Source organism: Pseudomonas sp. Pseusp88, assembly GCF_047303955.1.
In the GTDB taxonomy this organism is placed as follows: domain Bacteria; phylum Pseudomonadota; class Gammaproteobacteria; order Pseudomonadales; family Pseudomonadaceae; genus Aquipseudomonas.
This window is the reverse complement of the sequence record NZ_JBGLYM010000005.1, coordinates 173014-230684: the sequence shown is the minus strand read 5'-3', so window position 1 is coordinate 230684 and position 57671 is coordinate 173014. Positions and strand designations below refer to the sequence as shown.

The 57671-nt window shown below is 59.4% G+C and carries 45 protein-coding genes and 2 pseudogenes (1 of these 47 running past the window's edge); 24 read left to right on the top strand and 23 right to left on the bottom strand.

Annotated elements, in window-relative coordinates; genetic code table 11:
* Nucleotides 1-523: 523 nt before the first annotated feature.
* The 9 genes from ACCD02_RS09285 (at nucleotide 524) to ACCD02_RS09245 (ending at nucleotide 11772) form a co-directional block, all read left to right on the top strand.
* On the top strand, nucleotides 524-1609 hold the full coding sequence (locus ACCD02_RS09285) for a 3-deoxy-7-phosphoheptulonate synthase (protein ID WP_413300618.1): 1086 nt from the start codon (nucleotides 524-526) through the stop codon (nucleotides 1607-1609).
* 76 nt (nucleotides 1610-1685) lie between these two features.
* Nucleotides 1686-1967, top strand: coding sequence for a peptidylprolyl isomerase (locus ACCD02_RS09280; RefSeq protein WP_039758565.1), 282 nt, complete (start codon nucleotides 1686-1688; stop codon nucleotides 1965-1967).
* Nucleotides 1968-2293: 326 nt separating this feature from the next.
* Entirely contained in the window at nucleotides 2294-4162 is a 1869-nt protein-coding gene (locus tag ACCD02_RS09275; RefSeq protein WP_413300616.1) for an extracellular solute-binding protein, read from the top strand.
* A complete protein-coding gene (locus ACCD02_RS09270) occupies nucleotides 4162-5226 on the top strand; it encodes a microcin C ABC transporter permease YejB (protein ID WP_413300614.1) in 1065 nt (354 codons plus the stop codon). The genes ACCD02_RS09275 and ACCD02_RS09270 overlap by 1 nt, the downstream gene beginning before the upstream one ends.
* Nucleotides 5226-6248, top strand: a complete 1023-nt coding sequence (locus tag ACCD02_RS09265) for an ABC transporter permease (RefSeq protein WP_413300612.1) — start codon at nucleotides 5226-5228, stop codon at nucleotides 6246-6248. Before ACCD02_RS09270 ends, ACCD02_RS09265 begins: the two co-directional genes overlap by 1 nt.
* A gap of 12 nt (nucleotides 6249-6260) precedes the next feature.
* Nucleotides 6261-7853, top strand: coding sequence for an ABC transporter ATP-binding protein (locus tag ACCD02_RS09260; protein ID WP_413300610.1), 1593 nt, complete (start codon nucleotides 6261-6263; stop codon nucleotides 7851-7853).
* A 37-nt stretch (nucleotides 7854-7890) separates the two neighbouring features.
* Nucleotides 7891-9300 carry a sigma-54 interaction domain-containing protein gene (locus tag ACCD02_RS09255; RefSeq protein ID WP_413300608.1) on the top strand — a complete coding sequence of 470 codons (1410 nt, stop codon included), beginning with the start codon at nucleotides 7891-7893 and terminating at the stop codon, nucleotides 9298-9300.
* A 299-nt stretch (nucleotides 9301-9599) separates the two neighbouring features.
* Complete coding sequence (locus tag ACCD02_RS09250; RefSeq protein WP_413300606.1) at nucleotides 9600-10991, top strand: GntP family permease; 1392 nt, start codon at nucleotides 9600-9602, stop codon at nucleotides 10989-10991.
* Between the two features lie 10 nt (nucleotides 10992-11001).
* Nucleotides 11002-11772, top strand: coding sequence for a 3-hydroxybutyrate dehydrogenase (locus ACCD02_RS09245; protein ID WP_413300604.1), 771 nt, complete (start codon nucleotides 11002-11004; stop codon nucleotides 11770-11772).
* 120 nt (nucleotides 11773-11892) lie between these two features.
* Here the strand turns inward: ACCD02_RS09245 and ACCD02_RS09240 are convergent, their stop codons facing one another.
* A complete protein-coding gene (locus ACCD02_RS09240; protein WP_413300602.1) occupies nucleotides 11893-13062 on the bottom strand; it encodes a PilT/PilU family type 4a pilus ATPase in 1170 nt (389 codons plus the stop codon).
* Between the two features lie 130 nt (nucleotides 13063-13192).
* On the opposite strand from ACCD02_RS09240, the gene ACCD02_RS09235 reads away from it, so the two are divergent.
* Nucleotides 13193-13468 carry a peptidylprolyl isomerase gene (locus ACCD02_RS09235; RefSeq protein WP_037009819.1) on the top strand — a complete coding sequence of 92 codons (276 nt, stop codon included), beginning with the start codon at nucleotides 13193-13195 and terminating at the stop codon, nucleotides 13466-13468.
* 155 nt (nucleotides 13469-13623) lie between these two features.
* Here the strand turns inward: ACCD02_RS09235 and ACCD02_RS09230 are convergent, their stop codons facing one another.
* A complete protein-coding gene (locus ACCD02_RS09230) occupies nucleotides 13624-15249 on the bottom strand; it encodes a methyl-accepting chemotaxis protein (RefSeq protein ID WP_413300600.1) in 1626 nt (541 codons plus the stop codon).
* A 605-nt stretch (nucleotides 15250-15854) separates the two neighbouring features.
* Between ACCD02_RS09230 and ACCD02_RS09225 the strand changes: the two genes are divergently transcribed.
* Nucleotides 15855-16109: a DUF1652 domain-containing protein gene (locus ACCD02_RS09225; RefSeq protein ID WP_413300598.1), complete on the top strand. Its 255-nt coding sequence runs from the start codon at nucleotides 15855-15857 to the stop codon at nucleotides 16107-16109.
* 23 nt (nucleotides 16110-16132) lie between these two features.
* Here ACCD02_RS09225 and ACCD02_RS09220 read toward each other — a convergent pair whose 3' ends face one another.
* Nucleotides 16133-18430 (bottom strand): UvrD-helicase domain-containing protein, encoded by a 2298-nt coding sequence (locus ACCD02_RS09220; protein ID WP_413300842.1) that lies wholly within the window; start codon nucleotides 18428-18430, stop codon nucleotides 16133-16135.
* A gap of 471 nt (nucleotides 18431-18901) precedes the next feature.
* Here ACCD02_RS09220 and ACCD02_RS09215 point away from each other — a divergent pair, with 471 nt between their 5' ends.
* Nucleotides 18902-19597, top strand: a complete 696-nt coding sequence (locus tag ACCD02_RS09215) for a pirin family protein (RefSeq protein WP_413300596.1) — start codon at nucleotides 18902-18904, stop codon at nucleotides 19595-19597.
* A gap of 197 nt (nucleotides 19598-19794) precedes the next feature.
* Here ACCD02_RS09215 and pgm read toward each other — a convergent pair whose 3' ends face one another.
* The 4 genes from pgm to ACCD02_RS09195 form a co-directional block, all read right to left on the bottom strand.
* On the bottom strand, nucleotides 19795-21441 hold the full coding sequence (gene pgm, locus ACCD02_RS09210; protein WP_413300594.1) for a phosphoglucomutase (alpha-D-glucose-1,6-bisphosphate-dependent): 1647 nt from the start codon (nucleotides 21439-21441) through the stop codon (nucleotides 19795-19797).
* 132 nt (nucleotides 21442-21573) lie between these two features.
* Nucleotides 21574-23862, bottom strand: coding sequence for an ATP-dependent DNA helicase (locus ACCD02_RS09205; protein WP_413300840.1), 2289 nt, complete (start codon nucleotides 23860-23862; stop codon nucleotides 21574-21576).
* A gap of 127 nt (nucleotides 23863-23989) precedes the next feature.
* Nucleotides 23990-25390, bottom strand: a complete 1401-nt coding sequence (locus ACCD02_RS09200; RefSeq protein ID WP_413300592.1) for a PLP-dependent aminotransferase family protein — start codon at nucleotides 25388-25390, stop codon at nucleotides 23990-23992.
* A 75-nt stretch (nucleotides 25391-25465) separates the two neighbouring features.
* On the bottom strand, nucleotides 25466-26971 hold the full coding sequence (locus ACCD02_RS09195) for a hypothetical protein (RefSeq protein ID WP_413300838.1): 1506 nt from the start codon (nucleotides 26969-26971) through the stop codon (nucleotides 25466-25468).
* Nucleotides 26972-27603: 632 nt separating this feature from the next.
* On the opposite strand from ACCD02_RS09195, the gene ACCD02_RS09190 reads away from it, so the two are divergent.
* Nucleotides 27604-27897, top strand: coding sequence for a hypothetical protein (locus ACCD02_RS09190; protein ID WP_413300590.1), 294 nt, complete (start codon nucleotides 27604-27606; stop codon nucleotides 27895-27897).
* Nucleotides 27898-27991: 94 nt separating this feature from the next.
* Here ACCD02_RS09190 and ACCD02_RS09185 read toward each other — a convergent pair whose 3' ends face one another.
* Nucleotides 27992-29014 (bottom strand): zinc-dependent alcohol dehydrogenase family protein, encoded by a 1023-nt coding sequence (locus ACCD02_RS09185; RefSeq protein ID WP_413300588.1) that lies wholly within the window; start codon nucleotides 29012-29014, stop codon nucleotides 27992-27994.
* Nucleotides 29015-29474: 460 nt separating this feature from the next.
* Here ACCD02_RS09185 and ACCD02_RS09180 point away from each other — a divergent pair, with 460 nt between their 5' ends.
* The 3 genes from ACCD02_RS09180 (at nucleotide 29475) to ACCD02_RS09170 (ending at nucleotide 31802) form a co-directional block, all read left to right on the top strand.
* The gene (locus tag ACCD02_RS09180; RefSeq protein ID WP_413300586.1) at nucleotides 29475-30389 is read left to right on the top strand and encodes a LysR substrate-binding domain-containing protein; all 915 of its coding nucleotides are present in this window, start codon (nucleotides 29475-29477) and stop codon (nucleotides 30387-30389) included.
* A 141-nt stretch (nucleotides 30390-30530) separates the two neighbouring features.
* Nucleotides 30531-31214 carry an integrase arm-type DNA-binding domain-containing protein gene (locus ACCD02_RS09175; protein ID WP_413300584.1) on the top strand — a complete coding sequence of 228 codons (684 nt, stop codon included), beginning with the start codon at nucleotides 30531-30533 and terminating at the stop codon, nucleotides 31212-31214.
* Nucleotides 31215-31616: 402 nt separating this feature from the next.
* Nucleotides 31617-31802 carry an HU family DNA-binding protein gene (locus tag ACCD02_RS09170; RefSeq protein WP_413300582.1) on the top strand — a complete coding sequence of 62 codons (186 nt, stop codon included), beginning with the start codon at nucleotides 31617-31619 and terminating at the stop codon, nucleotides 31800-31802.
* Nucleotides 31803-31928: 126 nt separating this feature from the next.
* On the opposite strand, the gene ACCD02_RS09165 is transcribed toward ACCD02_RS09170, so the two are convergent.
* Entirely contained in the window at nucleotides 31929-32702 is a 774-nt protein-coding gene (locus tag ACCD02_RS09165) for a GntR family transcriptional regulator (protein ID WP_413300580.1), read from the bottom strand.
* A gap of 70 nt (nucleotides 32703-32772) precedes the next feature.
* On the opposite strand from ACCD02_RS09165, the gene ACCD02_RS09160 reads away from it, so the two are divergent.
* The 7 genes from ACCD02_RS09160 (at nucleotide 32773) to ACCD02_RS09130 (ending at nucleotide 41700) form a co-directional block, all read left to right on the top strand.
* Complete coding sequence (locus ACCD02_RS09160; protein WP_413300578.1) at nucleotides 32773-34065, top strand: M20 family metallopeptidase; 1293 nt, start codon at nucleotides 32773-32775, stop codon at nucleotides 34063-34065.
* 92 nt (nucleotides 34066-34157) lie between these two features.
* Entirely contained in the window at nucleotides 34158-35729 is a 1572-nt protein-coding gene (locus tag ACCD02_RS09155; protein WP_413300576.1) for an ABC transporter substrate-binding protein, read from the top strand.
* Nucleotides 35730-35744: 15 nt separating this feature from the next.
* Nucleotides 35745-36692, top strand: coding sequence for an ABC transporter permease (locus tag ACCD02_RS09150; RefSeq protein ID WP_092412243.1), 948 nt, complete (start codon nucleotides 35745-35747; stop codon nucleotides 36690-36692).
* The gene (locus tag ACCD02_RS09145) at nucleotides 36685-37518 is read left to right on the top strand and encodes an ABC transporter permease (RefSeq protein WP_413300573.1); all 834 of its coding nucleotides are present in this window, start codon (nucleotides 36685-36687) and stop codon (nucleotides 37516-37518) included. The genes ACCD02_RS09150 and ACCD02_RS09145 overlap by 8 nt, the downstream gene beginning before the upstream one ends.
* Nucleotides 37515-39149: a nickel ABC transporter ATP-binding protein NikE gene (nikE, locus tag ACCD02_RS09140; RefSeq protein WP_413300571.1), complete on the top strand. Its 1635-nt coding sequence runs from the start codon at nucleotides 37515-37517 to the stop codon at nucleotides 39147-39149. Before ACCD02_RS09145 ends, nikE begins: the two co-directional genes overlap by 4 nt.
* Nucleotides 39139-40356, top strand: coding sequence for a M20 family metallopeptidase (locus ACCD02_RS09135; protein WP_413300569.1), 1218 nt, complete (start codon nucleotides 39139-39141; stop codon nucleotides 40354-40356). The genes nikE and ACCD02_RS09135 overlap by 11 nt, the downstream gene beginning before the upstream one ends.
* A gap of 96 nt (nucleotides 40357-40452) precedes the next feature.
* On the top strand, nucleotides 40453-41700 hold the full coding sequence (locus ACCD02_RS09130) for an OprD family porin (protein WP_413300567.1): 1248 nt from the start codon (nucleotides 40453-40455) through the stop codon (nucleotides 41698-41700).
* Between the two features lie 258 nt (nucleotides 41701-41958).
* Here the strand turns inward: ACCD02_RS09130 and ACCD02_RS09125 are convergent.
* The 6 genes and pseudogenes from ACCD02_RS09125 to ACCD02_RS09100 form a co-directional block, all read right to left on the bottom strand.
* Nucleotides 41959-42421 (bottom strand): annotated as a pseudogene (locus ACCD02_RS09125) (transposase); the annotation flags it as partial.
* Complete coding sequence (locus ACCD02_RS09120; RefSeq protein ID WP_413300566.1) at nucleotides 42393-42833, bottom strand: nuclear transport factor 2 family protein; 441 nt, start codon at nucleotides 42831-42833, stop codon at nucleotides 42393-42395. The gene ACCD02_RS09120 and the pseudogene ACCD02_RS09125, both read right to left, overlap by 29 nt.
* A 90-nt stretch (nucleotides 42834-42923) precedes the next feature.
* Nucleotides 42924-43544, bottom strand: a complete 621-nt coding sequence (locus tag ACCD02_RS09115; RefSeq protein ID WP_413300564.1) for an NADPH-dependent F420 reductase — start codon at nucleotides 43542-43544, stop codon at nucleotides 42924-42926.
* A gap of 114 nt (nucleotides 43545-43658) precedes the next feature.
* A complete protein-coding gene (locus tag ACCD02_RS09110; RefSeq protein WP_413300562.1) occupies nucleotides 43659-44624 on the bottom strand; it encodes an SDR family oxidoreductase in 966 nt (321 codons plus the stop codon).
* A 48-nt stretch (nucleotides 44625-44672) separates the two neighbouring features.
* Nucleotides 44673-45308 carry an NADPH-dependent F420 reductase gene (locus ACCD02_RS09105; RefSeq protein ID WP_413300560.1) on the bottom strand — a complete coding sequence of 212 codons (636 nt, stop codon included), beginning with the start codon at nucleotides 45306-45308 and terminating at the stop codon, nucleotides 44673-44675.
* Nucleotides 45309-45751: 443 nt separating this feature from the next.
* Complete coding sequence (locus ACCD02_RS09100) at nucleotides 45752-46384, bottom strand: class I SAM-dependent methyltransferase (protein WP_413300558.1); 633 nt, start codon at nucleotides 46382-46384, stop codon at nucleotides 45752-45754.
* 125 nt (nucleotides 46385-46509) lie between these two features.
* On the opposite strand from ACCD02_RS09100, the gene ACCD02_RS09095 reads away from it, so the two are divergent.
* Nucleotides 46510-46962, top strand: a complete 453-nt coding sequence (locus ACCD02_RS09095; RefSeq protein ID WP_413300556.1) for a winged helix-turn-helix transcriptional regulator — start codon at nucleotides 46510-46512, stop codon at nucleotides 46960-46962.
* Nucleotides 46963-47412: 450 nt separating this feature from the next.
* On the opposite strand, the gene ACCD02_RS09090 is transcribed toward ACCD02_RS09095, so the two are convergent.
* The 8 genes and pseudogenes from ACCD02_RS09090 to ACCD02_RS09055 all read right to left on the bottom strand — a co-directional run.
* A complete protein-coding gene (locus ACCD02_RS09090; RefSeq protein ID WP_413300554.1) occupies nucleotides 47413-47712 on the bottom strand; it encodes a hypothetical protein in 300 nt (99 codons plus the stop codon).
* A 581-nt stretch (nucleotides 47713-48293) separates the two neighbouring features.
* A complete protein-coding gene (locus ACCD02_RS09085; RefSeq protein ID WP_413300552.1) occupies nucleotides 48294-49316 on the bottom strand; it encodes an ABC transporter permease in 1023 nt (340 codons plus the stop codon).
* A 57-nt stretch (nucleotides 49317-49373) separates the two neighbouring features.
* On the bottom strand, nucleotides 49374-50939 hold the full coding sequence (locus ACCD02_RS09080) for a sugar ABC transporter ATP-binding protein (RefSeq protein WP_413300550.1): 1566 nt from the start codon (nucleotides 50937-50939) through the stop codon (nucleotides 49374-49376).
* Nucleotides 50940-51008: 69 nt separating this feature from the next.
* Entirely contained in the window at nucleotides 51009-51935 is a 927-nt protein-coding gene (locus ACCD02_RS09075) for a sugar ABC transporter substrate-binding protein (protein ID WP_413300548.1), read from the bottom strand.
* Between the two features lie 155 nt (nucleotides 51936-52090).
* Nucleotides 52091-53134, bottom strand: a pseudogene (locus ACCD02_RS09070) (Gfo/Idh/MocA family protein); the annotation flags it as partial.
* A gap of 51 nt (nucleotides 53135-53185) precedes the next feature.
* Nucleotides 53186-54211: a Gfo/Idh/MocA family protein gene (locus ACCD02_RS09065; protein WP_413300546.1), complete on the bottom strand. Its 1026-nt coding sequence runs from the start codon at nucleotides 54209-54211 to the stop codon at nucleotides 53186-53188.
* Nucleotides 54212-54252: 41 nt separating this feature from the next.
* A complete protein-coding gene (gene iolD / locus ACCD02_RS09060) occupies nucleotides 54253-56184 on the bottom strand; it encodes a 3D-(3,5/4)-trihydroxycyclohexane-1,2-dione acylhydrolase (decyclizing) (RefSeq protein ID WP_413300544.1) in 1932 nt (643 codons plus the stop codon).
* A gap of 110 nt (nucleotides 56185-56294) precedes the next feature.
* Nucleotides 56295-57671 carry the 3' portion of a CoA-acylating methylmalonate-semialdehyde dehydrogenase gene (locus ACCD02_RS09055; protein WP_413300542.1) on the bottom strand. The gene runs 126 nt beyond the window's last position, so 1377 of the gene's 1503 nt are visible here — the last part of the coding sequence; the start codon falls outside the window, past its right edge — the gene reads right to left on this strand; it ends in the stop codon at nucleotides 56295-56297.

Sequence of the window (57671 nt, the reverse complement as noted above, 5' to 3'; positions counted from 1 at the left end):
TGAATCAAGGCATCGGCCTGAAGTAAGCTCAGTTCCACTCAACGGAGACACATGATGTCGCACACACTCCCTTCACAGCTGCTTCACCTCACCGACGCCCAGCGCCCGGTCTTGGCTGCTGCCTGGGAAACTGCGCAACCCGCTCCTGTTACCAGCTTTTATTTTGGGTATTGGTTTAGCCACTGGCGCGCCTGATACCTGAACGGCGCCCATAACCAAGGGGACGCCAACCAGAGAAAATCTCTACCCCCGGTCGGCTACCCGACCGGGGGTTTTGTTTTTTCAGGCCCCTTAAAACACGCATTGAATTGAACCGAATCGAGGAACACGACATGAACTACGCCACTTATTACCGCAACGACATCAGCTACGCCTGGCGATTTAGCAGCCTCCGTTCGGGACAGCCAGCCGCCTCCGATCGGTCACTGCCAGGTGGCAACTCACTTACAGCCAATGTGGCCAATTGTCGAACACCCCAGTAGGGCCTGAGCGGGAAGCACCCGCCAGCCCAGGAAGCCAGAACATGAATTCGTCCGTCGCCGTAAAATCATCGTCCGATCTGTCCGCGCACAACGTCACCCTGCTCGACAGCCTCCCGGCCCCGCAACGCCTGCCCAGCACCTTGCAACTCAAGACCCAGTTGCCCCTGGACGCTGCCCTGAATGGACAGGTTGCCGCCCACCGCCGCGCCGTACGCGCCATCCTTAACGGTGAAGACTCCCGTCTGCTGGTCGTCGTCGGCCCCTGCTCCATCCATGACCCGCAATCGGCTCTTGAATACGCCGACCGCCTGGCCGAACTGGCCGCCGAGGTCAGCGACCAGATGCTGCTGGTCATGCGCGCGTACATTGAAAAGCCCCGCACCACCGTGGGCTGGAAAGGCCTGGCCTACGATCCGCAGCTCGATGGCAGCGATGACATGGTCGGCGGCCTGACCCTGTCCCGTCAGTTGATGCGCGAAATGCTCCGTCGCGGCCTGCCGATTGCCAGCGAGTTGTTGCAACCCATGGCCGCCGGCTACTTCGACGACCTGCTGAGCTGGGTCGCCATTGGCGCGCGCACCACCGAATCGCAGATCCACCGGGAAATGGCCAGCGGCCTGGCCATGCCTGTGGGTTTCAAGAACGGTACCGACGGCGGCGTGACGGTGGCCAGCGATGCCATGCGCTCGGCCGCCCACCCGCACCGGCATTTCGGCGTCGACCGCCAGGGCCATCCGGCGATCATTGAAACCACCGGCAACCCGGACACCCATATCGTTCTACGCGGCGGCCACAGTGGCCCGAACTATGACCGTCAGAGCATTGCCCAGGTACGTGCCGGGCTGGAAAAGAATCGTATCGCCCCGCGGATAATGGTCGATTGCAGCCACGCGAACAGTGGCAAAGACCCGCTGCGTCAGCCACATGTGTTCAATGACGTGCTGGCCCAGCGTCTGGAAGGCGACAGCTCGTTGATCGGCATGATGCTGGAAAGCCATCTGTTCGAAGGCTGCCAGCCGTTGAGCGAGTCCCTGCAATACGGTGTTTCGGTGACCGATGGTTGCCTGGGCTGGGAGGGCACGGAACAGCTGCTGCGCGAGGCCGTGGACAAGCTGCGCTACAGGTAATCCTGAGTAACTAAACAGGAAAAGCCTGCCAGTATCCGGTAGGCTGTTTCTTTTTTTTGATAAGGAGATTTTTCCCATGGCTAAAGCCACTGCCCGCCACATCCTCGTTTCCTCGGAAGACAAGTGCAACGAACTCAAGGCACAGATCGAGGGCGGCGCTGATTTTGCCGAGGTTGCCAAAGCCAACTCCAGCTGCCCGTCCAGCCGTCAAGGCGGCGACCTGGGTTCGTTCGGTCCCGGCCAGATGGTCAAGGAATTCGATACCGTAGTCTTCAGTGCACCGATCAATGTCGTGCAAGGTCCGGTCAAGACCCAGTTCGGTTATCACTTGCTGGAAGTGACCAGCCGTCAGGACTGAATCCCGACGCGGCAACAGTGAAACCCCGCAAACGGCTCGCCTTCAGGCGGGCCGTTTGTGTTTGCGCGGCAGTATTTCGGGGCCAGACGCCATTCAGGCAAGCAAATTGCTGAGAATTGCCCAATTCGCTGTTTGTGCTACTGCCAACACCCTGCCATCTTGATCACGCATCCTCCACACGCAGCATGCGGTTACAAATGTACCCAGCTTCCGGTACCTTGGCAGCACAGGTAATGACAAGTAGACATTGGCAGTCGAAAGGCGTGTTTCTTTATTGGCCCCATACCCCTGATATCCGCGTACGGCTATCAGTCAGGATTCGAGTAATGCGTTTTGTTTTTTCATCGCTGATCGCTGTAACGCTGACGCTGGCTTCGGCTTTTCAATCCTTGTCCGCCGCCCCACAACATGCCCTGACCGTCTACGGTGAAGCGCCCCGCTACCCGGCGGATTTCCGGCATTTCGATTATGTGAACCCTGATGCGCCAAAAGGCGGCACGATGCGACGTTCGGCACAGGAAATCGGTCAATTCGACCACCTGATGCCCTATACCGACAAGGGCACGGGCGTAGCCCAGATCAGCGGCATGGTCTATTCGCCTCTCGCGGTGCGCTCCCTCGACGAGCCCTACACCGTATATGGTCTGGTCGCAGAGAAAATGGAACGCGGCGCCGACGGTCTGTCCCTGCGCTTCTATATCAATCCCAAGGCGCGCTTTGCCGATGGCACGCCCATCACCGCCGAAGACGTGCGCTACACCTACGATTTGCTGATGACCCAGGGCAGCATGCAGTACCGTACCGAATTCGAAGCGGTGAAGAACGTTGAAGTCGAGTCGCCATCGCGGATCCGCTTCGATTTCAAGAACAGCGAGAACCGCACCCTGCCCCTGGACCTGGCGTCCTTGCCAGTATTCCCCGAGCACTGGTGGAAAAGCCGTGATTTTGCCGGTGGCGGTGGCTTCGAAATTCCCCTGGGCAGCGGCCCTTACAAGGTGGCCAAGGTCGATCCCGGACGCACTATCACCTTTACCCGCGACCCGGACTGGTGGGGCAAGGACCTGCCGGTCAATCGCGGCTTTTATAACTTCAATGAATTCAGCGTCGAATATTTCGGCGATACCGACGTCGCCCGCCAGTTGCTCAAGGGCGGCGCCTACGACTACAACCGCGAGTATTCCGCCACCGGCTACTCGATCCGCTACGACGGCCCGGCCTTGAGCGAAGGCAGGCTGCAAAAGGCCCACCTGGCCAAGGGTGCGGTGCAGAGCTCGCAAGGTTTCGTGTTCAATCTCGACCGTCCGGTGTTCCAGGACCGCCGCGTGCGTGAGGCGCTGTCACTGTTGTGGGACTTCGAATGGACCAACCGGCAGATGATGCGCAATATGTACATTCGCCAGAACAGCTACTTCTCCAACTCGCCGCTGGCGGCCAGCGAATTGCCTACCCCCGCCGAACTGGCAATCCTTGAACCCCTGCGTGGCAGTGTGCCGCCCGAGGTGTTCAACAAGGTGTTCCATATTTCCAGGACCGACGGCAGCGGCCTGATTCGCGATAAACAGCTGCAAGCCCTGGCCCTGTTGGAGGAAGCCGGCTGGATGCCCAAGGGCGATGAGCTGGTCAACGACAAGGGCGAAGCCCTGAGCTTTACCTTCCTCAACGGCCAGGCCGGTTTCGAACGCCTGTTGCTGCCGTACAAACGCACCCTGGCGCAAATCGGCATCCACTTCGATATTCGCCGCATCGACGCCGCGCAGTACCTGAACCGCGTCATGGCCCGGGACTACGACATGATCGTCACCGGCTATTCGGTGTCGTCCTCCCCCGGCTCCGAGCTGTTCAACAACTTCGGTTCGAAAGTCGCCCGCGATCCCGGCTCCAGCAACTACATGGTCTTGCAGAACCCGGCCGTGGACAGCCTGATCGCCGGGCTGGTCAAGGCTGACAACAAGAACGAGATGGTCAACTACGCCCATTGCCTGGATCGCGTGCTGCAGTGGGGCTACTACTGGATTCCCAACTACTACCCGCCCGGTTCCTCCACCGTGTGGTGGAACCGTTTCGGCATTCCGAAGACCCAGGCCGCCAATGGCGAGGCCATCGACACCTGGTGGGAGGTCAGCCCGACCCCGCTGACCAATGAAGAGTTTGCCGCCAGGCGCGGCGCCTCAGCCCTTGTTTCGGAGATGCAGTGATGCTCGGTTATCTATTGCGCAGGCTGCTGCTGATCATCCCGACCCTGCTGTGCATTCTGCTGGTCAACTTCTTTATCGTGCAGGCCGCGCCGGGCGGTCCAGTGGAGCAAGCCATCGCCCGTCTGCAAGGGATAGGCGGTGCCATGGCACCCGGCGCGGCGCCAGCGGAATCCATGAACACCCAATCCCGCGCCGCCCGAGGTCTGGACCCCAAGCTGATCAAGGAAATCGAACACCAATACGGCTTCGACAAGCCCTTGCACGAACGCCTGTGGCTGATGCTGAAGAACTATGCGCAGCTGGACTTTGGTAACAGCTTCTTTCGTGGCGCCAAGGTCACCGATTTGATCAAACAGAAGATGCCGGTATCCATCTCTCTCGGGCTGTGGGCCACGCTGCTGACCTATCTGGTATCTATCCCTCTGGGGATTCGCAAGGCGGTCAAACACGGCAGCCATTTCGATATCTGGAGCAGCACGGCAATCATCATCGGCTACGCCATGCCGGCGTTCCTGTTCGCCATGCTGCTGATCGTGGTCTTTGCCGGTGGCACCTGGCTCAACTGGTTTCCGGTACGCGGTCTGGTCTCGGAAAACTTCGACACACTCTCGACCACCGGCAAGGTCGCCGACTATTTCTGGCATCTGGTATTGCCGGTTTCAGCCCTGGTCATCGGCGGTTTCGCCACCCTGACCATCCTGACCAAGAACTCCTTCCTCAATGAAATCACCCGCCAATACGTGGTCACTGCCCGGGCCAAGGGCATGACCGAACGCCGGGTGTTGTATGGCCATGTGTTCCGCAACGCCATGCTGCTGGTGGTTTCCGGCATACCCCAAGCGTTTATCAGTGTGTTCTTTGCCGGTTCCCTGCTGATCGAAGTAATTTTCTCCCTCGATGGACTTGGTCGCATGAGCTACGAAGCCGCCGTTTCCCGGGATTATCCCGTGGTGTTCGGTTCGCTGTTTATCTTCACCCTGTTCGGCCTGCTGATAAAACTGGTGGGCGATATCTGTTACACCCTGGTCGACCCGCGAATCGACTTCAGCGCGAGGAACGCCTGATGTCCGAGTTGTCTCCGCTGGCCCGTCGCCGTTTCGAACGCTTTCGCAATAACCGCCGTGGCTGGTGGTCGCTATGGCTGTTCTGCCTTCTGTTTTTGCTGAGCCTGGGCGGCGAGTTGATCGCCAACGACAAGCCACTGGTGGTCAGCTATCACGGCTCCCTGTACTTCCCGGCGCTCAAGCGTTACACCGAGCAGGAGTTTGGCGGGCAACTGCCGTTCCAGCCAGACTACCGCAGCGAATATGTACACCAGTTGATCACCAAGGATGGCGGCTGGATGCTGTTCCCGCCGATTCCGTTCAGCGACGACACACCCAACTACGACTTGTCCGGCCCGGCGCCGAGCCCGCCCACCACCACCAACTGGCTGGGCACCGACGACCAGGCCCGGGACGTACTGGCCCGAGTGATCTTTGGCGCGCGGGTGTCGATCCTGTTTGCCCTCGCCCTGACCGCCATCAGCGCTCTGATCGGCATCGCCGCCGGTGCCCTGCAAGGCTACTACGGCGGCTGGGTCGACCTGATCGGCCAGCGCCTGCTGGAAGTCTGGTCCGGGTTGCCGGTGCTGTACCTGCTGATCATTCTCTCGGGCTTCGTTGAACCGAACTTCTGGTGGCTGCTGGGCATCATGGCGCTGTTCTCCTGGCTGGCCCTGGTCGACGTGGTACGCGCCGAGTTCCTGCGTGGCCGCAACCTGGAATACGTCAAGGCCGCCCGGGCCCTGGGCCTGGATGACCGCAAGGTGATCCTGCGGCACATCCTGCCCAACGCCATGAATGCGACCCTGAGCTACCTGCCGTTTATTCTCACCGGTGCCATTTCCACCCTCACCGCCCTGGATTTCCTCGGCTTCGGCATGCCGGCGGGCAGCGCGTCCCTGGGTGAGCTGATAGGCCAGGGCAAACAGAACCTGCAGGCACCGTGGCTGGGTCTGACAGCGTTCTTTACCCTGGCGCTGATCCTGTCGCTGTTGGTTTTCATTGGCGAGGCGCTCCGTGACGCCTTTGATCCGAGGTCCTGAATGTCGGACGACATGAACGAAAACGCAGAAAACCTGATCGAGATCCGCAACCTCGACGTGGCATTCAGTGGGCAGACGGTGGTCAAGGACCTGTGCCTGGATATCCGCGCCGGTGAATGCCTGGCGCTGGTTGGCGAGTCGGGTTCCGGCAAGTCGGTAACCGCCCATTCGATCCTGCAACTGCTGCCCCAGAACGGTACCGTCAGCACCGGTAGCATCCGCTATCGCGGCCAGCAACTGCTGGGCGCCGACGCTCGCACCCTGCGTCAGCTGCGCGGCAACCGCATAGCCATGATCTTCCAGGAGCCGATGACCTCCCTGAATCCGTTGCATACGGTGTCCAAGCAGATTGGCGAAACCCTCCTGCTGCACCGTGGCCTGAGCGGCAAGGCGGCGCAGAAGCGCATCCTCGAATTGCTCGAACTGGTGGGCATCCAGCATCCGCAAAAACGTCTCAAGGCTTATCCCCACGAGCTGTCCGGCGGCCAGCGGCAACGGGTGATGATCGCCATGGCCCTGGCCTGCGAACCGGAGCTGCTGATTGCCGACGAGCCGACCACGGCCCTGGACGTCACCGTGCAGCGCAAGATCCTGCTGTTGCTCAAGGAACTGCAACAGCGCCTGAACATGTCACTGCTGCTGATCAGCCATGACCTCAATCTGGTGCACAGTGTGGCCCAGCGGGTCTGCGTGATGCGTGCCGGCGAAATCGTCGAGCAGTCCAATTGCCATCTGCTGTTCAAGCAGCCGCAACACCCCTACAGCCGCCTGCTCCTGGACGCCGAACCCGCAGGCGAACCACTGCCACGAGACAGCCGCGAGAAAGTCCTGGAAGTGGACAATCTGCGGGTCTGGTTCTCCCTGGGCGGCGGCATCCTGCGGCGGCACAAGGAATATCTCAAGGCAGTCGACGACATCAGCCTGAGCATCGAGCGCGGCAAAACCCTGGGCATCGTCGGCGAATCCGGCTCCGGCAAATCGACACTTGGTCAGGCAATCCTGCGCCTGCTGGCCTCGCGTGGCAGTATTCGCTTTCAGGGGCAGTCTCTGGACTGTCTCAACCAGAAGCAAATGCGCCCCTGGCGCAAGCAGATGCAGGTGGTGTTTCAGGATCCTTACGGCAGCCTCAGCCCACGCATGTCCGTGGCGCAGATCATCAGCGAAGGCCTGGAAGTGCATAGTCAGCTGACACCGGGGCAATGCGAGATCGAGGTGATTCGCGTCCTCGAAGAAGTCGGCATCGACCCACAGAGCCGTCACCGTTACCCCCACGAATTTTCCGGGGGCCAGCGTCAGCGGATCGCCATTGCCCGGGCCCTGGTGCTCAAACCGGCGCTGATCCTGCTGGACGAGCCGACCTCGGCTCTGGATCGTACCGTACAGAAACAAGTTGTAGCTCTGCTGCGTCAGCTTCAGGAAAAACACGGCCTGACGTACCTGTTTATCAGCCATGACCTGGCGGTTGTCCGCGCCCTGGCCCACGACCTGATCGTGGTCAAGGACGGTAAAGTGGTTGAACGTGGTGCCAGTCACGATGTATTCGACGCACCGCAACACCCTTACACCAAGGAGCTGCTGGCCGCCGCGCATCCGGGTTTCAACTGATCCGCAGCGGCATTCACGCCAGGTAACGGAAGACCTTATGAACGACGACAACCTCAAGGACTATCGCCGGGTACGGCAGTTGGCGATACGTTCATTGTTCGAGATCATCGAGCAATCCAGCGAAGGCACAGTCATCGTCGACAAAGATGCACGGATTGTCTGGATCAACGAGCGCTATGCCCGGCGCTTCGGCCTGCAAGATGCTTCCCTGGCAGTGGGCCAGCCCTGTGAAAAGGTCATCCCCGGCAGCCTGCTGCGTCAGGTGGTAAATGATGGTCGGCCGATCCTGCTGGACATGATGGACACCACCAAGGACCCGCTGGTGGTCATGCGCCTGCCGATCCAGGACGCGGCCGGCGCGGTGATCGGCGCCATCGGTTTTGCCCTGTTCGATGAGCTGCATGCCCTGTCCCCCTTGCTCAAACGTTTCCAGAGCATGCAGCAGGAACTGGCCTCGACCCGCTCACTGCTGCGCGCCCGTCAGGCCAAGTACAGCTTTGCCCACTTTATCGGTACCAGCGCTGCCAGCCTGGAGGTCAAGCGCCGGGCCCGGCGGGGTGCCAGCGCCGACTCACCGGTGCTTTTGCTCGGCGAAACCGGCACCGGCAAGGAACTGCTCGCCCACGCCATCCACAGCGCCTCGCCCCGGGCACATAAGGCGTTTGTCAGCATCAACAGCGCGGCCATTCCCGAAGCCCTGCTCGAAGCCGAATTCTTCGGCACTGCCCCCGGCGCCTTTACCGGTGCCGAGCGCAAGGCCAAACCTGGCAAATTGCAACTGGCCCAGGGCGGCACGCTGTTTCTCGATGAGATCGGCGATATGCCCCTGCCGCTGCAAAGCAAACTGCTCCGCGTCTTGCAGGAAAAGGAGTACGAAGCCGTAGGTTCCAATGAACTGGTGCAGAGCGATATACGAGTGATCGCCGCCACCTCTATCGATCTGGAAGCCGCCATCAAACGCGGCGCGTTCCGTGCGGACCTGTATTACCGCTTGAGCGTGCTGCCGATTCAGGTGCCGCCCCTGCGCGAGCGTCTGGACGACCTGCCTGCGCTCAGCGAAGCCATTCTTGAAGAGCTGCGCAGTCAGCATGAGTTGCACCCCGCCGCTCTGGCCCTGCTGGCGCAGCATGCCTGGCCGGGCAATATCCGTGAGCTGCGCAACGTACTGGAACGGGCGGCCCTGCTCAGCGATGAACCTATACTCGACGTGCGCGCCATCCGCACCGCCATCGGCCCCTTGAGCCCGCTGGCGACGTCGCCGGAGCAGGCACTGCCGCAGCACTTCGAAACCTTCAGCCAGGCCCGGCAGCGCTTCGACCGGCACTTGATCGAAGCCACTTTGCTGCAGTGCGCAGGGAATGTCGGCCAGGCCGCCAGCCAACTGGGGCTCGGGCGTTCGACGCTGTACAAGAAGATGGCGGCGCTGGGGATGGCGGAGTCTCAATAAAGAGACTTTTTTCTCGAAATATGGACTGCCTGCAGGAGTGGGGCTTGCCCGCGAAGACATCGGTACATCCGCTATATTTTCAGGGAGCTGATTATCGCTATCGCGGGCAAGCTACTCTCCTGCGGCTCCTACACGACAGCGCCAGTCTCAATTTCGAGACAACATCCTGTTCCCCGATCAATAAAACAAAATTAAATCATTAAAAATCAATCAGTTAACAAACTGGCACAAAACCCGCTATACCCAGTGTGCGGCCCACCCGCGACCAAAAAACAATAACAACACTGGAGATACCCCCGATGAGTGTCATCATCGCCCTGGCAGCCCTCGCCTTGCTCATGCTGGCGGCCTACCGTGGTTACAGCGTCATCCTCTTTGCCCCCATTGCGGCCCTCGGCGCGGTCCTGTTGACCGACCCGGCTGCTGTCGCCCCTGCTTTCACGGGGGTGTTCATGGACAAAATGGTCGGCTTCATCAAGCTGTACTTTCCGGTGTTTCTGCTTGGCGCCGTATTCGGCAAGCTGATCGAGCTGTCCGGTTTTTCCCGCTCCATCGTCGCTGCAGCCATCCGCCTGCTCGGTACCCGCCAGGCGATGCTGGTGATCGTGCTGGTCTGTGCGCTGCTGACCTACGGCGGCGTTTCGCTGTTCGTCGTGGTCTTCGCGGTCTACCCGTTTGCCGCAGAAATGTTCCGCCAGAGCAATATCCCCAAGCGCCTGATTCCGGCGACCATCGCCCTCGGCGCGTTTTCCTTCACCATGGACGCCCTGCCCGGCACCCCGCAGATCCAGAACATCATCCCCACTACCTTCTTCAATACCACCGCCTGGGCGGCGCCATGGCTGGGGCTGATCGGCACGCTGTTCGTGGTCTGCGCAGGCCTGTTGTATCTGCAGCGCCAGCGCAACAAGGCCCAGCGTTCCGGCGAGGGCTATGGCACCGAGCTGCGCAACGAGCCGGAAACCGCCGAAGACATCAAACTGCCCAACCCCTGGATCGCCTTGTCGCCACTGGTGCTGGTCGGGGTCATGAACCTGCTGTTCACTCACTGGATTCCCCAGTGGTACGGCAAGACTCACACCCTGGCATTGCCCGGCATGGCCGCGCCAATTCAGACCGAAGTGGGCAAGGTCACGGCAATCTGGGCCGTGGAAGCGGCGCTGCTGGTCGGCATCCTCATCGTACTGGCGTTCGGCTTCTCGGCCATTCGCAACAAACTTGCCGAAGGCACCAAAAGCGCGGTCGGTGGTGCACTGCTGGCGGCCATGAACACCGCCTCGGAATACGGTTTCGGCGCAGTGATCGCGTCCCTGCCCGGCTTTCTCGTGCTGGCCGATGCGCTGAAAAGCATTCCCAACCCGCTGGTCAACGAGGCGATTACCGTCACCCTGCTGGCCGGGATCACCGGTTCTGCCTCGGGGGGCATGAGCATTGCTCTGGCAGCCATGTCCGACACCTTCATCAGCGCCGCTCACGCGGCCAATATCCCCATGGAAGTACTGCACCGCGTCGCCGCCATGGCCAGCGGCGGCATGGATACGCTGCCGCACAATGGCGCAGTCATCACCCTGCTGGCTGTTACCGGCCTGACCCACCGCGAGGCTTATCGCGACATTTTCAGCATCACCATCATCAAGACCCTGGCCGTTTTCGTGGTCATCGGCACTTTCTACGCCACCGGCATTGTTTGAGGAACTGCATATGAGTCTGCACGGCAAAACCGCACTGGTTACCGGCTCCACCAGCGGCATTGGCCTGGGTATCGCCCTGAGCCTGGCCAAGGCCGGCGCCAACCTGATTCTCAACGGCTTTGGCGACGCCTCGGCAGCACTGGCGCAAGTCCAGGCCTTTGGGGTCAAGGCCGGCCATCACCCTGCGGATGTCAGCAAGGCTGAGCAGATCGCCGACATGGTCGCCTACGCCGAACGCGAGTTCGGCGGCGTGGATATCCTGGTCAATAACGCCGGTATCCAGCATGTCGACGCGGTCGAGGACTTCCCCGTGGAACGCTGGGATTCAATCATCGCCATCAACCTGTCGTCGGTGTTCCACAGCACGCGCCTGTGCCTGCCCGGCATGCGCAGCAGGAACTGGGGACGGATCATCAATATCGCCTCGGTGCACGGCCTGGTCGGCTCCACGGGCAAAGCGGCCTATGTCGCGGCCAAGCACGGGGTCATCGGCCTGACCAAGGTGGTCGGCCTGGAAACTGCGACTACGCCCATCACCTGCAACGCCATCTGCCCCGGCTGGGTGCTGACCCCGCTGGTGCAGCAACAGATCGACGCCCGGGGCGCGGCCACGGGAGATCTGGAACAGGCGAAGAATGAACTGCTGGCCGAGAAACAGCCCTCACTGGAGTTTGTCACGCCGTCGCAACTGGGTGAACTGGTGCTGTTCCTCGCCAGCGACGCCGGCAGCCAGGTGCGCGGGGCGGCGTGGAATGTGGATGGAGGGTGGCTGGCGCGCTAAGGCGCGGACCTGGATTTGTAGGAGCTGCCGAAGGCTGCGATAGCGGTCTATCAGGTAGAACCCATTCGCTGCCTTCGGCAGCTCCTACAGATATCAATTCAGAATCGAAATGAATCTGGCCTACCGCTCCAGCCCATCATTCTCACCCACCAGGCCCCAATCCGCCGAGTTGATATCGGTGGCGGCACGGGGCGCTCGCGGCGCTGCGGTCATGGTCGGTTTAACCCCGCCTTCGGTGTGCAACTTCAGGCGCAGGCGGACGTTGTTGGCCGAGTCGGCATTCTTCAGCGCCTCTTCTTCGCTGATCGCGCCCTCCACCACCAGGTCGAACAGCGCGCTGTCGAAGGTCTGCATGCCCATGATCGAAGACTTTTCCATCAGCGCCTTGAGCTCACCGAATTCGTTGCGCTGAATGAAGTCGCGCACCGTCGGCGTACCCATCATTACTTCCACTGCTGCCCGGCGCGAGCCGTCATGGGTCTTGACCAGGCGTTGGGAAACAAAGGCCTTGAGGTTGTTGCCCAGGTCATGCAACAGCTGCGGGCGGCGTTCTTCCGGGAAGAAGTTGATGATGCGGTCCAGGGCCTGGTTGGCGTTATTGGCGTGCAGAGTGGAAATCGCCAGGTGGCCGGTGTCGGCAAACGCCAGGGCGTGCTCCATGGTTTCCCGGTCGCGGATCTCGCCGATCAGGATCACATCTGGTGCCTGGCGCAGAGTGTTTTTCAGCGCCGCATGGAAACTGCGGGTATCCACGCCGACTTCGCGCTGATTGATGATGGATTTCTTGTGCCGATGAATGTATTCAACCGGGTCTTCGATGGTAATGATGTGGCCGCTGGCGTGACGGTTGCGGTAGTCGATCAGCGACGCCAGGGAAGTGGATTTACCCGAGCCGGTGGCGCCGACAAACAGCACCAGGCCGTGCTTCTCCATGATCACGTCGAGCAGGATAGGTGGCAGGTGCAGGTCTTCGAAGCGCGGAATGTCGAGCTTGATATTGCGCGCGACGATAGACACTTCGTTGCGCTGCATGAAGATATTGATCCGGAACCGACCGATACCGGCCAGGGACACCGCCAGATTCATCTCCAGTTCGCGGTGGAACTCGGCCCGCTGCTCTTCATCCATGAGGTTCTCGGCAATGACCGCCACCTCACCGGGCTTGAGTTTGTCGGTGCCGACCGGGCGCAGGACGCCATTGAACTTCGCGCAGGGTGGTGCGCCGGTGGAAAGATAGAGGTCCGATCCATCCTGGCTGGCCAGAACCTTCAACAACGCCGGAAAATCCATAAACAACACCACAGAGATAAATGAGAAAGTCGTTGATCGTTACAACACCCACGCCCGACGACTGTGATGGACGCGCCTCGACGTGACATCCGGCATAATGGCAGCCTTTTTTGACTGGCGATATTACGAAATGAAAGCCCAGGCTAGACACATTCTGGTGAAAACCGCCGAAGAAGCGGAACAGCTCAAGCAACGCATCGCCAAGGGTGAGGCCTTCGATGTGCTGGCAAAAAAATACTCCACCTGCCCGTCCGGCAAACGCGGTGGCGACCTGGGTGAAGTACGGCCCGGCCAGATGGTCGGCGCCATCGACCAGGTAATCTTCAAAAAGCCCCTGCGCACGGTGCACGGGCCGGTCAAGAGCAAATTCGGTTATCACCTGGTTCAGGTTTTTTATCGGGATTGATCCAACACCGCGATACCTTCTGAATCAAACACACTCCGTGGGAGCGAATTAATTAGCGAAAGCAGTATTTCAGACGACAGAAATTCGTCGGATGTACTGGCGCATTCGCGAATGAATTCGCTCCCACAGATTCACTCTCGTCCTGGTCGATAGCGTCAAATCACAAATTTCGACACCATCACGTTGAGATCCACCGCAAGGCGCGAAAGTTCATGGCTTGCTGCGCTGGTCTGGTTGGCCCCCGCCGCCGACTGCGCCGCCAGATCACGGATATTGACCAGGTTGCGGTCCACCTCACGGGACACCTGGGCCTGTTCTTCGGAGGCGCTGGCGATCACCAGGTTGCGCTCGTTGATCTGGGAAATGGCGTCGGTAATCTGCTCCAGAGCCTCACCGGCCGCACGGGCCAGGGTCAGGGTGGCCTGGGTGCGCTGAGTGCTGCTGGCCATGGACTCCACCGCACCGCCGGTGCCGGCCTGAATGCCGGCAACCATTTGTTCAATTTCCTGAGTCGATTGCGCCGTGCGATGAGCCAGGGCACGCACTTCATCCGCTACTACGGCAAAGCCCCGGCCCGCCTCACCCGCCCGCGCCGCCTCAATGGCCGCGTTCAGAGCCAGCAGGTTGGTCTGTTCGGCAATGGAGCGAATCACGTCCAGTACCTTGCCAATATCCCGCCCCTGGGTCGCCAGGCCTTCTACCAGGCCGGAGGTGGCGTGAATGTCCTGGGCCATGGACTGGATCGACTTGACCGTCTCAAGCACCTTGTCACGGCCCTGGCGCGCGGTCTGGTTGGATTGTTGCGACGCCTCGGACGTCGATACGGCATTACGCGCCACTTCTTCGACCGCCGCGGTCATTTCGTTGACCGCCGTGGCCGCCTGCTCGATTTCGTCGTTCTGCTGTTGCAACCCGCGTGAAGACTCCTCCGTCACCGCACTAAGCTCGGTGGCCGCCGACGCCAACTGCGTGGCTGAACCGGAGATCTGCTCGATGGTCCGGCGCAGATTGCCTTGCATGACCGTCAACGCGGCAAGCAGACGCGCGGGCTCATCGCCGCCGTCGACTTCGATTCGCCGGGTCAGATTGCCTTCGGAAATCGCCTCGGCGGCACGCAATGCCCGTTCCAGCGGCACAACAATGCTGCGGGTCAGGATCCAGGCCAGCAGAACGGTCAACACGACTGCCAGGGCGCAGACGCCGATAATCGCCAGATTGGCCCGATCATAATTGCCACCGGCTTCGACAGACGCCTGCCTGGCCCCGGCTTTATTGATTGCGACCAGTTTATTAAGTTGTTCGCCCATCAAGTCGGTGTGATCTTTCAATCGCGTATTGATGAGAGTTCTCATCTCTTCCAGCTTGTCCTGATGGGACAATTCCAGAACCTGCTGCTGGATCGCCAAATAGCTTTTCAGCGTCGCATCGAATTGTCGGGTGACTTCCTTTTCTTCGCCATCGGAAGGCAAGGCCTCATAACTTTCCGTCGCCTTCTGCAACTTGCCAATCAATTCACGGATGCGCTCATCCGTTTGCCGCAGGGCGTCAGGCTCGCGATTGATCAGCGTACGGAAGGCGGTAATGCGCAGGCGCAGGGCATTTTCGGTCATGTCGCCCAAAAAACCGATGCTGGGCAGCATGTTGGTGTCCATATCGGTAGTGGCCTGGCGAATCATTGACATCCGGTTGACCGCAAAAACCCCCAGCGCAATCACCAGCAAGGCGATGAAGGCAAACCCCAGGAATGCACGCGGCGCGATATTCATATTGCGTATCGACATGGCATCGGTCTCTTCAGAAATTCACAGAGAGCATCCGTGCAACAATCAGAGTGGAGGGTCTCGAAGCCCTCTCGATCATGCAAGCGCGACTGTCAAGAAAGTCCCCGGCGCTCTAATACCTTTATCGGCCACTCTTGAAACTTCCTCCAGTCAAAATATAAATATATTTTTTGACGTCAATTTACTCCAATAACTCCGCTAAAAAGTATTAATGCTTAGGCCGTCTTTAGTTGAACCTCATAAAGTTGGCAAGCCGCCTGTCAAGCGCGCAAACGATCAACCTGAGAAAATTTCTTCCCCCCTGTACGCCTGTGGCTAAACGCCATATCTGCGACTAAAAAGCAAAAAAATCTTTGCCTGCCCCCTTAAATAACCGCCAGGAATAAAGGAGTTGACGCACGTCAAGAAAATGAGATTTTTTTCATTGAACGAGTGGAATTCTTTCTGATATACCTTTTCCGGTGCTACGTTTAGTTTCCATCCGGTCTGATCAGATTCGCGCTTTGGCCAAAGGCCAGGTGGGGTGTCTGGCAGATCGCGCCTTTCGTTATTGGAGCTCGTAAATTGTTCGATTGAATTCAGAAGGTGGGCCCATGAATAGAGCCATGAGTAAAGTCACGTTCCCCAACGCCTGTCAGCTGATGCGCTGGTATTTCCATCCGGTGGGCTTCGAAGCCAACATGGATGCTCCCAGTAGCATGGTGGCGCGACTTTTCGATCGAGCCAGCGGCGAGACCCTCATAGCCATTGCCGGCCTGCCCTGTTCAACCGTGATGAATGCCTCCGACGTCGAAGTCATTATCGAAGCCATAGAAGCCGAGCTGGAACTCTTCCCCTCCCAGACCGCCCGGATTTCCTGAGCTCCGGGCGTAGCGAAAGGGCATCAGGCGACGCCCTTTTTGTGCAGATTGCTACGCAGATCCTCGAAAAACGCCTTGTCCGACGCAACCCGATCCGAAGCTTTGGCGGCCGTCGCCGCGTCACCGCCCGGGCTGTCGATAAACCAGTAACAATGGCGTACGGCACGAGTAATGGCGACATAGGCCAGGCGCAGTACTTCATCCTGCTGCGCCTTGTCGTAGGGCTCAACCTCCCCCGCATCACCCAGCCCGGCAAGACGATAGACCTGGTTCTTGTAGGGCGAACGCGTCAGGTGCTGACAGTCACCGAGCAGGAACACCGCATCGGCCTGCAGGCCTTTGGAGCTGTGATAGCTCAATTGCTTGATGCGCCGCAGCCCCGGCGCCTGCCCTTGGTCAGAATCGATCAGCGCCTGTAACTCGGGGCTGAACGACGCCTTCTCGCTGTTCTTGCGATACAGCAGCAGGATGGAATCGCCATCGTGATAATGCTCAAGGACACGCTGACTCAAGGCCAGATCATCCCGATCCAGTACCGTCACCGGCAACAGTTCCTGCACCGCGCCCGCAGCCTTGGCCTTCTTCCCGGCAATGGCTGGAGCGGCCCGGACAATATGCTCGGCCGCATCAATGATGTGCTGATGACTGCGATAGTTATCGCTGAGCATCACCCGGGTCGTGGCCGGGGAGGAAAACGCCTTGGGGAATTCCATGAAGTATTTCGGCGAACTGCCGCGCCAGCCATAGATCGACTGCCAGTCGTCGCCGACACAGAGCAGCGACGACCGCTGCGCAGTACGCCCCACATGCATGGCAGGACCACGGCTGCGAATTTCCCGCAGGCTGGCGCGCAGCCACGACACGATTTGCGGCGACACATCCTGGAATTCGTCGATCATCAAGTGGGACAGCGGCCGCAACACCTCATTGCTGACCAGCTTGAGGTTCTCCGGGGTGTTCTCACCGAACAGGGCGAACATGCGGTTATAGGTCATCACCGGAGGTGTCTGGTCCAGCAGACGATTTTCGAATGTTTTCCAGAACAGGCTCAGGGCCTCGAAGAAAAACCGGTCCGGGTCATTATCGGCAAAACTCATCTCGGCCACGGCCGCCGGAACATCCAGCCCAAGGTTTTCGATAAAGCTGGCCGCCGTCACGAAACAGTCGAGCAAAGGCGCGCCGCTCAGCTCGCCCTTGAGCTTGTAGTCGAAGCCGGGCCCGGCCACCGCCTGTTCAGCCAAGGCAGCAGGAAAACGCTTTATATCTTGGTATTTATCAAGCCATATCAATGGCTTATCGCAGAAAGCTTGAAACAGGGTGCGCTTTATCACCCATTCCGCCCATACCGGCAATTTAGCGCCGGAACGCTTCATTTGCTGGTCCTCGCTGGCGTCAAAACCCAGCACCACCCAGGCATCCAACTCTTCAAGGTAGCCATGAACGGAGAATGAAAAACCATTTATTTCAAATACTTGCCGTACAGACTTAATTCCATTTATTGGCCAGCAACCCGCCCGAAACCAGAGATCTTCAACGATATCGCACAACTCTTCATCCCGTTTCGAGGATAGCTCGGTGACCGCCATGCGTTTCTGCACATCCGGGTGGTCCCTTTCCAGCGCCTTGAGCTGCAAGGCATGGCGATACAACGGCAGCATGACTTCGCGAAAACGCTGATTTTGCGCGTACAGATCCCGATAGCAGAGGTTCATTTGCTGGCGCTGAGCGTCGTTGATACGCAGGTCGAAGGGATTGCTGTCGGCCAGGGCTTCGTTGCTGCTGCCAAGGTTTTCGAAGGCCTGGAGCTGGGCGAAACCCGGCAGACTGCGCACCAGGGGCAGGATGCGCGAGTGAAAGGTCCTGACCAGCTCGCGGGCCTGGCGCTGGTCCAGGCTATGCCCCCACAGGGCCATTACTTCGATAAGCTTGTTGATGAAGTCCCGTCGCGACTCGCGGGTGAAGGTCACCACCGTCATGGCGCCCAATTCGAAGCCCAGGTAGTGGTGCAGCAGCATGATGCGCAGCACCAGCGAGGTCGATTTGCCCGCGCCCGCCCCGGCAATCACATAGGTGGACGGCGTATCGCTGAAGATCATTTTCCATTGCGCAACGCTGGGTTGGGCATGCGGCGGTAACTTCAGGGCAACATCGGCCTTGATCCGCTTGCGCAGTTCCGGGGTCAGGGCCATGCGCCAGTCATCGAACAGATGATCGTCGACCCTGGGCCCGCGATGGACGTCAGGCCGGGTATCGCGAATCAGCAACACCTGACGCCCCTCCTCGATGCCATCCCGACGTCCTTCGGCATACCCCTCGTCCATGCCTTCCAGATGCCCATCCAGGTAGCCATCGGCACGTCCCTGACGCCAGGAGGGCACATGCTGGGCGCGCAAGCCATTGAGGCCGCGCCCGGCCAGCCGTGCCAGCAGGCGTCTGAACAGCGGCAGGCGTTGTGGCGGGGTCAGTTCGGGTTCCAGCAGGGATGATGAATCAGGCGGGGTGTCGACAGGCACGCAGGCTCCGGAAGTGGCTCAAGGGCGAAGGATGCCTATGGTCACCCCATTTGCCCATCAGCTCCAGCAAAATGCTTGATTGTCAGCGTGTTACCCGCTTCCAACACACTCGCCAGAGCCTCGTTCCAACAAAAACCCCTCCACAAATCATCTAATATATCGATTGTTATCACGCACAATTTACTCTTTTATTAGATATTTAACCGCCGCAGAATGGCTCCATCAACCACGTTCAGCAGGCCCCGGACACCCTCCGGCAGCCCTGCTCTGGAGGCCACAATGCTGCAATTACGACCTTTCAACTCTCTGGGCGGTGCCAACCACGGCTGGCTGAACGCTCACCACCACTTCTCGTTCGCCGAGTACTACGACCCGCAACGCATGAGTTGGGGCAACCTGCGGGTATGGAACGACGACGTGATCCAGTCCGGTACAGGGTTCCCGAAACACCCGCACCGCGACATGGAGATCATTACCTATGTCCGTGAAGGCGCCATCACCCACGAAGATAACCTGGGCAACAAGGGCCGCACCGAGGCTGGCGATGTGCAGGTGATGAGTGCAGGCACTGGCATCGCCCACAGCGAGTACAACCTGGAAAACGAAGCGACCAAGATCTTCCAGATCTGGATCATGCCCGACGAAACCGGCGCCCCGCCGTCATGGGGTGCCAAGCCCTTTCCCAAGGACGGCCGTGAAGGCTTTGTGACCCTGGCCAGCGGCAAGCAAGGCGATGACCAAAGCTTGCGAATCCGCGCCAATGCCCGTCTGGTGGCCGCCAACCTGAAAGCCGGGGAAAGCGCCGAGTACCATCTGGATGCAGGGCGCCGCGCTTACCTGGTGCCCGCCACCGGCGCCATTGAGGTCAATGGCGTGACCGCCAATGCCCGCGACGGTGTGGCCGTCCAGGATGAGCGCGTGCTGCGGGTAACGGCGATCAATGACAGCGAGATCGTGTTGGTTGACGTGGCCTGAGGCCTGTAACGAAAAACCCCGCTTTCGCAAGAAAGCGGGGTTTTTTATCGCCGTTACGAACCGGTGTCTTATCAACCCGGCCCGGTAGGAGCTGCCGAAGGCTGCGATAGCGGTCTAGAGCCCATTCGCAGCCTTCTGCAGCTCCTACACATTCCCACTCCAATCAGACAGTTGAGTTGGCCCCAACCCGTTCGCAATTACTTGGGCGCAATCGCCCCATCCACCAACACCTGCGCCTCTGCCACCAGACGCTTGAGGTGATCATCGCCAATGAAGCTCTCGGCGTAGATCTTGTAGATATCCTCGGTGCCCGATGGTCGTGCGGCGAACCAGCCGTTGGCGGTCATGACTTTCAGGCCGCCAATGGCCTGGTCGTTGCCCGGCGCATGGCTGAGGATGCTCTGGATCGGCTCCCCCGCTAATTCAGTGGAGGTCACCTGCTCCGGCGACAACTTGCTCAGTAGCGCTTTCTGCGCCGGGCTGGCCTTGGCGTCGACCCGCACGGAACGCGGCTCACCCAACTCTTCTGTCAGGGCGTTATAGATCTCACTCGGGTCGCGGTCTTTGCGTGCAGTGATTTCGGCAGCCAGCAGCGCCGGAATCAGGCCGTCCTTGTCGGTGGTCCACACCGAACCATCCTTGCGCAGGAACGACGCCCCGGCGCTTTCTTCGCCGCCAAAGCCCAACGAACCTTCGAACAGGCCTTGAGCAAAGTACTTGAAGCCCACCGGCACTTCATAGAGACGCCGCCCCAGACGTGCGGCAACGCGGTCGATCAGGCCGCTGCTGACCACGGTCTTGCCCACGGCGGCGTCGGCACGCCAGTGCGGACGGTTCTGGAACAGATAATCGATGGACACCGCCAGGTAGCTGTTCGGCGCCAGCAGGCCGCCGGTCGGGGTGACAATGCCGTGGCGGTCATGGTCCGGGTCACAGGCGAAGGCCACCTGGAAACGGTCCTTGAGGCCGATGAGGCCCTGCATGGCGTGGCTGGAGGACGGGTCCATGCGGATGCGGCCATCCCAGTCGACGGTCATGAAGCGGAAAGTCGGGTCGACGAACTTGTTCACCACTTCCAGGTTGAGCTTGTAATGCTCGGCGATGGCCGACCAATAATTGACCCCCGCCCCGCCCAGAGGGTCCACACCCAGGCGCAGACCGGCGCCGCGAATGGCGTCCATGTCGATGACGTTTTGCAGATCGGCGACATAGGTATTGAGGTAGTCGTGACGATGAGTAGTGTCGGCACGCAGGGCCTGCTCGTAACTGATGCGCTGCACACCTGCCAGCTTCGCCGCCAACAGCTCATTGGCCTTGGTTTCAATCCACTTGGTGACATCGCTTTCAGCCGGGCCGCCATTGGGCGGGTTGTACTTGAAGCCACCGCTTTCCGGCGGGTTGTGCGACGGCGTGATCAGGATGCCATCGGCCAGGCCCTTGGTGCGGCCACGGTTGTAGCAAATGATGGCGTGGGACACCGCAGGCGTCGGCGTGTATTCGTCGTTTTCGGCGATCATCACCTGTACGCCATTGGCGGCCAGGACTTCCAGGGCGCTGGCACTGGCCGGGGTCGACAGGGCGTGGGTATCGGCGCCGAGAAACAGCGGGCCATCGATACCATTGGCCTGGCGATACAGACAGATGGCCTGAGTGATAGCCAGTACATGCCATTCGTTGAAGCCCAACTCGAAGGAGGTACCGCGATGACCGGACGTACCGAAAGCCACCCGCTGGGTCGCCACCGAGGCGTCAGGCTGGCCGGTATAATAGGCCGTCACCAGTCGCGGGATATCGACCAGCAGTTGTGCCGGAGCCAGCTTGCCGGCGAGTGGACTGAGACTCATACGAAACCTCCATGGACAGACAGGGAAATTTGATTCTGCATTGTAGGAAATAGCTACAAAATGACCTGCACGACAGTTTACTGGCAGTTTGACCACCCTGCTCACCTATCGATCCCTAAACCCTTGAGTCTTTTAGAGCTGCCACCAGACGGGCAGCAAATTGAGCACCTTGCGCTCGGCAAAGCGATCATCAATCAGCATGACCACGCCGCGATCCTGTTGAGTACGGATCACCCGCCCCGCTGCCTGCACCACTTTCTGCACACCGGGGAACAGGTAGGTGTAGTCGTAACCGGCGGCGCCATAGAGCGCGGTCATTCGCTGTTTGAGCTGTTCATTGACCGGGTTGAACTGTGCCAGGCCCAAGGTAGCGATAAAGGCGCCGATCAATCGCGCCCCCGGCAGGTCGATGCCTTCGCCAAACGCTCCACCCAAGACAGCGAAACCAATACCCTGACTGTTAGGGGTAAAGCGCTCGAGAAATGCCTGGCGCTCGCCCTCGCTCATGCCCCTGGCCTGCTGCCATAGCGTCACATGCGGATGGCTGCGCTGCATCAGCTCGAATACCTGTTGCAGGTAATCGAAGCTGCTGAAGAACGCCAGATAGTTGCCCGGTCGCCGCTGAAACTCCCCGGCCATCAGCTCGACGATGGGCGCCAGGGACGCCTGACGATGGGTATAACGCGTGGAAATGCGGCTGATGACCTGCACATCCAGCTGTTCCCGATTAAACGGTGAATCGACATCGATCCACGCAGTATCACCGGGCAGGCCCAACAGATCGGCGTAGTAATGGCGCGGGCTGAGGGTCGCGGAAAACAGCACAGTGCTGCGTGCCGCCGTCAGTCGCGGACCAATAAAGGCGGCCGGCACCACATTGCGCAAGCACAGCCGTGACAGCGCGCGTCGGCCTGCCTCGCGCTTGCTGATATCAAAGATGAAGTGCTCGTCGAACAGCTCGGCGATGCGCATGAACTGGATCAGCTCGAAATAGAAGCTTTGCAGCGCGCCCTCGACCGCCTGGGGATGGTCGTTGAAGTAATCACCCAGAGCCGTGACGCACTGGGTCAGGCTGTTAAGGAACTTGTCCGGCGGCGTGGCATAGGCCTGATAGTCCGGCACCTGTTCCTTGTGCAGGGCATTCCAGGCCCGATGCAGCTTCTGCAGAGGCTTTTTCAGCTGCTCGGGGGCGCTGTCGCGCAGGTTGTCGAGGCTGCGCTGATCGAGACTGGCGCTGTACATCTGCCGGCAACGCTCGACCATGTTGTGTGCCTCGTCCACCAGTGCCGCCACGCGCCACTGGTTGAGCTGGGCCAGACCAAAGAGCAAGGCACTCAGATCGAAGTAATAGTTGTAGTCGGCGATGACCACATCGGCCCAGCGGGCCATTTCCTGACTGAGATAGTACGGACAGACCTCATGCTGCAAGGCAATGTCCCGCAGCCCGGCCTGATCCAGCCAGGGTGCATCGACTGCCGCCTGCCGCGCGGCGGGTAAACGATCATAGAAGCCCTTGGCCAGGGGGCAGGACTGACCGTGACAGGCTTTGTCCGGATGCTCGCAGGCCTTGTCCCGCGCCACCAGTTCCAACACACGCACCGGCAAGTCAGGCTCTCGCTCGCGCAATACCTCAAGTGCATCAAGGGCCAGCTTGCGCCCCGGCGTCTTGGCAGTGAGAAAGATGATCTTGTCCAGCTGCCGGGTCGGCATCGCCTTGAGCATGGGAAACAGCGTGCCCAGGGTCTTGCCGATACCCGTGGGCGCCTGGGCCATCAGGCAACGGCCGCTGCTGACTGCCTTGTACACCGTCTCGGCGAGGCTGCGCTGGCCGTGGCGAAACTCGGCATGGGGAAATTTCAGCCCGGTCAGTATCTGATTGCGCTGCCCGACATGGGCCATTTCCTGGCTGGCCCACCTCAGGAACACCGCGCACTGGGCTTCGAAGAACAGCCGCAACGACTCGGCATCGTGCCGCTCGCGCAACACGGTTTCCTTTTCACTGACGATATTGAAGTACACCAGTGCCAGGGTCACATCGGCCCGTTGCTCGCGCTGGCACAACAACCAGCCATAGACCTTCAATTGCGCCCAGTGCAGTTGCCGATGGTTGGCCGGGATCGCATCGAAATCACCGCGATAGGTCTTCACCTCTTCCAGTTGATGGCGCTCCGGGTCGTAGCCATCAGCCCGCCCCTTGACCTGCAACTCCCGATATTGGCCTTGCAGCGTGACTTCGGCCTGATACGTGGGGCTGCGCCGGGAAGCCACGGTACGATGCCCCGCAATACCTTCCTGAGCCGTGGGAGCGGGAGTGAAACGCAGATCCAGATCGCCGGTCTTGGCGGTGAACTCGCACAAGGCACGCACCGCGACCCGATAAACATTTGTCCCGACTGCTGGCACAGGAACCGGCTCGATCATCGGAAGTATGGGGGACTGAGAGGTCACTGCGCGCTGCAAACCTGGATGGATGACACTGGATGGGCGTACAGATAACAGGTAGGAGACGAGTCTGGCAAATCCTTTGGATCGACGGCTCCTGTGCGCTTCAGCGATTGCGCGCCTGATGCAACGCCTCCCCCAGCGCCTCGATGGCCGCCACCACGTCCTCGCTCCAGTCAATGGCGTAGCTGATCCGCAGGTTCTGCCGGTAATGCCCTTGCAGACTGAACAACTGCCCCGGTGCAATGACGATGCGCCGCTGCAACAAGCGCCTGAACACCTGTTGCATATCCACGGGCTGCGCACTGTGCGCCCAGATCACCGCGCCGCCCCTGGGCATTTCGAAATGCAGGACATGACCCAGGCGATGCTCAAGCAAGTGCGCCAGGCTGAGCATCTTGTGCTCCAGTATTTGTCGCAACTGCGTCAGGTGCTGATCCACGACGCCATTGCTGTAGAGCCGGGCCAGGGCCTTTTGCCGCAACACCGGCAAGGCGAAGGAGCGCAACAGCAAGTGCTGCTGGAACTGTTGCGCCCGGTGTTGGCACAGCAGGTAGCCGAACGGCGCCTCTGAACCGAGCATCCTGGCGAAAGTACCGAGGATGATCAGGCGCTCGGGATCGATCAAATGGCGCAAATGTTCCTGCGATGCCTCAAAGGCCAATTCACCGTGGCTGTCGTCTTCCAGAACCCAGACCCGATAGCGGTTGAGCAGTTCGGCCAGCTCGTGGCGGTTGTGCAACGGCAGGCAACTGCCCTGGGCGCAATTGAGCAGCGACGGCACCAGTACCAGCCCGACCGGCTCGCTGAGCAGAGCCTGGTCCAGTGCTGGAAGGTTGACCGCGCCGCCCGCCTCCAGGGGCACCTCAAGCACGCGGATGGCGAATGACTCCAACAACCGCAACACCCGCCACGAACAGGGCGCCATCACCAATACCGTCGCGCCACGCAGTTGCAAGGTTTCAAGGACGATGCTCAACATGCCGCACAGATCGGCACCGACATAGACGTTTTCAGGCAACCAGCAGCGTCTGGACGACACCGTATAGCGCGCCGCCAGTGCCGTGCGCAGCTCGATGTCGCCAAACGGCTGGAACGTCGGATCGAAAGGCCGCGGGTAATGCCGCAACAACTCACGCTCCATCGTCAGCAAAGAGGCATCCAGAGACTTGAGCACCCAAGGCTCGTCATTGCCCAAGAGCAACATGCCCGAACGCCGGGCGCCGCAGTACAGCGACTCGAGCAAGTCCGCGTTGCCGCGATCGAGACCGACATCGGCCTCCATCGCGGCCAGGGCGAAATACCCGGACTTGGCCACAGTACGCACTCGCCCCTCCTTCTCCAGCAAGGTGTAAGCGCTTTGCACGGTAGAGATCGACACCTGCAGGCGCTTGGCCAGTTGACGCAAGGAAGGCAAACGGGTGGCGCTATCACCTGGCTGTTCGTTGATCAGGCGCAGCAGATAGCGATACACCGCCTGATAGGCGAAATCCATTTTGTTGTTCATCGATGGCAATCCGCCCTGTATGCAATACCCAAGGCACAAGATAAATAGAGGGGTATCAAACCGCTGAAATGACCGTCAGCGTCCCGACAGCACCGTGGAAACGGTCTCGCCGGTAGTGACGTCGATGGTTTGAATGTGACGCTTGTCCGGATCGCTGGCCCGTACCCTGGCAATCAACGAACTATGGTCGGTAAAGTCAATCCGCGGCCTGACATACAGGCTTTGCAGGCCCTTGAGGTTCAAGCCGCTGACGTCAATCAACCATTGCACCACCTGATCCGGCGCCGACAAGCCGGACAACGCCCTGTGCAGGTCAGGCAGCGCCACGAGCATGCCCGGATGGCAGCGGCGCAGAAACCCTTCCAGCCCCTGCCCCTCGTCGACAAAGGGCGCGAACAACAGACAGACCAGTTGCGCTTCGTTCAGGCCAAAGCCCTCCAGGGCATAGGCGGCGGCCAGGGTACGCCGCTCCTCGAGACGCTCTTCACCCTCATAGGCCGCCATGGCCTGATTGATCAGGCGCACCGGCATGCATTTGCTGCGCATCAACTTGGCTGCCAGCTCCAGGTATTCGGCGATGCCATCGGCGTAGTTACGCTCCTGGATGTATTGACTGCGCAAACCATGCATGTGCGCCATGAGCAAGGGATTGGCACAGTCCGACTCGCTGAAACTGAATGCCAGATCGACGAAACGGAAACCGAGGAAATCGGTGAGTAGCCCCCAGTGCTCATCGGCACGCCCGTTGACCAAATCCGCCAGCGAGATAAATAGTGGTGCTACCGATTGCGGCGGACAAGCAAACAATCGAGTCACCTGGCCACCGTCCTGAGGCGCATCGCCATACAGTTCGCGGTAGTAGGTCTGGCCGACGCTGCCGATGCTCCTGAGCACGCTGGCGAAGTTCTGCTGCCTCCAGGGGCCCGTGCCCGGCCCCACATGCTGCACCAGACGCATGATCCGCGTGGCGTACTGCTTTTGCTCCTTGCGCGACTCGCCGCTGACAATGGCATCCACACCGCTGCCCCAGCTGCTCACGCGCCCCAGAAAATCCGCGACATTCAGGTAGCAGCTGTTACAGAAGGTGGTGCGGCTGTCGCCGCCGCTCAAATGGCCGCTGAGCAACATGTCCGAGCGGTTCTTTTCCCGGGCCGAAGCGGAGAATGGCAGGTCGGGCTCGAAGGCGCAGACGTGCTGCTGATCCACCGCCAGCAACTCCACCCGCGGATCGTCATAAAGAAACAGCGCCGAGTAGGTACGGTGAATATTGTCCATGACCGCCGGCGTCATGCCGATATGGCGCATATTGGCCACGCGCAGATTGAAGGTACCCGGCGCACGGCCGGCAATACTCAGTTGCGCAGCCCGCAGAAACGCCACCGTATAAGCACTGTCCTTGCCCCCGCTGAAGGCAATCATCACCTTGAAACTGGAAATGTGCTCCACGCCTCCCGCAGCCACGATCAGCCGCTGAATCAACAATTGCAGGGCTGTGCGTTCAGCGCGGGTGAAGTAACTCAACAAGCGCTGCAGGACTTGTTGATAGACATAGTTCATTGCCTGTTCGTGGATAGCACTCATCATGACTTGCATACCCATTTCCCGGCCCCGCACAGGGCATCGACGCCGCATTGAACAACCGACTGATCACCGACCATGGCTCATTCCTTGAGTAATAATTAGCGAGCCATTATCAGTGGCCTCACAACAATTACAAGGTACAGACACGCTGATAAATACAGCTCAGCTCAATGCACATTAAACAACGCACGTTTAAATAGTTTCGTTTAAATAGTGCTGTAGCAAAACAGGATTTACCGTAACAGACACGGGTAATACGCCTGAAAAATCAACCCATGAGCTTGTCTGGCAAGCCTTTTTTCCGACTTGGGGAATAGGCGTATCTCATCAATCAAAAGCCCATCTATCCGTTAAAAATTCCACAACTACAAACACAACCCCATACCCAGGCCTGGTTCTTGTTAGACAACTTTGTTTATCCGCTTTTGCGGTCAAGACCAAGTCCTTACAACGCCCGGTTAAAAACGGAAAAATCCGGTAACAGTGGAAACAAACCGTCATATGTTTTCGGCATTCGGACGCCAAAAAGCCAACGACCGGCATAGAACCCCGGTTGGCGGATTGGCGCTTATAGAAGAATGCAGAGCAGCTTCGAGCGCCTGCTATAGGACAGCGGGACGGCCGCGCTGTTCATGCAGACCAGCCGTTCGCTGACGGCAAGCACTCTTGAGCCGGGGCGTGAAGCAGAAGAATCGCTGGGCAAGATTACCCAGACGGTATCGACGATTCAGGTGATGAATGTGCAGATTGCTGCTGCAGCGGAACAACAGACAGCGGTGGCGCAGCAGATAAACCGCAGCATCGTGCGAGTGCGTACGGTTTCGGGGCAAACTGCCAGCTCCAGTGCCAACACCGCGCAATCCAGCGCTTTGTTGGTGGAACTGGGCGTACAGCTACAGGCCAGTGTTCGTCACTTCCAGTTATAGGAGATGGGGACCGTAGCTGCCGCGTGGCACTTTCGACAATGGTTGCCCGCTGTCGAAGCGACTGAGGTCAAAGGCTCAGCGCCGGATAAAAGACTCAGGCAGGCTCTACTTCGAGCACTGCACGGCCGCCGATTGGGCAACCATCCATGTAACGGTGCGCTTCGACAACGTTGTCGAACGGGAACACCTGAATTTTCAACGGCAGCAGCACGCGGTCCGCCGTCAGCTGATTGATGTCGCGCAACGCCCGTTGCAGGGCTGCTTCATCCTGATTGATGCCCAACTCCGGCTTGCCGGTGAAATTACCCAGGCAGTGCACGAAGAACTGAATATTTTTCTGGAACGCCGCACAGGCTGGAAATGGCGTTTGATTGCCGCCCTGCAGGCCATACAGGATCAGGCTGCCACGAGGCGCCAGAACATCGCCCATGATCGACATCTGCGGACCGCCCAGCCCATCGAGCACCACATCCACACCACGGTTCTCCGTGAACTTGTTGACCGCCATCAGCAGATCCTGCTCTTCGGTCACCACAACCTTCTCGGCACCCAGCGACAATAGATAGTCACGGGCATCGGAGTTTTTGGTCGCAGCGATAACCCGCACACCCAGGGCCTTGCCCAGTTGCACCATGCAGGGACCTGCGCAGTGACCGGCGTCGGTGATGAGCGCGACTTGCCCCGGCTTGATACGGGCCAGGTCCATGTAGGCGAAGTAAGCCACCAGCAGCGGCGTGTAATGCACGCTGGCTTGCAGCGGCGTGAGCACGTCGGGATAACGGGTCAGCGCCGTACGCGGCAGAACGATCAGCTCGCCGTAGACCGGATGCTGGTTCGGGTCGGCCGAAGGAAAGCTGGCAACCTTGTCGCCGACCTTGAAATCTTCGACGCCCTCACCCACTGCGGTCACAACACCGGCCATCTCATGGCCCATGCCGGCCGGCAGACGCGCCTGTGAGGAAGCCAGGTTCTGCCGCCACAGCACGTCATACCAGCTGATACCGATTGCCTGGACACGCACCTGCACCTCACCCGGCGCAGGCAACGCGGCCGGATGCTCTTCTACCTTGAGCACCTCGGCAGGACCAAACTGATGAAAACGAATCGTGCGGGACATTTCGAACCTCGCCTTATAAACCTTGATGCCATGAACTCTATCCGGGCTTTGCCGGTAACACTATCAGTGGCTATTAATAGTCGACATGCCTGTCATCGATTCTGCAAGGGTAATGACAGACCACATGGGGCGCGTGATCAGGATCAAACGCCCAGGCATCCATGGGCGGCCATTGTTGGCATGTACGTAAGACATTGCAACCCGCAGGGTCGTTTCCTGACCGAAAGCGCTGCTTATGCGCTGTTTTTACCCTAAAAGTGCTGACTGCAACGTAGCGGCGAGGACCTGCTTCTCACCTGGCAAATGAGAGGTCGCTGGCAAATCGATGATAAGTCATTGAATTTATCCATGCGCAATCCCCCTGTTTGCTCGTACTATTCGCGTCTGAGCTGAACGGTAGGACGTTTCCCCTCACGGGCGTCGGCTACTGCATCGACTAACGGCACGAGATATTCACGTCATGAATCGCAACGACCTGCGTCGCGTCGACCTCAATCTGCTCATCGTCTTCGAAACCCTGATGCACGAGCGCAGCGTGACCCGCGCTGCGGAAAAGCTGTTCCTCGGCCAACCGGCGATCAGCGCCGCGCTGTCGCGCCTGCGCGGCCTGTTCGACGATCCGCTGTTCGTCCGCACCGGGCGCAGCATGGAGCCCACGGCACGGGCCACGGAGATTTTTGGCCTGCTGTCCCCGGCCCTGGATTCGATTTCCACCGCCGTCAGCCGCGCGGCCGAATTCGACCCGGCCACCAGTACGGCGGTGTTCCGCATCGGCCTCTCCGACGAAGTCGAATTCGCCCTGCTGCCGGCCCTGCTCAAGCGCCTGCGCTCGGAAGCTCCTGGCATCGTTTTGGTGATCCGCCGCGTCAATTACCTGTTGATGCCGGGCCTGCTGTCGTCCGGAGAGATCTCCATCGGCGTCAGCTACACCGACGACCTGCCCGCCAACGCCAAACGCAAGGTGCTGCGCAAGAGCCGCGCCAAACTCCTGCGCGCCGACAGCATGCCCGGCGCCCTGAGCCTGGATGACTTCTGTTCACGGCCCCACGCCCTGGTGTCCTTCGCCGGTGACCTGAGCGGTTTCATCGACGAAAACCTCGAGAAACTCGGGCGCAAGCGCCATGTGGTACTGGCTGTCCCCCAGTTCAACGGCCTGGCCACCCTGCTCACCGGCACCGACATCATTGCCACCGTGCCTGACTATGCCGCAGCGGTCCTTACTGCGGCGGGTGGTGTTCGCGCAGAAGAGCTGCCGATCGAGACGCGTACGTTCGAGCTGCATATGGCGTGGCGTGGGTCGCAGGATAACGATCCTGGGGAGCGTTGGTTAAGGTCGCGGATTCAGATGTTTTTTGGGGACCCTGATAGCTTGTAATTGAGTTCCAGTAAATTCAATAAAGTTGTTTTAAAATAGGTACTTATTGTTAATTTCAGTCCACTGCCGCCTGTCTAGACCCAATGGATTCCACGACTCATGGGGGCATAATTGGGGGCAAATTTCGGGTCCTTAAAAAGGATGCCCCCAGATAATGCGGTTGTTTTCAAACGAAAACTCAGCGCTGCCTTGATCCGCTCGCTGACCGAACCCGGCAAACACGCCGATGGCGAAGTCCCTGGGCTCTACTTGGAGGTAAGGGCCTCGAGCAAGGTCGGCAAATCCCCTTCCAAGGTTTGGCGATTGAAGTATCGCCTGCATGGCAAGGAAAACCGCTTCTCCATCGGCGCTTACCCCGACATTGGTCTCAAGGAGGCGCGCGACATTGCCCGCAGCGCACGCCGCGACGTGGCTAACCACACCGTTCCGCTCAAGGCCAAGACCGCCAAACTCGAAGCACACCTGCTCAACGAGGAGCGCACATTTGAGTACGTGGCTAAGCAATGGTTAGCGTTCAAGTCTACCGAACTGGTGACCAAATCCATCTCGGGATTTAGCGGTGCATTGAAGAACCACATCTTGCCTGCGATTGGCAAAAAACCCGTCAGCGAACGAATGCTGGCGCAGACGCTTCAGTTGTTGGAAAGCGATGGAATGGTGAGGCGTCACGCCTATGACATCGTGCCGCCAAACGTGGAATACACGCTGACGCCAATGGGTAGGGAAGCGGCCGTAAGGGTGCGAGAACCGGCCGACTGGGTGGAGACGCACTATGCAGCCGTACTGCGTCAACAAGAGGCTTTAGCCGTGGAGAGAGGCCGATAGGCCAGCCGGCGCAAACAAGTCACGAACCAGCACAAGAGGTTCATCGCTTGTTGGCGCTGAGGCGATTTTGACCCAAGCCGCCGGAAATCATTGACCCATTCGAATACTCAGCAATCGATGACTTTGCGTAGGATTTCAGAGGCTGCACATGGGTCAGCTAAAATCAGTAACCTGGGCCAAAATTGCCTCAGCGCCAACAGGAGAACGGCTGCTCAGAGTTGGAAGCGGCTTACCAGGTAGCTGAGCGCATTGACCAGGCTCGTGGAATCGGGACGTAAGTATCAATTTTAAGCCCAAACAGCGTTACATCCGCAGAGCGTTGGAGGGCGGTTTTGTGCGGGATATCCAAGAACAATCTGAGTAGATTATTCGTCAATAATCAGCCAGCGAAAGAAGTCACACATGAATAAAAACGATCTGATTGAGGCTATAGCGAGCTCCGCCGACCTCTCGAAATCCACTACCGGGCGCGCACTGGAAGCCCTTACAACCGTCATATCCACTGCGCTTCATAGCGGTGAGAGCGTCACTTTAGGTGGTTCTGGCTCCTTCGCAGTGAAAGCGCGTACAGCGCGCGACGTGCCGTAACCCTCAAATTGGCGTGAGTTTTCATTAATTTTTAAATTCTTTTCATTAGAACTTGAAGAGGAACGGCCGTTCGCTAAATCTCAGCTGCGCGACTTCAGCAATGCGGCTCAAGCAGCCGCAGCTTGCTCAGCGTATTTCGTTAACATACATGAAGTACTCAGTACTGACGCGCTGATGGGTCATCATCACCGGCGTTGCAGCCTGATCGAACGACACGGCATCAATAATCATCACCGCGTGCGGCGCCGTCAGTTCCAGCAAGCGGCAATCCTCCTCATTGGCCAACCCCGCGGTCAGTTGCTCACGCACCGCCGCCACCCTTAGTCCGTACTGTTCAAGCAGGTAACGGTAAAGCAGCTCCGGCAACTCGTCGGGGCCGGGGAAGTTCGGCACTTTGCTAGCGACCACGGTAAACCGCTCATGCATCGCTGCCACGCCGTCAATGCTGCGCAAACGGTGCAGGCGATAGACCGGGCTGCCCTCTTCGATCAACAGCTTTTCCGCGTCCAGCGCAGTCGCCTCGCCGAGCTGGTAATCGAGCAAGGCGGTGCGCGACTTCAGCAGTGCGCCTTCCTTATTGTGCAGACGGAAATACTGGAAAAAGTAGCGCAGGTTGTGCAGAGGCGCCCAGCCCGTCACCACCGTACCGGTCTTGCGCCGACGCATCAGCATTCCCTCCGACACCAACTCGGCCAGCGCACGCCGTACGGTCCCCACTGAAACGCCAAAATCATTGGCCAGGGCGTTTTCGCTGGGTATCACCGTGCCACTGGGCCACTCCCCGAGAAGGATCGCTTCCGAGATATGTCGCTTGACCACTTCATACAGTGGCGCGCTGTCGTGCTCGCTCAGGCGCGAAAAAGAACTGGCTGGTGCAGACGGCGCGTTGCTATCGGTCATATTTTTTCCTTGACGGGCAATGTCGAGATACTTAACTATAAACTATATAGAAATACAACGAGACTCAAAAATGTTCACCCATGCAGCTCTGAAGCAGGCACTCGAGTCGATCGAGGCGGATCATGATTCGCTGATCGATGATCTGCAACGAATGATCGCAGTCGATACCTGTTTTCCACCAGGCGCGGGCTACGGCGCGTTTGCCGACCTCATGGAAACGCTTGTCGCGCCGCTGGGCCTGCAGACCCGCCGCGTCACCGTGCCAGAACCGTTGTGGCAGACCCGCAGCGGTGAAGCCCATGGCGAGCGCATCAACCTGATCGCACGCCAACGCGGCCAACAGGAAGTGTGCAGCCTGTACTTTCACGTCGACACCGTGCCGCCAGGCGATGGCTGGACTCAGCCGCCGCTGCAACTGACCGAAGTCGAAGGCAAATTGATCGGGCGCGGCACCGCCGACATGAAAGGCAGCGTGGCCGCCACCCTCGCCGCCCTGCGCGCCGCCCAACGCTTCAACCTGCCGCTGCGCTTCTGCCCTTCTCTATTGCTGTGTACCGATGAAGAAGGTGGCCTGTACCCCGGCATTCGCTACCTGGCCGAACAGCAAATGGTAGAGGGGCATATCCTCAGCTTTAACGGCGGCGCCGCACCGCGTATCTGGGCGGGTTGCTTCGGTAGTATTGATCTGAAGATTACCGTTAAGGGGCGCTCATCCCATTCCGGCGAACCGGTAGATGCAATCAACGCCATCGAACAGAGCCTGCCGCTGCTCAATGCCCTGCACAGCCTGAAACAACAGGTGCAACAGCGCGCCTGGCCGATGCCGGCGCCGCCTCACTACAACGGCGCACCGCTGATCTCACGCATGACCCTGGCCGCCGCCCACGGAGGCAGCAAGGGCTCTACCGTCCCGGCGCAGTTCGAAATACTGATCAATCGCCGCTACGCGCCGCAAGAGCCGTTCGAGTCGGTGATGGCCGAGCTGCAACAGTGCATCGACACGGCCATGGCCGACACCCAAGCGTTGTCCGTGGAACACGAAGTGATAGGCCATCTGGCACCGGTCGCCGACCCCACCGGGCCGCACTGGCCACGTTGGCAGGCGGCGCTGGGGGTTGGTTTCGGCTTTACCGCAGAACAATTCCAGTGCTACGGCTCGTCCAGCAGCTCGGACATGGGTTGGGTCCAGCAAGCCGGGATTCAGGAAATCCTGCTGGGTGGGCTGATACGCCCGGAAAGCCGAATACATGCCGCCGACGAATACACCACGCGCAGCGACCTGGTCGCGTTGGCGCAATCGATCCTGGCCTACCTGGCTGAAGATTTCACCCCGCAAACCATCGCCACCGCACAGTCTGGCTGAGCGATGTACCCCGAAGACTGGCGCCAAGACTGGTCATCGGCTTTTTTACGTAGCTGCCCCACGCTTCTCTCATTGTCATGTGGAGTATTGCCATGAATACCGTCTTCAGGCTGAACCGCCGTCGCTTCCTGAGCACTTCCGCCATTGTCACCGGCACCGCCATGCTGCCGTTTTCCACGTCCTTGTGGGCCGCTGCGACCGCGCAAAAAGGTGGGACCTTGCGCATCAGCGTCGACCAGGCGGTCGGCATGCTCAACCCACTGCTGGCCAGGGTCAACCCCGAGTATCTGCTCAGTGAATTGCTCTACAACGGCCTCACCCGCCTGAGCCAGGACATGCAGGCCGAGCCCGACCTGGCGCAGTCCTGGAGCCACAACGCCGACCTCACCGAATGGACCTTCACCCTGCGCGGCAACCTGCGCTTCCACGATGGCAGCGCCTGTACTGCCAAGGACGTCGCCGCCAGCCTGCAAGCAGTGCTCGACCCTAAAACCGCCTCCCCTGGCCTGCGCAACATCGGCCCGATCAATCGCGTCGAGGCGCTGGACGACCTGCACGTCAAGCTGACCACTTCAGCCCCCTATGCCGACTTGCCAGTAAGCCTTGCCTACCCGGACGCCAAGATCGTCCCGGCCGCGATCCTGCAAAGCGACATGGCGCGACTGTCTCGCGAAGCCGTGGGTACCGGGCCGTTCAAGCTGGTGTCGTTCGAGCCGGAACGCATGGTGGTGGTCACCCGCAACGAACACTTCTACGACCCGCAACGCCCGCACCTGGACCGCGTCGAAATCCGCGTCTACCCGGACCCGGCCTCGGAAGGCTCGGCGTTGATGTCCGGTGATATCGACCTGATGCTCTCGGCCCAGGCAACCGAATTCAGCCGACTCAGTGAGGCCAACGGTGTCAAAGGCCTGCGCGTGGCGTCCGGGCAGTTCCTGAACATCAACATGGCTTGCGATCAGCCGCCTTTTAATGACGTGCGCGTGCGCCAGGCGTTGTCACTGTGCGTCGACCGTTCGGCCCTGGTCGATTTTGTCGCCGAAGGCTTAGGTACCCCTGGCAACGACACGCCGCTGAATGCCGCCTACCGCTATCACACGGACATCGCGCTGCGCCAAGCCAACCTGACCCAGGCGAAAAAGCTGCTGGCAGACGCGGGCTACCCCAACGGGCTGGACATCACCCTGGTGGCCTCGGACAAACCCTCCACTCGTACCCAACTGGGAATTGCCGTACGCGAAATGGCCAAGCCTGCCGGTTTCAACATTACCGTCGCGACCATGGCCAACAGCACCTACCTGGACCAGGTGTGGAAGAAAGGCAATTTCTACGTCGGTTTCTACAACATGCAGCCCTCGGCCGATGCGGTTTTCTCGCTGTTGTACACCTCGAATGCGGCCTGGAACGAAACCCGCTGGAACAACGCCGAATTCGACGCTGCCGTGGCCGCAGCCCGTGGCACCGACGATCCGGTCAAGCGCACCGCGCTGTACGCCACCGCGCAACAGTTGATGCACGAACAAGTGCCGTCACTGATCCCCACCTTCTTCGACGTGCTGGCCGCCCAGCGCACTTACGTCCAGGGCTATCAACTGCATCCACGCGGCGCAGTCTTTCGTCTGGACCAGGCCTGGCTTGACGACAGTGCTCCAAAGCGCGGATGAACCGAGGATGAACCTGTGACTGCTGCTTACCTGACCAAGCGATTGCTGTTGGTGGTGTACACCTTACTGATCGTTTCACTGTTGGTCTTCGCGATTACCCAACTACTGCCCGCCGATGCGGCGGTTACGCTCCTGGGCCAAAGCGCCACGCCCGAAGCCTTGGCCGCCCTGCGCGCCAGGCTCGGCCTGGATCAGCCCGCCTGGCTGCAATTCGGCCATTGGCTGACGGCTGTGTTGCAAGGCGACCTGGGCGTGTCGATGCGCAATGGCCAGCCGGTGCTGGGCTCACTGATCGATGCCCTCGGCCGCTCGCTGTTGTTGGCGGGTTGTTCATTGCTGTTGATGCTGATGATTGCGATCCCGCTGGGCATCGTCGCCGCCGTGCGCCGTGGGCGTCCGGTGGACCTGATCATCGGTGTGCTGTCGTACATTGGCGTGTCATTGCCGGAGTTTGTGACGGCCACGCTGTTGATCCTGCTGTTCGCCGATGTCTGGCAACTGTTGCCAGCGACCGGTTATGTGCCCCTCGGCGATAACGTTAGCGAAGGCATTCGCCATCTGATCCTGCCGACGCTGACGGTGTCGATGATCATGGTGGCCCATGTGTCGCGCATGGTGCGCTCAGAAATGATCGACGTACTGGAAACCGACTACATCCGCGCCGCACGCCTCAAGGGCCTGTCGCGGCGCCGGGTGCTGCTGCGCCATGCGTTACGCAACGGTTTGCTGCCGACCATCACCATTGTCGCCCTGGACGTCGGCTACCTGTTGGGCGGGATTGTGGTGGTCGAAGAGATCTTCAACATCCCCGGCATTGGCCGCGAACTGCTGGTCGCGGTAGCCGCCCGCGACCTGCCGGCGATTCAGGGGGGCGTGCTGATCCTCGCCGCTACCTACTGCCTGGTCAACTTCGTGGCTGACCTGACCTATGCCTATCTCGACCGGCGAATTCAATATGCGTAATGTTTTTTATCGCCTGCTGGCGACTCCCCAAGGTTTTCTCGGCAGCCTGGTCCTGCTGCTGGCGCTGGTGTTGGTGTGCGCAGGCCCGGCGCTGGCGCCCTTCGACCCTGAAGCCATTTCGATTCTCGCACGCTACAAGGCGCCAAGCCTGGTGCACTGGTTCGGCACAGACCAACTGGGCCGCGACATCTTCAGCCGCCTGCTGATCGGCGCTCGCGCGACGATCTCGCTGTCGGTAATGGCCACCGCCATGGCAATGCTCATCGGTGCGCTGTTGGGCACCGTCAGCGGTTACCTTGGCGGGCGCATCGACGAAGCGCTGATGCGCACCCTCGATGCGGTGATGTCGATCCCTACCCTATTGTTCGCCCTTCTGATCGTCAGCACCCTGGGTCGCAGCGACTTCAACGCCGTATTGGCGATCACCATTGCCTTCGTCCCGAGCATGGCGCGCATCGCCCGTAGCGTCGCCCTCGCTGCACGGCGCCAGGACTATGTGAATGCCGCTATCGCCCGAGGCGAATCAACGGGCTACATCGTCGTGCGCGAGATGCTGCCCAACATCGTCGCGCCGATCATCGTCGAAGCGACCATACGCGTGGCCTTCGCCATCATGCTTTTCGCCACCCTCAGCTTCCTCGGGCTGGGCGCGCAACCGCCGCAGCCGGAATGGGGGCTGATGGTCGCCGAGGCGCGGCGCTATTTCTTCCAGGCACCGTGGATGATGCTCATGCCGGGCCTGGCCATCGCCACGTTGGCGATCGGTTTCAATCTGTTGGGCGATGGCTTGCGCGATGCCCTCAATCCAAAGGGGCAGCGCTCATGAGTACCGTACTGGAAGTGGCCGATTACAGCCTCGACTATCAATTGCCCGGCGGCGCCCTGCACGTCCTGCAAAACATCGACTTCAGCGTGGCGGCCGGCGAAGTGGTCGGGCTGGTGGGTGAGTCCGGTTCGGGCAAGACCACCCTTGGCTGGGCAATCATGCGCTACCTGGCCGGCAACGCACGGGAAATCGGCGGCAGTATCCGTTTACAGGGCGAGAACCTGCTACAGATGCCCCAGCGCCAGGTCGAACGACTTCGTGGCGGCCGCCTGGGAATGATTTTCCAGGACCCCAGCGCCTCCCTCAATCCGACGCTGAGCCTGGGCGAACAGGTGGTGGAAGTCCTCACCCGCCACCGTAATCTGGGCTATCGCGACGCGTGGGCCCTGGGCGAACAACTGCTGGCCGACGTCGACCTTAAAGATCCGGCGGCCATGATGAAGCGCTTTCCCCACGAAGCCTCGGGGGGAGAAAAACAGCGTGTGCTGATTGCGACCGCCTTTGCCTGTCGCCCGCAATGTTTGATTTTTGATGAGCCGACCACCGCCCTCGACGTCATCAGCTCCGCGCAAATCCTGCAGCTGTTTCGCCGCCTGCGGGAAGAAACCGGGGTTGCCTCGCTGTACATCTCCCACGACCTGGCGCTGGTGTCGCAAGTCGCTGACCGAGTGTGCGTACTCAACCAGGGGCGCATCGTCGAACAAGCCCGTGGCGGTCGCATTTTCAGCGCACCGAAAGATGCCTATACACAACGCCTGGTGGCGGCGGTACCGGCCGCCGACAAGCGTTTACTGGACGAACCGACGGCCAGCGGCGAGACCCTGTTGCGCGTCAGCGGCCTCAACGTACGCTACGGTCGCCCCGCCCTGCTCGACAGCCTGTTACGGCGCAAATCGGTGCCGTCCATGGGCGCTCGCGACATGAACCTGAGCATGGTACGCGGTGAAATCCTCGGCATCGTTGGCGAATCCGGCTCCGGCAAATCGACCCTGGCCAAAGCCCTCACCGGCTTGACCCTGTTCACCGGAGCGGTGCATTTCGACGGTGCGCCGATCCATGGCCCGGCGCAGATGAACCGCGACTACCGGCGCAAGGTGCAGATCATCTTCCAGCACCCGGATGCATCATTGAACCCGCGGCAGACCATCGGTCAGATCCTTTCGCGGCCATTGCGTCTCTACGGCCTGAGCGAGGGTGAAAATGAAGCCCAGGCGATTGCCCGCCTGCTGCGCGAAGTGCGCCTGCCCCAAGACTTTGCCAGCCGCTATCCCCACGAGCTGTCCGGTGGGCAAAAACAGCGCGTAGCGATTGCCCGTGCCTTTGCCGCCCGACCGGAACTGGTGATCTGCGATGAAATCACCGCCGCCCTCGACGTCTCGGTGCAGGCCACGGTGATCGAGCTGCTCTTGGAGCTGCGACGCCAGCACGGCACCGCCTACCTGTTCATCACCCATGACCTCAACCTCATCCGCCAGATCGCCCACCGCATCGGTGTGATGTACCGCGGCGACCTGCTGGAGATTCTGCCGGCGGTGGGCATGGCCGCCCAGGCCACTCACCCCTACACCCGCGCACTGCTCGATGCAGTGCCGCAGCCTTTGAACGAATTGGACTCCCTTCATGACGCCTGACACGCTAATCGACCGAATTGACGAGACGTACTGCCTGGATTTTCTCGCGCGGATGGTGCAGCACAAAAGCTACAGCGCCACCCCTGAAGAACGACAGTTGGCCGAATACATGGCCGGCCAGATGCAAGAGCTGGGCCTGCACACTGAGCTGATGCCCGTGCCCGGCGAGCGTCTGAATGCCATCGGCACACTCAAAGGCAAGGGTGGCGGCCACAGCCTGTTGTTCAACGGTCACCTTGACACCAACCCGGTGACCGAAGGATGGACCGTGGACCCGTGGGAGGGAAAGATTGATGACGAGTTCATCTATGGGATCGGCGTGTCGAATATGAAGGCCGGCGATGCCGCGTATTTCTGTGCGCTGAAAACCCTGATCGACGCCGGCATCAAGCTCAAGGGCGACGTGATCCTGACCTACGTGGTGGGCGAGTTACAGGGCGGAATCGGCACCATCGCCGCCATTGAACAGGGGGTGAAGGCCGACTACTTCATCAATTCCGAACCCACCGACCTGCAGGCCGTCACCCTGCACGTCGGATCGCTGATGTTCGTCATCGAACTGACCGGCGACACCCGTCACCTGTCCAAGCGCGAAGAAGCAGTCGACGTGATCACCGCCGCCGTGCAACTGATACCACAGATCAACGGCATCACCTTCAGCGGGGCACGCTCGCCGGAACATGCCAAGGTCAATCGCGGGCATATCGGCGTGATCCGTGGCGCCCTTGGCCGCGACCTCGAAGAGTGGCGTCCACCGCAAGTCGCAGACTTCCTGCGCCTGCGCGGCTCGGCCCGCTACACCCCGGGGCAAACCGTGGAGTCGGTGCTGGCGGATCTGCAGCGCCTGCTCGATCAGCTCTGCGAGCAGTTTCCCGGCCTGCAGGCAACGCTGATCAATGACAGTGACAATCAGCCGCTGATGCCACCGTTCGAGGTGTCCCACGACTCGCCGATCGTCAAGGCTGTGAACGCTGCCTACCAGCAGGTGCGGGGCGCGCCACAGGCCACCGGCATCATCACCCCGCCGGCCTATTTCGGCACCGACGCCGCGCACTTCTATCAGCGCCTGGGCATGCAAGGCGTCGTCTGCGGCCCAGGTGGCAAATTCAACACCATGCCGGACGAGCGCGTGCACAAGCGTGATTACCTGGACATGGTGCGCATTTACATCCTGGCCATCCTCAGCATCTGCGAGGTGGCTGAATAACCCTGATTCACAAGAAAGAAGCACGGATGCCAATAACAAAAACAACACATTGACCACTTCGCCATCTGCTGATTATTTTTGATAAAGGCGTAAACCATGAGATCAGCTTTCATGTTTGGCTGTGCAACGCTGTGCGCGACTATTTCCGGCGCGGCGTTTGGGGATGACATTCAGGACAATCCGTTCTTCAAGGACAGCACCATCTCGATCGTCGCGCGAAACTTCTACTTCAACCGCGATTTTCGCAATGCAGCATCCACCGCGCAAAGCTATCGCGAAGAGTGGGCGCAAGGCTTCATCGGGACATTTACCTCAGGGTTCACCCCTGGAACGGTTGGCTTCGGTATCGATGCGATTGGCCTTTACGGCATGAAGCTCGACAGCAGTTCTGACCGTATTGGCAGCGGCTTGCTGCCGAGCAGCGGCAACCATGTCGCGGGCGTGAATCATGCGGCGGATAACTACTCGCGGGCTGCGGGGGCAGTCAAGGTGAAGATTTCCAAGACGGTGCTCAAATACGGCGGGCAAACGCTCAATCTGCCGGTGTTCTCAACCGGCGACAGTCGTTTGCTGCCGGAAACCACGGAAGGCTTCTACCTGAGCAGCAGGGAAATCGACAACCTGCGCGTGGACGTGGCGCACCTTACCTCCCTGAGCACCTATAACCAGAGCGCTCACAACGCCGGCGCCATGACGAAGGCGGATGTGGTAGGCGCCACTTACAACTTCACCCCCAACCTCACTGGCGCGCTCTATGCTTCTGATGTCCAGGACCTGTGGAAGAAGAAATACGCGGGCCTGAGCTGGGTCAAACCGATCGATGCCATACAGACATTCTCCACCGATTTTCGCTTCTATAACCAGAAGAGCATCGGTGCGGAAAACGGTGGTGTAATCGATAGCGACTCGTTCAGCCTCAAGGGTGCCTACGCCTATGGTCCCCATAAGGTGACCCTGGCTTACCAGGCGATAACCGGTAAGAACGGCTATGTGTTCTATACCGATGGTGGCAACACCGATTACCTGGCCAACTACGTGCAATACGCCGAGTTCACACGTGAAGATGAGCGTTCGTGGCAGGCACGCTACGACTTCAACTTCGCCGCGTTCGGCCTGCCCGGACTTGACGTGTTTGCCCGCTACATCAAGGGCGACAACATCAGCCTGGCCAACGGTGCCACCAACCAAAACGAATGGGAGCGCGATCTGGAAGCGGCCTACGTGATCCAGAGCGGACCGTTGAAAAACCTGTCATTCCGCCTGCGCCAGGCGACCTATCGCAACTCGTTCAATAGCGATGTTGACGACGTGAGGTTCATCACGCAGTACCCAATCAACTTGTAAGGTGAAGGCCCGGCGGCGGTCGCCTCCGGGCTCCTTCACTTCCAGGTAATCAAAAACACATATCGTCGCCGTTCGCTAGGTGCAAAGCAGTTGATAGCCAATCACGTTGAAAAAGTCGGAATTTCAGGTTGGATGAAGTCGAGGTTGGCCATCACTTCAGAACCTATTCACCACGTTGAGTAGCGTTTCGGTTCTGCGTTGACCATTGCAGCCTGGTCAGTGGGTTATTTTTAGGGCTTTTGCTTTTTTCGTGCGCACTCACCCCGTGACTGGCGGACCTTTAGACGTCAGTTTGGCCAGTCTCCTTAGATTTTTTACCACAGCCCCCAAGGTAAATTCGTCGGTTGCACCGGTCATGCCTTATAGCCGTAATCGATCCATCTTCAGGATTCGCTTGAAGTAGGCAAACAACATTTCGACTTTCTTGCGCTCATGACGAGAGCAAACGTATTGAGGCGTTGCGGCGATTCGCCGGGGAACATCACGCGCCGCTTCATGGACACTGCGTGTGATTTTTCGGAACGAGGTGTTTGGGCAGCAGCACTGTTTCATCGAGCATGTAGCGCCGTCGGTTTGCCGGAATCAAAAGATGATGGTATCGGCTTTCGTGACCGTGAGCGCTGGTTCTTGAAGGCCCGCCACACGCTTCGCAAAGCGTGTCCGGTGGGGCAGCGCGATACTCCTACATCTCTTCATTCCATTGAAAACCGTTGATCGAGAGGCCTGGAGCCGGCATCCATTTCGCAGGCCCGCGCAAGTGCTTGTGTATCGATATACTCCCGAATGTTCGTCAGTTTTCCATCTCGCACGGTAATGGCGAAGACCCAATCGTCCTCCCACGTTTTATTCGTGGCTTTGATTCTCCCCTTGGCGAAGCCGATGACTAAAACCCGATCTCCCTGCGCCACGTATTCATGGAACTCCATGACGGATGTTTCCATCTCTTCGGAAGCCTTCTGAAGCAGTTCTGCCAATCCCGCTTGCCCGTGATACGTGCCAGCCAGCGGCCAGTTCTCGCCCGGAATGATCCATTCAATATCTTCGGAAGTCAGCGCCAGCAGACCTTGCCTATCGCTGCGGCCCATTGCGATGAAGAAGTCCTTAACAACCTGGACATTCTTTTGTGTGTTCATCGAAATCTCTCCGTTTCTCTCGCATCTGATCGCGTCCGTTCTGATCAGATAGCTTGTGGACCTGCCGGTGAGGAGCATGATGTCGGTGATTCAACCGATATCGACTTTCAACGCGATGTCCCAAGTGCCGGCGCCGTTTTTGGCCAGGCCGATCATCATCAGGCCGAGCGCCTCAAGCGTCTGGGACATGTGCAGGCCACCGACATCCAACGGTCGTAGCCCGAGACTTTCGATGAACGTCGAGACACGCGCCTTGGCCTCCAAATCGTCGGCGGCGATGAACGCGTCGAGGGGGCCTCCCTTGGCAAGGACGTGGCCGAAAAGGGTGTTGAATGCCTTCACGACATGCGCGCTGGCGGGGGCGATCCTGGCGATCTCCTGCGCACCAGAACTGCCAGCGGGAGAGACGAGGCCCGTGAGGTCCGGCGAGGCCGTGTTGGTGATGTCGATGATCACCTTGCCGTCCAGCGCGTCCCCGTACTCGGCCACCACCGACGCCGCGCCGGTGTACGGCACGGCGAGGATGACGATGCCGCCGGCGGGCGCGGCCCCATAGGCGCCTGTGGTCGCTCCGGCTGCGAGCTTGTCGACCAGCGCCTGCGCCTTGGCGGGGTCGCGGCTGACCACCTCGACGGTGTGTCCAGCTTTGGCGGCACGACCGGCGATGGCCGTAGCCATGCCTCCTGAACCGATGATGCTGATAGTGCTCATGTGTAATCTCCAAATGAGTTGGGGTCTTGCCCGCAATCTCTGAACGGGCTTCCCCCGGTTAATATCCCGTGGGTGCCGGGGCTTGTTGCGACCCGGCGAACAGCCTCAGCTCACTCAGGCGACAGGGAAGTAGTGGCCGTTGCCCATCTCGGCAAACAGGCCCGGCTGCGCGGGTGTCCAGCCGAGTATCTGGCGCGTGATCTCGTTCGACGCCGGGGTATCCAGCGTCACCAGATTCGCGAGGAAGCCGAAGAAACCCGGCCCCATCATTACGTCCACAGGAATGGGCACGACGGGAAGGTTCAGACGGCTGCCAATGGCCTCTGCAATCTCGCGGTACGGGATCGCCCCTTCAGCAACCGCATGCCAGGATCTGCCAGCGGGACTCTTCTCCAGCGCCAGGCGGAACAGGGTAGCGAGGTCGCGGGCATGCACTGCCGCCCACCGGTTCAAGCCTTCGCCGGGGTAGCCAACGACGCCCTTTTCCTTTGCTTGCCCGATCAGGACCTGAAGGAACCCGGCCTTGTCGGTTGAGCTGTGCATGATTTCAGAAATGCGCACGACCGAAGACCGCACGCCCCGCGCTGCGAGACCGATTGCAGTCAGCTCCACGATGTTCCGGACCCGTAGCGAGCCCTTATATTGATCGCCAGCCGGAGAAAGAGCCGGATCCTCCTCGGTCGCCGGTCGACTCTGGAGTGGCCCAGGAACCGGCCAGCCCTCGTTAGTCGGCGAACCGATGCTGCCCGACACGACCAGCGGCTTTCCCGTTCCAGCCAGCGCATCACCGTATGCGAGCATGATCTGGACCTCCGCTGCGGCAACAGCGTCGATCCCGCCGACCGGAAGCAAGTCTTGTCGGTGTGCGACGTGGATTACGCCGTCGGCGGCTGCAGTCGCCTCCTTGAGCCCCTCGAGATCATCGAGATCACCGCGACGCACCTTTGCGCCGAGCGCAGTGATCGCCTCCGCCGCACTGTCTGACCGTGCCAAAGCGGTGACCTCGTGGCCGGCAGCGATGAGGTCGGAAATGATGTATGGACCGGAATGGCCAGTCCCGCCAGTGACGAATACGTGCATGTTCGTGTTCCTTTTAAGTGAGATAAAAAAAAGTTGCTGCGGGTGCGGTCAGCCGAGAAGGCTGACGCCGATTGAGAAGTGCGTGTGCTTGACGGAGTGGGCGATGAGGCCCAGCGAAAGCAGGCAGGCGTGCTCCAGCGTTCGCGCCATGAGCAACGGCCCGACGTCCATCGGGCGTAATCCGAGGCTCTCTATGAATGCCGAGACGCGTGCCTTCGCCTGCGCGTCGTCTCCAGCGATGAACACGTCCAGCGAGTGGCCTTCGACAGGACCGGCAGCCAGGACGTGGGAGAAATGGGTGTTGAACGCCTTGATGACTTCGGCGCCGGCTGGCGCAGCTTTGGCGATTTCCTGCGCGCCGAAACTGTTCTCAGGGGTCACAAAGCTTTTGAAGTCAGGGGCGACGGGGTTGGTTATGTCGACAAGAAGCTTGCCTGCCAACTCTTCGCCGTACTGCTTCAGCACCTCGAGAACCGCTGAATAGGGAAACGCCAGGATCACAATATCCCCGGCCGGGGCGGTGCCGAACGCTCCTGTCGTCGCGCCAGCTCCGATCTGCTCGGCCAGCGCCCTTGCCTTGGCGGCGTCACGACTCATCACCTCGACGGTGTGTCCGGCTTTGGCGGCAAGGCCGCCGATCGCTGCAGCCATGCCACCTGAGCCGATGATGCTGATAGTGCTCATGTGCAATTTCCTTACAGATATTGGTTGACCGTTCAAGGACTGCCGGCGTGATCCGGCGACTGCGTAAAACCTACGAACCATGCTGGCCGACTCGCTTGCATAATGCAAGTGAATTTCGGAAATTTACTTGCTCGATGCAAGCAATGTTAAGAACCAGCCTTGAAATCAATATCTGAACAAGACATTCGGTTCCATTGCACAGTGGCGTGGAGATTTTCGGCGACCGGTGGTCGCTCTTGATCATGAGGGTGGTGGCTCGACTAAATCGAAGCCCCTGGTAGGTCGACAAAGAGGTGAAGGCGCTGGTCCGCAATCGCGGATGTATCTTTCCCGAGATCAGAAACCTCGCGACCAGAATGGCCTTGTCCAAGCCACCTGGTCGACTGCTATTACCTTCCTTTGGCCCATTTGACTGACAACCATGAAGACGGCGTCGTGACCTGTCAGGGCTTCATGAACCGATAGACGAAGCGATCGGTCTCGCCCTTGATGGCGGGATCGAACACCTTGGTCGAGTGCGGATCGTCCTTGTTTGCGAGCAAAGTGCTTTGCGCGTCCAGTACAAAACCGGCCGCTTCCACCTCCTTGCGAACGGATGCGGGCTCAATCCGATGCAGCGCCTGGGCATTGCTCGCGCCCGTCCCGATGGCGGCGGCGTGGTCGATGATGACGTAGGCCCCACCAGGCTTCAGCTGCTCATAGACGGCTCGATTGAAGTCGGCGGCCGTCGCGCCCCTCGCCTTCATCAGATCAGTGTGGAGATCGTGGTAGAACAGGTGCAGCCACAGGACATCCGCCGGTTGCGTGACCTCCGGCATCGCGGTCAGGTCGGCGGAGACGGCTTCGACATTCTCCCGGCCCGGCTCCTTCGCGAGCGTCTGCATGCTGCCGAGCGGATCGTTCTTGAAGTGGGCGACTTCGGCTGGCACAAAGCTGTAGACCCGCCCTTTTGGTCCCACGGTGTCGGAGAACAGACGGGTCCACTCGCCGTCGCCTGGGTAAACGTCGATGACGGTGGAGCCTGCATCCACGCGTGCGAACCGGAGCAATTCGGATAACCTGGTTGTGTCGTACATGGGGATCTCCTTTACGGCTGGGTATTCGCGTTCAATGTCCTAACCATGCTGGTTGCCTCACTTGCAAAATGCAAGCGAATAACTGGAATTTACTTGCTCCATGCAAGTGATGTTAAGATCCCCCCATGAAAACCACATCTAAAGAAGACATTCGGTCCCATTGCGCAGTGAACTATGGCGTGGAGATCTTCGGCGACCGATGGTCGCTCTTGATCATTCGCGACATCGTTTTTGCGGGTAAGAAGACCTATGGCCAGTTCCTGAAATCTGAAGAAGGTATCGCGTCCAATGTCCTTGCGTCCCGCCTCGCCTTCCTTGAAGGGCAAGGAGTTCTCTCGAAGGCACCCAATCCCGACGACAGGCGCAAGGATTTCTACACGCTGACAGAGAAAGGCTTGGACCTCATTCCCATCGTGCTCAACATCGTCCTTTGGAGCGCGAAGCATGATTCGAAGTCGTACGCACGGGACATCGATAAGTTTGTTACCCGATTAAGTCAAAACCCCACGCAAGTGAGCGAAGAGTTGAAGGCGCTGGTCCGCATTGGCGGGTGCCTCTTTCCTGAGAGCGGGGGATGAACAAAGCGACGAACGTGCCCTCTCAACATGGGGACAAACTTCTCGATATCCGTTCCTTGGCCTTCCGCGGCGGCGCAGAGTTTTCTGATTATTCTTTCATTAAGCATCATCGTTCCTCTTCATTAATGGGCACTTATCCAACGTATAAGTTGTGGACCTACCGGCGAGGACGTCATAATTTGCGATTTGAGGATGTAGATTAGCCCTGTCTAACCAATGGCCATATGCCGTCATAGAAGCTCTAGCAAGGTGTAGTCCCAGCCAGGCGCCCGGCGCCACACCCTTGGCAACTGATCACCCACGTACCTCCGCCCGCCCGCCCCAGAATGACGTACAACGAATAGCGATCGCTCGCAGATCGGCCGCGACTGGGGGCAATATTGGGGGCATACATAGCGCTATGTGACGAAGACGCGACATGCTTTTCGGAGCATTACTTCAACTCCGTAATCATCGCTCAACAAATGGCAGCGGTGCATCGCTATCACGACGCACCGCGAAGACATTCAAAGTCATTGCCACCAACGAGTAATACCCAAAAACCCCGACAAGCTCTACAAGGCCAGGCTCCCCGAACGTCTGGATTGCGGTCGCATACAAATCCTCGTCAATACGACGCGTTTCGTACAACGACTTGCCAAGGCTATAGACCAGTTGTTCATCCTCGCGCGCGAATTGCGGGACTACTTGCTGCCGAAGTGCTTCAATAACCGAGTCTGTGACACCCCGCGGCACGGGCGATCGGCTCATGAATCTGCCACTACGCCTGCGACTGCCACCACACGGCGGTGAAGAGAATCGCCAACTCCGTCAGGCGCAACTCAAGCCGCGTGCCATATCGACAGAACGCTCCGAGACGCTGGGCATGACTGGCCAGTTCGGGACTGTGAATCCAGGTCAGAAAAGGTCCATCCAGGTTGCCCGTCGGGCCGGCAAGAACGTCTTTGATTCAATTGGGTAGACGCCGCCAAAAGAGTGTCGGGAAGCTGAATGTAGGTGCCGTGGTTGAGTGCACTCGCCATGGATGCCGAACGAGCGCCGTCGGTGCGTTGCCCCATCACGATGCCAGAACGAAGGAGCCCCCGCGAACCGGGGCCGGACGCCAGCGATAAATGGTTTCCCCCTTTGCCGTAACAAAGGGGGGCGACCGTCAGGGTGAAACCAGTACTAAACGGCACCGCAAAGGCTGCTGAAGGAAAAGAGAATCGAGGACTTCATATTTACTGCTTCGCCTTAGAAATAGAATTTCACTCTAGTCGCCAGATTCCTGCTTGAAAGCCGAACGCATATTACTGATTGAGTGCCATTCGCAGCCTGTCAGTCACTCAACCTCAGCGTTTGAGCTTGCGCTTGTTGCGGTATTGATCGATGACCACCGCGACCACAATAATCAAGCCCTTGATGATGTCCTGGATGTAGGCATCGACCCCGACGAACGTGAACCCGCTGGCCATCACCCCAAGGATCAATGCGCCGATCACGGTGCCGGTAATGCGCCCTACTCCGCCCGCCAGGCTGGTACCGCCGATCACTGCTGCGGCAATCGCATCCAGTTCATAGGACATGCCCATCCCGGCCTGCCCCGTGGCGGCACGGGCCGAAGCGACGACACCGGCCAGGCCTGCCAGCAACCCGGCAATGCTGTAGACAATCACCAGATGGCGTTTGACGTCGATCCCGGAGGTGCGCGCCGCCTGCATGTTGCCACCAATGGCGTAGGTGTATTTACCGTATTTGGTGTAACGCAGGGCGATGTGGAAGATCACCGCCACCACTAGAAAAATGATCACCGGCATCGCGCCGTGACCGATGGCCGTGTAGGAATCAGACAACATGCTGATGGGCTGGCCTTCGGTATAGTAACGCGCCAGACCACGTGCCGTGACCATCATGCCGAGAGTGGCAATGAACGGTGGAATGCCAGTGATAGCAATGATGCTGCCGTTGATTGCCCCCGCCAGCAACCCGACGCCGAGCCCGACTATCACCGGGATCCACACCGGCAAGTCAGTCAGCGACGGGAATACCGCCCTGGAGAAATCCGAAGTCTGCGCCAGACTGGCGGCAATCATCGCCGACAGCGCCAGTACCGAACCTGACGACAGGTCGATACCCGTGGTAATGATCACTTGGGTCACGCCAATGGCCAGCAGGCCGATGATCGAGACTTGCAGTATCATCAACACCAGACGCTGGGAATTCATCAGGAAGCTCTGGTCGCGCACGATCCAGCCGAACAGTTCAAAGACCAGACCGATGCCGATCAGCACCATGAAGATGCTCAGCTCAGTCGGAAAGCGCCGACGAGTTTTGGTCGCTGCCATTGCCGGCTTGTTTTCCTGTATCGCGTTCATAACCTTTCACCCTTCTATTGCATCGCTTGCGCTGGCCGCAGCCATCGCTGGCATCAATTAGTGAACCACGGACATGCCCGAGGCCAATTGCATCACCCGTTCCTGGGTCGCTTCGCTACGGTCGAGGGTGCCCATCAGGTCGCCCTCGTGCATGACCATCACCCGGTCGCTCATGCCCAGCACTTCGGGCAACTCCGAGGAAATCATGATCACCGCCATGCCTTCGCTGGCCAGGTAAGAAATCAGCCGATAGATCTCGGCCTTGGCGCCGACATCGATGCCACGGGTCGGTTCGTCGAGGATCAGAATCCGTGGATTGGTCATCAGCCAGCGCGCCAGCAAGGCTTTCTGCTGATTACCGCCGGACAGGGTATCGATGCACTGCTCCAGCGACGGGGTTTTGACCCGCAGTTTTTTGCACATGTCTTCACACAGCACCCGCAAGGCTTTCTGCTGGATAAAACCATGTCCGGCGTAATGCGGCAGCACGGCCATTTCCATGTTTTCCAGCACCGACAGGCACGAGAACAAGCCACTGAGTTTGCGATCCTCAGTCAGCAGCGCGAAGCCTTTCTCAATGGCCATATGCGGATCGCTGATACGCACCACCTGACCGTCGAGACGGATCTCACCGCCGTCGCTTGGGGTAATGCCGAAAATGGCTTCGGCAACGTTAGTACGTCCCGAGCCCATCAACCCGGCGATACCGAGGATTTCTCCGGCATGCAGGTCAAACGAAACGCCTTTGAAAATCCCGTCGAGTTTGAGGTCGCGCACTGACAGCAACAGATCGCCAATCGGCTTATCGCGTACTGGGAACAGCTGGCTCAACTCACGACCAACCATCATCGAAATCAGGCTGTCGCCGTCCATACTGTCAGCGCGTTGCAGGCCGATGTAGGCACCGTCGCGGAACACCGCCACTTCATCGGCGATGGCAAACACTTCGTTCATTTTGTGGGTGATGTAGATGATGCCTTTGCCCTGGCTTTTCAGGTCGGCAATGATCGAAAACAGGTGGGCCACTTCCGTCTCGGTGATGGCGGAGGTCGGCTCATCCATGATCAGGATGTCAGATTCGTAGGACACCGCCTTGGCGATCTCGACCATCTGCCGCTCGGCGATGCTCAGGTTGCCGACCAGCTCTTCGGGATCCAGGTTGATCCGCAGGCGCTCCAGCAGAGCGGCAGTGCAACGGTGCATCTCGCGGTGATCAATCATATGGAAGCCGTTGAGTTGCTCACGACCGATCCAGATGTTCTCGGCGATGCTCATGTGCGGCATCAGGTTGAGCTCTTGGTGGATCATCGCGATCCCGGCCTGCAGAGCCGCCAGTGGTGTTTCGAAGACCACCGGCTTGCCCCGCAGACGCAGCTCACCCGCGTCCGCCTGGTAGATGCCGGCGATGATTTTCATCAGGGTCGATTTGCCCGCGCCGTTCTCGCCCATCAACGCGAGTACCGAACCGGGGCGCACCCGCAGTTGCACGTCGGACAAAGCCACAACACCGGGGAAGCCCTTGCTGACGTTGATGATCTCCAGCAGGTACGGCTCATCGACAGACGTTGTAGTTGGCTTAACCCCCACTAAAGGGGTGCTCGAAGCAGTCGCTGAAGCGAACATGATCAGTACTCCATCAGCAAGGTCACCGTGGCAACCTTGCGTGTTTATTGTTGTTATTGAAAAGACGGACTATTTAAAGCTGTTGACGTTTTCCGGAGTGATCAAGCGATAGGGAATCCATACGGCCTGCTCAACCGGTTCGTTCTTGGACATTTTTACCGCAGTCTCGATGGAGCCATCCGCTTGACCTTTTGCGTCCTGAAACACGGAGACCGCCATGTCGCCTTTCTTGATGGCGTTCAAGCCGTCCGGCGTACCGTCGACCCCGGCAATCAGCACCTCACCTTTAGCCTTGCCTGCCTGTTTAAGAGCCATCGCTGCGCCAACCGCCATCTCATCATTATTGGCCACCACCGCGTCGAATTTGCGGCCTTGGGTCAACCAGTCATTGACCAGCGTCATGGCTTTATCCCGCTGCCAGATGCCAGTCTGCTCCTGCTCGATCTTGATATTCGGGTACTTGGTCAACACCTCTTTTACGCCTTTGGTGCGGTTGGTGGTCGAGTTATTCGCGAGGTCGCCGAGCAGAATCACGATGTCGCCCTTGCCGCCCATTTTTTCGGCAAGGTATTGCATCTGCAGTCGCCCCGCCTCCAGGTCGTCGGACGCCACGGTGACCACACCTTTAGGCAGTTTCAGGTCATCCGGACGACGGTTGACATAGACCAGCGGGATGCCTGCCTTGACAGCGGCTTCGGTGATTTTGCGGGTAGCGGCGGTATCCACCGGGTTGACGATAATCGCGTCGACCTTCTGGCTGATGAAGTTTTCTACCTGGCTCAACTGCTTGACCACATCACTGCGGGCATCTTCGAATTGCAGTTTTACGCCATCGGGATAGGACTTGGCTTTGGTGTCCATGGATTCGCGCAGGTAGGTCAGCCAAGTGTCATCGAACTGGGACATGCTCACGCCAATCTTCATGTCGGCCAGTGCGGCACCGCTGACAAGTAGCAGGGGCAAGGCAAATGAGGCAAAACGGATCGGGGTCTTCATGAAAGGTCTTTCTCCACATTCTTGTTGGTTTTATGGATGAGGCGTGACGATTTCAGTCAGCAGAAAACGGTCAAACGTAGCGCGAGGCAGGTCGCTGGAAATGACTCTATTAGAATATAATTTCCATATAAACAGATTTTAGAATTTAATTCTAATTTTATTCCACGATAATCAAACACGCCCATCTCCACCACTTGATGACGCTCGGCACTCAAGCGTGCGGCGTCCAGAACACGGGTGGTCGCCAGTGCATCACGCGCATCGACCGGCAGTGGTCCACCGCTCTGCAACGCGGCTTGCAGCTGTAAATAGAACTGATTCCAGCAGCCACGCTCGGAAGGCACCCGTTCACGCACCTCGCCCTGCTCGAACCAGCCCCAGCGTCGATGCTCTTCAACGCCCCAGCGCTCGCCTTCGGTCCTGGGTGAGAGCCCGGCCAGGGCCAAAGCCTCCTGCCCGTCCAGGCCATCGACGCTGTAACAGCCTTGAGTGCCGCTGATCCGAAAACGCGGCCCTGGGGTGTTTTGCAGGCAACTGCCGCCGAGCTGCGAAACAACGCCACTGGCGTGGGTCAGGGACATAAAAAAACCATTGTCAAACAGCTGGTCTTTTTCCTGGTACTCCAGCTCGGTATACACACGGGTAACCGGGCCGAACAGCAACAGCGCCTGATCCACCAGATGGCTGCCCAGATCACGCAGCAAACCGCCGCCGCTGGCCGTGTTCACCGATTGCGGCGAGTAGCGTTCGATGCGCGACTCAAAACGGCTGATCTGGCCCAACGCCCCGGACTCGATGAGTTTGCGCACGGTCAGGAAGTCCGAGTCCCAGCGGCGGTTCTGGTAGACGCTCAGCTGCACGCCCTGGCGCTCGGCCATGGTAATCAGGGTTTGCGCCTGCTGCGCATCAGCGGCGAAGGGTTTGTCACTGACCACCGCCACCCCGTGCTCAATGCCATCGAGCACCAGCGCCGGGCGCACCTTGAGTGGCGTAGACACCACCAACACATCAATCCCTGCTTCCACCAATTGCCCGATGCTGTCAAAGGCCGGCACGCCGGGATACTCCGTCGATAGCAGCTGGCGGCGCTCCACTGAACGTGTCACCACCCCCACGAAGGTGGTGCCCGGCAAACTGCTGATCAGCGGCGCATGAAAAAAACGTCCGCCATGCCCATAACCGACAAGTCCGATACGCATGTGTGCACTCCTTATTATTGTTCTGTGAACACGGCCTTGCAGGATCAAGCGTCAGTTATAAAAGTGAGGACGCTCTGGCAGGCTGACTTTAACGATCTGGCCACTGGCTTGAGCTTCGATGCAGGCGTCTGCGGCAACGGCGGCAGCAAAGCCGGCCCATGCCGACGGCCCACCGACCTGACCCGCCCGCACACCGTCGACAAACGCCTGCAACTCCACGTCATAGGCGGCGATGAACCGGTCCTTCCAGTCCATCAGGATCGCGTTGGACAGCTTCGCACCACTGCGCAACTGCACCTGGGACGGCTCGGGTAATTTGGCAATGCCGGTCTCCCCCACCACTTCGCACTGGATGTCGTAGCCGTACTGGCAGTTGACGAACACTTCCACGTCGATGCGCGTACCTTTCGCAGTTTCCAGCAGCACAATCTGCGGATCGCGCAGGTGCGCAAGGGCTTTGCTGGTCTTGCGCGGGAACACGACCTGCACCGAGACATAATCGTCGTCGAGCAACCAGCGCAACACGTCCAGTTCATGGATCAGCGTATCCGTGATGGCCATGTCGGTCCTGTATTGATCACCCACCGTGGGGTTGCGGTGGGCGCAATGCAGCATCAGGGGTTCGCCGATCTGGCCGCTGTCGATCACTGCCTTGAGGGCCAGATAACCGGCATCGTATGGCCGCATGAAACCGACCTGCACCAGCCGCTTGCCGTGGGCCACTTCTGCCTCGACGATATGTCGGCAGCCTTCGGCCGTCACCGCCAGGGGCTTCTCGCAGAACACCGGCTTGCCCGCCGCAATGGCTGCCAGCACAAACTCTTCGTGGCTCGGGCCCCAGGAGGTGACAAGAATCGCATCAACTTCCGGTGCATTGATCAGCGCATGGCCATCGGGATAGACCTCAGCCGTGATATTCAGATCGGCAACCACTTTGGCGGCTTGCTGCAAGTCGATATCGGTGACCGCCACAACCTCGCAGTTAAGTAAGGTCTGGCTGCAACGACGCACATGGTCCTGACCAATGGCACCGGTGCCGATGACGCCAACCCGCAGTGAACTGGAAAGCAAAGACATGTAAAGACTCCTGAATTTATAGTTGTTGGTTTCAGAGGCATTCAGTACTGACGGGCCTTGGCCAGTCGTTCGTTCAGGGTTTTGGCCACTGCGTCCGTGCGGGCGCTGGTGGAGACTTGCGCCACCCCGACCCGCCACCACGACAGGTAGCCGTGAATCATGGTTTTAGGCAGCACTTTGATATCGATCAGGGTCGAAACCGTCTGTAATTGCGCATCAGCCAGCGCCGCGTGCAGCGCTTCAACGGTCTTCACGGTGTAGGTTTTGCAGCCATAGGCCGCCGCGCTCATGGCGAAATCCACCGGTACGAAATCGCCATCGAGCTTGCCGGTTTCCGGGTTGCGAAAACGAAACTCGGTGCCAAAGCTGTCCATGCCATTGCCCATCTGCAAATTGTTGATGCAGCCGAACGCCATGTTATCCAGCAGGATCACGTTGATCTTGCGCCGCTCCTGGATCGAGGTCGCCAGTTCCGAGTGCAGCATCATGTAAGAGCCATCCCCCACCAGCGCATAGACCTCACGCCCAGGCTCGGCGAGCTTCACGCCCAGCGCGGCGTTGACTTCGTAACCCATGCAGGAATAGCCGTACTCGACGTGATAGGTGTTCACGCCCTTGCTGCGCCAACTGCGCTGTAAGTCGCCGGGCAGGCTGCCGGCTGCGGCGACGATCACCGCGTCATCGGCCAGGGCCTGGTTAAGCACGCCGAGTACCCGGCTTTGAGTCAGGCAGGAACCGGTCAGCTCGATGAACTCGCGCAGGACGGCCGGGTCCATGTGGTCATTGATTTCCGGGACGAAATCTTTCGCCTGGTAGTCGACCTGATACAGCCGGTCAACCTCTTCATCCAGTTGCGCACGGGCCAAAAGTGGTTGCTCGCCCCAGCCGGAACGGTAATCACCCAGCGCCTGGGTGAGTGCCTGCAAGCCAATTTTTGCATCGGCCAATAACTGTACGCCGTCGAGTTTCAGGGCATCGCAGGGGCTGATATTGAGGTTGAGAAACTGCACATCCGGGTGTTGGAACAACGACTTCGACGCCGTGGTGAAATCGCTGTAGCGGGTGCCAATGCCGATGATCAAATCGGCATCACGGGCCAGCAGGTTTGCAGCCAGACAACCGGTTTCGCCAATGCCTCCGACGTTCAGCGGATGGCTGGAGACCACTGCGCTTTTGCCGGCCTGGGTTTCAGCGAAAGGGATGTCGAAGCGCTCGGCAAATGCCTGCATCGCAGCATTGGCTCCGGAGTAACGCACCCCGCCACCACAAATGATCAGCGGCTTGCGCTTGCCTTTGAACAGCGCCAAGGCATCGTCAAGCATGGCGTCGGTGGCCGGACGTCGCTCGATGCGGTGCACACGCTTTTGCAGGAAGTAATCCGGGTAATCGTACGCCTCGGCTTGTACGTCTTGCGGCAAGGCCAGGGTCACGGCGCCGGTTTCTGACGGGTCGGTAAGCACACGCATGGCGTGGATCGCCGCCGTCATCAATTGCTCGGGACGGTTGATGCGGTCCCAGTATTTGCTTACGGCCTTGAAGGCGTCGTTGGTGCTGATACTCAAGTCGTGGAACTGTTCGATCTGTTGCAGTACAGGGTCTGGCTGGCGACAGGCGTAGACATCGCCGGGCAGCAGCAACAACGGAATGCGGTTGGCCGTCGCCGTGGCCGCAGCAGTGAGCATATTGGCGGCGCCAGGGCCTACCGAAGAGGTGCAGGCGTAGATTTTGCGCCGCAGGTGCTGCTTGGCAAAGCCAATCGCGGCGTGGGCCATGCCTTGCTCGTTGCGCCCCTGATGGACGACCAGATCACCGCTGTCCTGCTCCAGCGCCTGGCCCAGCCCCAGCACATTACCGTGGCCGAAAATGGTGAAGATCCCGGCGACGAATTTACTCTGGACTCCGTCGACCTCGATGTACTGGTTATCGAGGAATTTCACCAGGGCCTGAGCCATGGTCAGTCTTGTTGTGGTCATAACCGATCCTTCAATACCCGAAGAAAGCTCGCTCGCGCCTACCGTTGATCCGCAGTGGCCTCAGATCGAAAAGCAGGCGCTGGCTCATTATTATTCTGCTCTAATTGGCATTATTTGGCGGTTGGCATGCTGAATTCAGGGCCTTTGGCGATGCTGTCGGGCCAGCGCTGCATGACGCTTTTGTAGCGGCTGTAGAAACGAATGCCTTCTTCACCATAAGCATGGTGATCGCCAAACAGAGAGCGCTTCCAGCCGCCAAATGAGTGCCAGGCCATCGGCACCGGAATCGGTACGTTAATGCCGACCATGCCGACCTTGATGGTGCGGGCAAATGCACGCGCAATGCCGCCGTCACTGGTGAAACAGGACACGCCGTTGCCGAATTCGTGAGCGTTGATCAACGCGACGGCGCTGGCGAAATCCGGCACGCGAACGATGCCCAGCACCGGGCCAAAAATCTCTTGCTGGTAGATGCTCATCTCGGGAGTGACGTTATCGAACAGCGTGGCGCCCACGAAGAAACCGTTCTCGGCGCCCGGCACCTTGAGGTTGCGGCCATCCACGATCAATCGTGCGCCCTGGGCCACACCGTCACCGATAAAGCCTTCGACCTTGGCCTTGTGTTCGGCCGTCACTAACGGCCCCATGTCGCTGTCGCCTTGCAGCCCGTTGCCGACTTTCAGCTGATCGATGCGCGGCAGCAGCTTGGCAATTAGCTGGTCGCCAACCTCACCGACCGCCACCGCAATAGAGATCGCCATGCAGCGCTCACCGGCCGAGCCGTAAGCCGCGCCGATCAAGGCATCGGCGGCCTGATCCAGATCGGCATCAGGCATCACAATCATGTGGTTCTTCGCCCCGCCCAGCGCCTGCACACGCTTGCCACGGGACGTTGCTTGCTGGTGGATGTATGCAGCAATGGGCGTTGAGCCGACAAAGGAGATCGCTTCGATGTCCGGGTGTTGCAGGAGCGCATCGACCGCCACTTTATCGCCCTGCACCACATTGAATACGCCGTCCGGCAAGCCGGCTTCAGTGAGCAAACGGGCCATCAGCAAACTGGCGGACGGGTCACGTTCAGACGGTTTGAGGATGAAGCAGTTACCGGTAACCAGCGCCAGCGGGATCATCCACAACGGCACCATCACCGGGAAGTTGAACGGCGTGACTCCGGCGCACACACCGAGTGGCTGGCGCAGGTTCCAGTTATCGATGCCGCCGCCAATGTTGTCGCTGAAATCGGTTTTCAGCAGGTTGGGCGCACCGCAGGCGTATTCGACGATTTCGATGCCGCGCGTAACTTCACCCATCGCGTCCGACAACACTTTGCCGTGTTCGCGGCTGATAATTTCGGCCAGCTCGCGGTGGTGACTGTCGAGCAGTTCCTTGAACTTGAACATCACCCTGGAACGGCGCAGGGACGATTGCTCCGACCAGGCCGGGAAGGCTTTTAATGCCGAGGCAACGGCTTGGTCGACGTTGCTTTG

What these genes read in the sequence shown, in the direction of transcription:
- ACCD02_RS09285 (WP_413300618.1), top strand. Translation starts at nt 524, where the DNA reads ATGAATTCGTCCGTCGCCGTAAAATCATCGTCCGATCTGTCCGCGCAC.
- ACCD02_RS09280 (WP_039758565.1), top strand. Translation starts at nt 1,686, where the DNA reads ATGGCTAAAGCCACTGCCCGCCACATCCTCGTTTCCTCGGAAGACAAG.
- ACCD02_RS09275 (WP_413300616.1), top strand. Translation starts at nt 2,294, where the DNA reads ATGCGTTTTGTTTTTTCATCGCTGATCGCTGTAACGCTGACGCTGGCT.
- ACCD02_RS09270 (WP_413300614.1), top strand. Translation starts at nt 4,162, where the DNA reads ATGCTCGGTTATCTATTGCGCAGGCTGCTGCTGATCATCCCGACCCTG.
- ACCD02_RS09265 (WP_413300612.1), top strand. Translation starts at nt 5,226, where the DNA reads ATGTCCGAGTTGTCTCCGCTGGCCCGTCGCCGTTTCGAACGCTTTCGC.
- ACCD02_RS09260 (WP_413300610.1), top strand. Translation starts at nt 6,261, where the DNA reads ATGAACGAAAACGCAGAAAACCTGATCGAGATCCGCAACCTCGACGTG.
- ACCD02_RS09255 (WP_413300608.1), top strand. Translation starts at nt 7,891, where the DNA reads ATGAACGACGACAACCTCAAGGACTATCGCCGGGTACGGCAGTTGGCG.
- ACCD02_RS09250 (WP_413300606.1), top strand. Translation starts at nt 9,600, where the DNA reads ATGAGTGTCATCATCGCCCTGGCAGCCCTCGCCTTGCTCATGCTGGCG.
- ACCD02_RS09245 (WP_413300604.1), top strand. Translation starts at nt 11,002, where the DNA reads ATGAGTCTGCACGGCAAAACCGCACTGGTTACCGGCTCCACCAGCGGC.
- ACCD02_RS09240 (WP_413300602.1), bottom strand. Translation starts at nt 13,062, where the DNA reads ATGGATTTTCCGGCGTTGTTGAAGGTTCTGGCCAGCCAGGATGGATCG.
- ACCD02_RS09235 (WP_037009819.1), top strand. Translation starts at nt 13,193, where the DNA reads ATGAAAGCCCAGGCTAGACACATTCTGGTGAAAACCGCCGAAGAAGCG.
- ACCD02_RS09230 (WP_413300600.1), bottom strand. Translation starts at nt 15,249, where the DNA reads ATGTCGATACGCAATATGAATATCGCGCCGCGTGCATTCCTGGGGTTT.
- ACCD02_RS09225 (WP_413300598.1), top strand. Translation starts at nt 15,855, where the DNA reads ATGAGTAAAGTCACGTTCCCCAACGCCTGTCAGCTGATGCGCTGGTAT.
- ACCD02_RS09220 (WP_413300842.1), bottom strand. Translation starts at nt 18,430, where the DNA reads ATGGACGAGGGGTATGCCGAAGGACGTCGGGATGGCATCGAGGAGGGG.
- ACCD02_RS09215 (WP_413300596.1), top strand. Translation starts at nt 18,902, where the DNA reads ATGCTGCAATTACGACCTTTCAACTCTCTGGGCGGTGCCAACCACGGC.
- pgm (WP_413300594.1), bottom strand. Translation starts at nt 21,441, where the DNA reads ATGAGTCTCAGTCCACTCGCCGGCAAGCTGGCTCCGGCACAACTGCTG.
- ACCD02_RS09205 (WP_413300840.1), bottom strand. Translation starts at nt 23,862, where the DNA reads ATGATCGAGCCGGTTCCTGTGCCAGCAGTCGGGACAAATGTTTATCGG.
- ACCD02_RS09200 (WP_413300592.1), bottom strand. Translation starts at nt 25,390, where the DNA reads ATGAACAACAAAATGGATTTCGCCTATCAGGCGGTGTATCGCTATCTG.
- ACCD02_RS09195 (WP_413300838.1), bottom strand. Translation starts at nt 26,971, where the DNA reads ATGAGTGCTATCCACGAACAGGCAATGAACTATGTCTATCAACAAGTC.
- ACCD02_RS09190 (WP_413300590.1), top strand. Translation starts at nt 27,604, where the DNA reads ATGCAGACCAGCCGTTCGCTGACGGCAAGCACTCTTGAGCCGGGGCGT.
- ACCD02_RS09185 (WP_413300588.1), bottom strand. Translation starts at nt 29,014, where the DNA reads ATGTCCCGCACGATTCGTTTTCATCAGTTTGGTCCTGCCGAGGTGCTC.
- ACCD02_RS09180 (WP_413300586.1), top strand. Translation starts at nt 29,475, where the DNA reads ATGAATCGCAACGACCTGCGTCGCGTCGACCTCAATCTGCTCATCGTC.
- ACCD02_RS09175 (WP_413300584.1), top strand. Translation starts at nt 30,531, where the DNA reads ATGCCCCCAGATAATGCGGTTGTTTTCAAACGAAAACTCAGCGCTGCC.
- ACCD02_RS09170 (WP_413300582.1), top strand. Translation starts at nt 31,617, where the DNA reads ATGAATAAAAACGATCTGATTGAGGCTATAGCGAGCTCCGCCGACCTC.
- ACCD02_RS09165 (WP_413300580.1), bottom strand. Translation starts at nt 32,702, where the DNA reads ATGACCGATAGCAACGCGCCGTCTGCACCAGCCAGTTCTTTTTCGCGC.
- ACCD02_RS09160 (WP_413300578.1), top strand. Translation starts at nt 32,773, where the DNA reads ATGTTCACCCATGCAGCTCTGAAGCAGGCACTCGAGTCGATCGAGGCG.
- ACCD02_RS09155 (WP_413300576.1), top strand. Translation starts at nt 34,158, where the DNA reads ATGAATACCGTCTTCAGGCTGAACCGCCGTCGCTTCCTGAGCACTTCC.
- ACCD02_RS09145 (WP_413300573.1), top strand. Translation starts at nt 36,685, where the DNA reads ATGCGTAATGTTTTTTATCGCCTGCTGGCGACTCCCCAAGGTTTTCTC.
- nikE (WP_413300571.1), top strand. Translation starts at nt 37,515, where the DNA reads ATGAGTACCGTACTGGAAGTGGCCGATTACAGCCTCGACTATCAATTG.
- ACCD02_RS09135 (WP_413300569.1), top strand. Translation starts at nt 39,139, where the DNA reads ATGACGCCTGACACGCTAATCGACCGAATTGACGAGACGTACTGCCTG.
- ACCD02_RS09130 (WP_413300567.1), top strand. Translation starts at nt 40,453, where the DNA reads ATGAGATCAGCTTTCATGTTTGGCTGTGCAACGCTGTGCGCGACTATT.
- ACCD02_RS09120 (WP_413300566.1), bottom strand. Translation starts at nt 42,833, where the DNA reads ATGAACACACAAAAGAATGTCCAGGTTGTTAAGGACTTCTTCATCGCA.
- ACCD02_RS09115 (WP_413300564.1), bottom strand. Translation starts at nt 43,544, where the DNA reads ATGAGCACTATCAGCATCATCGGTTCAGGAGGCATGGCTACGGCCATC.
- ACCD02_RS09110 (WP_413300562.1), bottom strand. Translation starts at nt 44,624, where the DNA reads ATGCACGTATTCGTCACTGGCGGGACTGGCCATTCCGGTCCATACATC.
- ACCD02_RS09105 (WP_413300560.1), bottom strand. Translation starts at nt 45,308, where the DNA reads ATGAGCACTATCAGCATCATCGGCTCAGGTGGCATGGCTGCAGCGATC.
- ACCD02_RS09100 (WP_413300558.1), bottom strand. Translation starts at nt 46,384, where the DNA reads ATGTACGACACAACCAGGTTATCCGAATTGCTCCGGTTCGCACGCGTG.
- ACCD02_RS09095 (WP_413300556.1), top strand. Translation starts at nt 46,510, where the DNA reads ATGAAAACCACATCTAAAGAAGACATTCGGTCCCATTGCGCAGTGAAC.
- ACCD02_RS09090 (WP_413300554.1), bottom strand. Translation starts at nt 47,712, where the DNA reads ATGAGCCGATCGCCCGTGCCGCGGGGTGTCACAGACTCGGTTATTGAA.
- ACCD02_RS09085 (WP_413300552.1), bottom strand. Translation starts at nt 49,316, where the DNA reads ATGAACGCGATACAGGAAAACAAGCCGGCAATGGCAGCGACCAAAACT.
- ACCD02_RS09080 (WP_413300550.1), bottom strand. Translation starts at nt 50,939, where the DNA reads ATGTTCGCTTCAGCGACTGCTTCGAGCACCCCTTTAGTGGGGGTTAAG.
- ACCD02_RS09075 (WP_413300548.1), bottom strand. Translation starts at nt 51,935, where the DNA reads ATGAAGACCCCGATCCGTTTTGCCTCATTTGCCTTGCCCCTGCTACTT.
- ACCD02_RS09065 (WP_413300546.1), bottom strand. Translation starts at nt 54,211, where the DNA reads ATGTCTTTGCTTTCCAGTTCACTGCGGGTTGGCGTCATCGGCACCGGT.
- iolD (WP_413300544.1), bottom strand. Translation starts at nt 56,184, where the DNA reads ATGACCACAACAAGACTGACCATGGCTCAGGCCCTGGTGAAATTCCTC.